Below are 57,671 nucleotides of genomic sequence, written 5' to 3'. Positions count from 1 at the left end.
TCAATGTATGAACGGCGGGGGTACGAAAAATTTGTGGAGCTGGACCCCGGCAATGGCGACGGGATTATGGTTCTAATGAGAAAGAAGCTTGCAGACCCAACAACTTCCATTTAAAGGGGATATAAAAGATGAAGAAGACGAAGAAGACAATCTCGCTAGCCTATGCTTTGATTTTGACGCTTGCGATTGCGGGCTGCGGTAATAATAGTGCGAGCAGCAATAAGGGCAACAATGTAGCTGAAGCAGCACCACAAACTAAGGCAGAACCTTCTGCCGCAACAGAAAAGCCAGCCCAAGTGACCAAGATCGTCGTCGGTACAGGAACTGGTTTTCCCAAGGTATGCTACATCGATGAGAACGGCAAGCTAACAGGCTTTGATGTGGAACTGATCAAGGAAGTTGACAACCGTCTGCCGGAGTACGAATTTGAACTGCAGACGATGGATTTCAGCAATTTGCTGCTGAGTCTGGACACCAAAAAAATTGATCTGGTCGCTCACGTCATGGAGAAAAACCCGGAGAGGGAGCAAAAGTACTCCTTTAACAAAGAAGCCTATGCCCATTGGAGAAACCGCATTATTGTTGCCAAGGACAATAACGATCCGATTCAGTCGCTGGATGATCTGAAAGGTAAAAAGGTGTTGACCAGTGCGACCAGTGCGCAGTCCACCATTCTGGAGAACTACAACAAGGAGCATGACAATGCGATTACGATCGTCTATCAGAACGGAGCCGCCAATGATACGGTAAGTCAAATTAGCTCGGGACGGGTGAATGCAACGCTCGCTGCAGATTTTGTACTGCCGGTCATTGATCCGCAAGGCAAGCTGAAGGCTGTAGGCGATGAACTGTCCTCCGCAGACATTCTGTATGTCTTCCGCAAAAATGAAGCTGAATCGCAAAAGCTCTCAGATGCCATTGACGGAGCTATCAAGGAATTAAAGGCAGACGGTACGCTTGGCAAGCTGAGCACAGAATGGCTGGGAGCGGATGTTACCGATGCATCGGTGAAGTGAACAGAACCATAGATCGGCGGAAGGGGGTGCTGCATGGGTGCATCGTTTGATATCAGCTATGTATTCTCATTTTTGCCCAAGCTGTTGACTACGCTGGGTACCACGCTTTTGATTGTCGCCTGCTCGCTTGTGGCGGGTGTCCTTGTCGGATTCCTTATTGCCCTCCCCCGCCTGTACAAGGTGCCGGTCCTGAAGACCTGCGCGGAGATCTATATCTCATTTTTCCGGGGGACCCCGATTTTAATCCAGCTGTTCTTGTTCTATTACGGCCTGCCGGAAATTTTGAAGCTTGTTTCTGTAAATGTGACGCGGACGCCTGTACTGTTCTTTGTGATTCTGACCTACGGGCTGCATACTGGGGCCTTCATGTCCGAGATGATCCGCGCTTCTGTAACGGCTGTGGACAGAGGGCAGGTAGAAGCGGCATATGCGACAGGAATGACATCCTTTCAGGCTTTCTCACGAATTGTGCTGCCTCAGGCATTAGGAATTGCCATTCCTGTATTCTCCAATCTGGTCATCGCGCTGCTGAAAGATACCTCACTTGCTTTTACCCTAGGGGTGATGGAGATGACGGGAAAGGCACAGACTCTCGGCAGCATCAGCCAGCATTTTATTGAGACCTATATTGCGCTCGCCCTTATCTATCTGGTGATCAGCTTTACGATTGAGAAGCTGCTGCTGGTGGCGGAGCGGCGCCTCTTGCGTCATGAGGAACGGAGCAGTCCCGCTAAAAGAATGTTCAGACTGCAAAAAAACGGTTCTTACCGGCGGATCATTGCAGAGCTGGGACCGGGTAAAGGAGGTGGCGGATTGTGAAGCTGGACCCTTCGTTTATATGGACGGCGTTCGTACAAATGCTGAGTGCAATCCCTACCACGCTGTACATTACATTGGTCTCTGTTGTGGCCGGGTTCGTGATCGGGGTGGCCGTGGCTCTAATCCGGATTTACAAAGTCCCACTTTTGTATCCCCTGGCGGTAGGGTATGTCACTTTTATCCGCGGGACTCCGATGCTTACCCATCTGCTGCTGATCTATTTCGGGCTGCCAGTGATGATTGACGGGCTGGCTCTCCATTTTGACTGGGCCTTCCGGTCGGTATCGATCCCAATGATCGGTTTTGCCTATATTTCTTTTTCGATAACGGCAGGAGCTTATATGTCTGAGGTGGTACGCTCCGGTCTGCTTACTGTCGACCGCGGCCAGATCGAAGCTGCCTACTCTGTGGGCATGACCACACCCCAGGCGCTGCGGCGGATTGTCTTCCCCCAGGCGCTGGCGGCTAGTCTGCCGAATCTGTCCAATTCCGTCATTGGAATGCTGCACGGATCAACCCTTGCTTTTACCGTATCGGTCGTGGACATCAACGCCAAGGCCCAGATTGTGGCTTCGACGAACTGGAAGTTTTTTGAGGCCTATCTGGCGGCTGCGCTTATCTTCTGGGGGCTTACGCTCCTGATTGAACGGGCCACTGCCCTGATCGAGAAACGGATCAACCTATACAATCGGGGGGGAGTCGTATGATTAAGATTGAGCATCTATCCAAGTCCTTCGGCCGCCATCAGGTGCTGAACAATATTGATCTAACCGTTACCAAAGGTGAGGTGGTCGTTATTCTAGGACCCAGTGGCTCAGGCAAAACCACCCTGCTGCGTTGTGTGAATTATCTGGAAAAGCCCGGCGACGGAGAGATCTCGATTGGTGATTTCCGGTTGAACTGCAAGCATGCCCGCAAAAAGGAGATTCATCAGCTGCGGCAAAAAACAGCGATGGTGTTCCAGCAGTACAATCTGTTCCGGCATAAAACGGCGCTTGAGAATGTGATGGAAGGGCTGTTGGTTGTAAAAAAGCTTCCGAAGGAGGAAGCGCGTAACCGAAGCATAGCGCTGCTGGAAAAGGTCGGTCTCGCTGCCAAACTGGATGCGTATCCGAGCCAGCTCTCCGGGGGCCAGCAGCAGCGGGTCGGCATCGCCCGTGCGCTGGCGCTGGAGCCGGAAGTGATTCTGTTCGACGAGCCTACGTCTGCACTGGACCCGGAGCTGGTAGGCGAGGTACTGGCCGTCATCCGTAAAATTGCCAAGGAAGGCATCACGATGATTGTGGTAACGCATGAAATGGGCTTTGCCCGTGATGTGGCGAATCACGTGGTGTTTATGGATGGAGGAGTTATTGTCGAAGAGGGGACACCTGCGGAGGTGTTCAACCATCCACGGGAAGAACGAACCAAGCAGTTCCTGAAGCGGATCACGCCGGAGCTGAACTATTCCATTTAGGAGGCAACCCTATGGCTATTACAATAAGCGTACTGGATCAAAGTCCAATTTATCCCGGTGAAACGCCGGAAGAAGCCTTTCAGCATACGGTCAAGCTGGCGCAGTTATCCGAGCGTCTAGGCTTCCGCCGATTCTGGGTTTCGGAGCATCATGACTCCGAACAGGTGGCGGGTTCCTCCCCGGAGGTGCTGATCTCGTATCTGCTGGCCAAGACAGAGCGCATCCGAATCGGCTCTGGCGGCATCATGCTACAGCACTATAGTCCATATAAGGTAGCGGAGAATTTCAACGTGCTGGCAACGCTTGCTCCGGGCCGGGTGGATCTGGGGGTCGGGCGCGCACCCGGAGGTTTACCCCGAAGCACGCAAGCACTGCGGCAGGGGGGAGAAGAAGCGGCTTCCTTGACGGACAAAATTATTGAGCTTGAGAAATATGTGCATAACCGGCTGGAGGCGGATCATCCGCTGTTTGGGTTGAAGGCGGGTCCGATTCCAGGTACTCCGCCTGAGCTTTATGTGTTAGGTGCCAGTGTAGCGAGTGCCGAAATCGCCGCTGAGCTGGGGCTGCCATATGTGTTCTCTTTGTTCATAGGCGGGGATCAGGCAGTGGCTGTGGAAGCCATTCGTGTCTACCAGAGCCGATTTGACATCTCGCAAGGTAAGGAACCGCAAGCGATACTTGCACTTGCCGTACTGGTCGCAGAATCGGAAGAGGAGGCCCGGGAGCTGGCTGGAGCGCACAAGCTGATCCGGATTCATCTGGCCAGCGGCAAGACGCTGACGGTTGCAACCCGCGAGCAGGCCGAGGAATTCACTCGGCAGAGCGAGGAAGCTTATACGCTGGAAGAGCGGGAGCCGGAGATTACCAAAGGCACAAAGGAATCCGTCCGCGAGCAGCTGCTGGCGTTAGCTAAGGCTTCCGGTGTCGAAGAGTTTATTGTCACAACCAATGTGCAGCCTTTTGACAAACGGGTCCGTTCCTTTGAATTGTTAAGGGAAGCATTTGCTGAGGTCCTTACAACACTTTGAGGAGGGAGTCCGGTATGACGAATCAAACGGTGGAGTTCAGTCCGGAGGCGTTTAAGGAGACATTGATTGGAATCCGCCGGCATTTGCACCGGCACCCGGAGCTTTCGAATGAAGAGTATCATACGACAGCATATATCGCAGCGCTGCTGGAACAGGCCGGAGCGACCATCACGGACTACGGGCTGAAAACAGGAGTTATCGCAGAAGTGGGCGGACAGCAGGGGGGACCGGTGATTGCTCTGCGTGCCGACATTGATGCGTTACCGATTCAGGAAGAAACCGGTCTGTCCTATGCTTCGCTGTATCCCGGCAAAATGCATGCCTGTGGTCATGACTTTCATACGGCAGCACTGATTGGAGCGGTCCAACACTTGAAGCGGCAGGAAAGTCAGCTAAAAGGGACGGTACGGTTTCTGTTTCAGCCGGCTGAGGAAAAGGCGAAAGGCGCACAGCAGATCATAGACAGCGGAGCGTTGGAAAACATCCGTGCAGTCATCGGCATGCATAATAAGCCGGACTTACCAGTAGGAACGATTGGAATTACCGGTGGTCCGTTAATGGCTGCAGCAGATGGTTTTGTGGTGGAGATACGGGGAGCCGGATCACACGCGGCGGTGCCGGAGGCAGGGACCGACCCTATCGTAGCTGCTTCGCATATCATTACTGCGCTCCAGAGTATTGTCAGCCGCAATGTCAGCGCGCTGCAAAGTGCGGTGGTCAGTGTTACGAAAGTACACAGCGGCAATTCATGGAACATTATTCCTGAGACAGCGGTGCTGGAGGGAACGATTCGCACTTTTGATGAAGCTGTGCGGAGCAGGGTGCTTGAACGGTTTGAGCAGGTGGCGGCCGGAGTGGCCGCTGCTTTAGGGGCGGAAGCGACGGTGCGGTGGCTAGGCGGTCCTCCGCCAGTGAATAACGATCCCGGGCTGGCCAGGCTCGGAGAAGAAACAGCCGATGCGCTCGGCTTTCACCGTGTGAAGCCTCAGCCTTCGCCGGCGGGGGAGGATTTTGCTTTTTATCAGCGTGTGGTTCCCGGATTGTTCGTCTTCGTGGGTACTTCCGGAAGCCGGGAGTGGCATCATCCCTCCTTTGATCTGGATGAATCGGCACTGCCAGTGGGAGCCGCATTCTTTGCAGATCTAGCTGTTAGGGTACTAGAACGATTCTCTGTGGAAGAGGGTGAGCATCGTAGCCAATTCCCGCAGTTATGACGTGATTGTCGTTGGTGCCGGCTCGATGGGCATGAGTGCAGGATATCATCTGGCCAGACGGGGCGTGAAAACGCTGCTGATCGATGCTTTTGATCCGCCACATACAGAGGGAAGCCATCACGGGGAGACCCGGCTGATCAGACATGCATACAGTGGTGATCCGACTTATATTGACATGGCTTTGCGGGCACATGTGCTGTGGAAAGAAGCTGAGGAAGAGAGTGGCACAGCGCTGCTTGTACCCTCAGGAGTATTGAATCTGGCAGACAGCAATGTATATTCCTTCGCTGGCCGGCTTGCGGAAGCGGAGAAGCGAAAGGTGCGGGTAGAGCAGATGGATGCTGATGAAATATGCCGCCGCTGGCCCGCTCTGAATCTTCCTGAACATTTCGAAGCGATGTTCGAGCCGGATGCTGGTTATCTCTACAGCGAGAAATGTATCGCTGCTTACCGGAAGCTGGCACTGGTTCATGAAGCGCAACTGCTGACAAATACACCTGTGCTGAATGTGACGGCACGTGAAGATAGCGTCACCGTGCACACCCGCAGTGGTGATTATTATGGAGCAGCGGCTATTCTCAGCGCCGGAGCCTGGTTTGGGTCCTTGTCGGCATTTGCTGCCTTGCCGATCCATGCGATCCGCAAGGTGGTCGGCTGGTTTCAGAGCACTCCGGACTTTGATGCCGGGAACTTTCCGGGCTTTACGCTGGGTACCAGGGAAGGCAGTTATTACGGCTTTCCCGGCATTGGCGGGGCCGGGCTGAAAATTGGCCGCCATGATACAGGCTGGGAGTGGAAGCCGGGAGAGACGCTTGCGCCTTTTGGCAGTGAGGAAAGTGATGAAAAGGATCTCCGGCAGGTGCTGGAGACTTATATGCCCGGCGCAGCCGGACGGCTGCTTAAAGGGGCAGTCTGCAAATATGAGCATACACCCGATGAGGATTTCATCATCGACCGTCATCCGGCTCATGACAATGTGCTGCTGGCCGGGGGATTCTCAGGGCATGGCTTTAAATTTTCCAGCATTGTAGGAGAAATATTGGCGGACCTGGCGACGGGCGGATCTTCAACAGTGAATATCAAGCCATTTTCCTTGTCCCGCTTTGATTCATCACCGGTCCAGCCGCAGTCTGGACTTCCTTTGGAGGGGATTGAATGAGCAGTGAGCAAATCCGGGATTATCTGAATACGTATGACCAGTTGGCACAAGCACTAGAAGATCTGACGGAGGAACAGCTAAAGTGGAAAGCCGCACCGGCCAGTTGGAGTGTCACCGAGGTGCTGGCACATTTGGCCGATCACAGCATTGTCGTTTCCTTCCGCATCCGTGACATTCTGGCCGGCACTGAGGTACAGCTCCCGGCATTTCATCAGGACGCTTGGGTTAGCGGGCAGCACTCCAATTCAGGCCATGCCGCTGACAGTCTGGAGCTGTTCCGCAGTCTGCTTCACTACAATGGCCTGCTGTTCAACCGGCTAAGCGCCGGGGAGTGGGAGAAAAGCGGGATTAATTTTAAAGGCGAGGTTGTCAGCGTTACGGATATTGTCCGCAGCTTTACAGCCCATGTGCAGACTCATCTTGCTCAGATTGAACGGATCAAGCAGGGAGCTGCCGTGTTCCATTAAGCTGGAAGTTGGCTCCACAAAACTTTTAGGAGGAATGAACATGACGAAACCAAAACAATTAAAGCTGGGTGCGCTGCTGCACGGGGTTGGGGGAAGCACCTCTATGTGGCGCCATCAGGATGCCAAGCCGGATGCCAGTGTAAACTTTGAGCTGTATAAGCAGTGGGTACAGAAGGCTGAGGAAGGCAAGCTGGATCTAATCTTCATAGCGGACGGATTATATATTAATGAGAAATCCATTCCGCATTTCCTGAACCGTTTTGAACCGTTGACGATTCTTAGCGCACTTGCGGGAGTCAGCAGCAGAATCGGCCTGGTTGGCACATTGTCCACCTCCTATAGTGAGCCATTTACCGTAGCCCGGCAGTTCGGATCGCTGGATGTGATCAGCGGCGGACGCGCAGGGTGGAATGTGGTGACTTCTCCACTGGAAGGCTCCGCCTTGAACTATGGCAAAAAGGAGCATCCGGATCATGGCAAGCGTTACCGGATTGCCGCCGAATATTTGGAGGTGGCGCGGGGCTTGTGGGATTCGTGGGAGGATGATGCATTTGTCCGCAATAAGGAGACCGGAGTCTTTTTTGATCCGAAAAAAATGCATACACTGGACCATGAAGGAGAATTCTTCTCCGTTAAGGGGCCGCTGAACATCGCCCGCTCCAAACAAGGGCAGCCGGTTATTTTTCAGGCAGGGTCTTCGGAGGTTGGTAAAAATTACGCCTCGAAAGAAGCAGACGCTGTCTTTACGGGGCATGACACGCTAGAGGAAGCGCAGGAATTCTACCGGGATGTGAAGGAGCGGGTAGCTTCTTTTGGCCGAGAGCCGGATGAGGTGCTGATTTTCCCAGGGATTGGCCCCATTCTTGGCGAGACGCCGGAGGACGCGGAGCGCAAATATCAGGAGGTTGCCGGACTGGTAACGATTGAGAACGCGCTGAACTATCTGGGGAGATTCTTCGAGCATCATGATTTCTCGCAATATCCGCTGGATGAGCCTTTTCCGGAGCTTGGAGATTTGGGAAGGAACAGCTTCCAGAGCGGCACGGATAAAATCAAGAAAAATGCAAGGGAAAAAGGCCTGACCCTGCGGGAGGTCGCTCTGCAGGCTGCAACTCCGCGCAGCAGCTTCATCGGTACGCCGGCGCAGGTTGCCGATCAGATTCAAGCCTGGTTCGAAGGCGGAGCGGCGGATGGATTTATGATCGCTGCTGCAGTTCCAAGCGGGCTGGAAGAATTCGTGGATCATGTGGTTCCGATTCTTCAGGAACGAGGATTGTTTCGTACCGAATATGAAAGTGACACCCTGCGGGGAAATCTGGGTCTTCCTGTTCCGGCGAACCGCTATGCGAAAGCTTCGGAACCTGCGCGGCAGGTGTGACTGCAGAGCAGGAGGAATGCAAGTCTTACATGGGGTGTCCCAACATGCAAAGCAGCGATCCTCCTATCACGGGAGAATCGCTGCTTTGCCTACTTTTTGTGATTATAAGAATGAATAGAGCTGTCTCAGTCATAGGGCCGTTAGAACAAGCCCGAATTATTTACTCTCACCGGCCTTGCGGCTACGGAGGCGTTCCAGCTCGGCTTCAACGGCGCTGTTCAGCGGGGATTCAGCGATGCCTGCGGAATAATGCCCGGAGCTTTCGGCAGATGCTTCCCATTCGCTGATTTTGTCCTCCATGCGGTCGAAGCCGCGGGTGGCAGCGCCGGGATTCAGGATCTGTCCAGGGTTACCTGCGTGGGCAGTATAACTGGTGCTTTCGGCGGAACGCTTCAGCTCGGCCGCTTTACGGGCACGGGCAGCCAGCTCAGCTCTTTTGGCCTTTAGCCGTTTATGCTCTTCCTTGGCATTCAGCAGAGTGCTCTCCAGAACTACGAGGGCTTCGCGGGTTTCTTCCAGTCCTGCGTTGCATTCCTGAATACTTTCGGCGTAGCGCAGTTTTGCCATGACCGCTGCTCTGGCGGCAGGCTCATTCCCTTCGCTCATGGCTTGCACGGCTTCCGCCTCGCTTCGATCGGCCAATACCTGGTTTTCGTAAATGCGGCGCTCCAGAACATTTGCTGCGGCTTTGAACTCACGCTGTCTGGTTTCGGCACCGGCTATTTTTTCCTCCAGATCCCGCAAATACTGTCCGGTCAAAAGTACCGGGTCCTCCAATTTATTCAGTCCTTCGTGGATGGCTGCTTTGGTCAGGGTTGTAATTCTTTGAAAAATACTCATGTTCATTTCTCCTTTTATTTTCATATATGTTGGCGCTGGTGTGGCGGCTCTGAATTAGTAATACTCATAACCTTCAGGGTAGCTGTTATAGTTCTCTTTAGGTACCACGATGCTGGCCAGAATGTACAGGAACGCTACAGTGCCGAAGCTGAATAGGGCAGTGGCGACAACGAACAGCCGGATGATGGTACTGTCAATGTTCAGGGAACGGGCCAAACCTCCGCAGATGCCGCTAATCTTCTTGTCTCTTTCGGAACGATACAATTTTTTCATAATATAATCTCTTCCTCTCCTATGGGTTGAACCGGGTTAGCAGTTCGTCTTAGCCGTTGTCTATGTGTTTATTGTATAGCTATTGATGATGCTGCAAAACAGCCTGAAGACTGTTCTTTAGTCTCGACCTTAGTCGGGGATGGTATCGGCAGTAAGGCGGGGAAGGGGTGTCCTGTGAGAGGATAGGGCCAGAGTTATCCCGTTTTTTAACATAACCTGTCAGCTTGTTTATTTGGAATTAACATTGAATGCTTATACTAGCTAGACAATACCGGATCATATCAACATCAAGACAAGGGAGGACTGGCATGGGAATTCATAAATATTTCCGCTCGCTGAACGAACTGGAACGTATTATCCGCTGCCCCGGCAAATTCAAATTCGAGGAGCACAGCGTAGCGGCACATTCCTGGAAGGTCGTGCAGTACGCCAAAACACTGGCCGACATCGAGGAGAAAAATGGTGCAGTTATTGACTGGAAGAAGCTATATGAAATTACGAGCAGCCATGATTACGGTGAGATTTTTATTGGCGATATCAAAACCCCGGTGAAACACTCATCGCTGCAACTGCGGTCCTTAATCCAGCAGGTGGAGGAGGGGATGATCGATAATTTCATTAAGGAGCATATTCCGGAGGAGTTCAAAAGCATCTTCTACCACCAATTGCGTGAAGGCAAGGATGAGTCGCTCGAAGGGCTGATTCTGGAGGTGGCCGACAAGATGGACCAGGTGTATGAGGCTTTTGCCGAACTGCAAAGAGGGAACACGGAGAAGGAATTTGTGGTGATGTACCGCAATGCCCTGATCAAGATCAAGAACATCGATTTGAAATGTGTCGAATACTTTCTGGCGGAGATTCTGCCGGACATGGTAAACGAAGAAACGATATCTTCAATTGATATCAGACAGATTACGGAAGAGGCACTGGCTCTGTAGGAAGGAGCGGGTACTCTTCTTTTTTTTGTGGATATTATGTTTGTCTAGTCTGGTTCGATGCTATATGAATTGGATAATACTGCATATAATAATCCACACATGTTATAATGAAGGAAAAATTTGGGGTGATTATAACCGTGGGATATTTGGACGTATTGCCGGTTTCCAGTGTATTGGCCTGGTTCGGCGGCTTGATGCTTGTTATTTATATTTTGGAGTTCGTGTGGATGCCCGCTAATGGCCGTCTTCGCGTAAACGGTGTGAGAGGATTTGTGAAAAAAATTACAGCTGATGTCCTGATCTTTTTGATTCTTACCAGTGTCCTTGTCTACTCGCTCCACCCTCAAAAGAGTCCGGTCCTGCTGCTGCTGGTCTTTGCATTAAGTATCGTCAGCTATCTGTGCAGCACGGGATTCCTGAAGCTCTCTTTTTCTTTTCGTGTGTGGGGAACGGCAGTGCATATCCTGCTCTGTACGGGTTTTTACTGGCTGTTCGGCATGATGCTGATGGATTCACTAAAGGTAACGTTCAATCTCAACATGACGGATAATTTCGACATCTTGTATTTTGTGCACGGGCAGGAACGGGGCGTAGTCTATGGATTTCTTGCCGTGCTGGCTATTCTTTATTTTGTGATCGGCAAGCTGTACATGAGACCTGTATATGCATTGTATTCGGAAGCCTATGAGGCGCGCCGCCAGGCCAAGGTTGAAATATAATAGATTTCCACAAAAGATTAGAAAGAAGAATCTGCATGAGTGCGGTGATAACACGCAGAATAGCGAAGCAGCAAGCAAACAGGAGCCGTCGACCCCGGTTAGCGCTCATCAGGCACATTGGTCCTACGAGGGAGATACATCACCGGAACATTGGGCGGAGTTAGACAAACTTTTCACCACATGCAGTACAGGTAACCACAGTCACCCATTAATATTCAACAGGAAAAAGTAAAGGATGAAGCGAGCCTGTCACCCGTCACAGTGGAGTACTCTCCGTCCCCGGGAAATAGAGTCGGATGAATAGCGGATTTGTAGATGGACCGTAACCGAAGTCTGAATAAATAAAGACCTTTATCTCCAGATTTCGGGAGACAAAGGTCTTTTGATCATGTATACAGGTTCTACGCAGATTTATTTCGAGATCTGATCCATCAATGCTTTGATTTCCGGATCCAGGCACAGGGCATTCATGATAATGGTCAAGGCCTCTGCTCTGGTCGATGATTGAGCCGGGGCAAATTTGCCGTTGCCTCTACCACTAATCAGACCGATTTCGGCAGCTTTGGCAATCTGCTCCTTGTTCCATGCACCTGCCGTATCACTGAAGGCGATGCCCCCTTTTACCGGTGTGATGCTATTGAAGTTCACAATCTTGGACAGGATGGTAACGATCTCGGAACGGCTGATTTCCCGGTCGGGCCTAAAGGTTCCATCCGGGTAACCGGCAATGACACCATTGGAGGCTAACACGGCAATGGCCTCTTGGGCCCAATGGGTATTAACGTCACTTAATGGAAGGGAGGTATCCGACTTCACCAAACCAAAGGCTTTGGTAAGGATTGTGGCAAATTCCCCTCTGGTGATGGTTTGGTTCGGTTTGAAAGAGCCATCGTCATACCCTCTGATGATGTTCAACTTAAGGAAAGCTGTGATCGTCCGGGTGCTCCACAGGTCAGCTATATCCTTAAGGGCTGGTACGGGAATGTCCCCGTCTTTCGCAGCAATGATGCTCTTCAGTGTCTCTTTTAGGGCTTGAGCGCTTACTCCCTCAGCAAAAACAGCAGATGGTGGCGTCTTAACCGGTGCAGGTTTATCTGAAGGAACAACTACAGGTGTTGCTGTAGGAACTGCACTTGGCACCGTGCCAGGGTTCGGCCCTGTCCCTGTACCAGGAGTTGGGCTAGGGTTCGTGCTTGGTACCGGACTTGGGTCTGTGCTTGGAGCCGGAGTTGGGTTCGGGCTTGGTGTTGTGCTTGGCTCCGGTTCCGGTTCGGGATTAGGGTCAACGGTTTTTGCCTTTTCAATAGTCAAGCTTTGCAGCTTTTGGCCATCGGTCGTTCTTGCTTCAATCAAAATCCGGTCTTTGTCGATTGAGATGGCAGAGTAGACCGGGAAATTATCATCATATAGATACTCGAGGTAATCAAACTTGACTGCATCGTAGAACTTCCAGCCGGAGGAACCGCCAGACAAATACACGGTGCCTGGACTGCCATCCTTCTTGGGCTGGGCATTCTTCATAGGATAGGTCCAAGCGAGTGCATGATCGTGGCCCACCAGCACCAGGTCTACCCCAAGCTCCTCAAGGACAGGAGCCAGATATTTGGTGACCAGTTCTGGTCCGCGACCATCCTCCGTATGATAGGCAGGCCGGTGGAACATAGCAACCTTCCATTTCGCGGAGCTGGCATTTATGTTCTTCCGCAGCCATTCTGCTTGCTTCTGCATGTCTATTTCATCGGCTTCCGAATTCAGCACTACAAAATGTGTATCCTCATAATCGTACGAATAATTCAAATGCTGTTGCCCGTCCATTCCGTTACCCGGCTGACCCAAAGCGTTAATAAATACGTCCTTTCCGCCATTCTTCACATCATGATTCCCCATGGTGTAGGCAGAAGGAATACTGCCGCTGTATAGCTGCGAAGCCTTCATATCCTGTTCCCATTCGTTCATAATCCCGCCATCATCGACAATATCCCCTCCGTGCATGACAAACCGTGTATCCGGGTAATGGGTAAAGGCACTGCTCATCAGATTCTGATGAATATGATAGGCTTCTTCAGTATTGGTGTGAGAATCAGTTACAAATAAGAAGGAAAAGGCTTCCGGGTTTGCTGACTCTGTCGTAAAGGTATGCTGAGCACTCCACAACCCCGGAGTTCCCACGCGGTAAATGTATTTTGTACCCGGTGACAGGCTCTGCAGCATCCCTTTGTGGAACAACGTTTCTCCCACACGGTCAGGAGCTAACAGCAGCTGCGGTACAGCAGCCTGCTCCTTGACATTCGCCTGATCAAAACCTGTGAAGTCACTGGCTTTTACATATTGAATGACACCGGTCTCCACTCGCGGGGCGGTTCTCCAGACGATGCTTTGGGTGGTCTTCAAATCCTCAGTAACATAGGTCCGCACATATTCCGGCTCCTCTGATCCCAGCTGTGGCACAACAGAAAGTGAGAACACCTTGCTGACTTTATCCCCATTCACTGCCTGGAGACTAAGGTTCGTTAAGGCCAAGGTAGTCAGAGACGTCTGGACTTCACCCTTCGCATTGGTTAGGCCCCATCCATCCTTCAGGAGCTTCACTTGAACCGCTGCACTTGAAATCCAGCCCGTTGCTTTGCCGTCCGGTAGCCGGATGGCGGTATAATCTCCACGGGTCACTCCAGTCGAGAAGAATTGTTCACCCGGAGTGGCGGAAGCGAGCTTGGCCGATCCCGGGTCAGCATCCGCATAGACATCAGACGGTACAGATGTCACTTCCGCAAAATACTGGGGAAGAAGCGGATCGGACGCGATAATCGAGACCCCTTCGACCGGCACGCCTGCATCATCCGTGACACGAAGCGTACTTTTCGTATGGAGTGAGCTCCCTTTTACAGTGAGGATATAAGGGAACCCGATCGTATACTTGTGGGGTGCAGCCAGTGCATAGACAGCCTCCCCTGCGGTCATTCGAAAACTGCCGTCGCTCATCTCGATCGATTTGAATATCTCGCCGCGCTCCATTTTGGCACTAGGCTTTACAGCTATATTCAATAGCGCAACGGTACCGTCAGCCGGTAACGATGGTTTGCTAAGTCCGGCAAGCGACAGCTGGTATTGGCCTTTTACAGGGTCAGTCTCATTCTGCGTAACGAGTGATGCTTGTACTTTAGGTTCAGCAGAGGTGATTTCCAGGGTCTGCGGATCGTATTTAAGCTGGGCATAGGCATCCGATAAGTCAGCCGCATTGTTGATCTGGAGCTTCAATTGGAACGTTTTGTTGCTGATGACTTCCGAGGGGGCGTCCAGATGATATTGAATGCCGTCTGGAATGAAAAAGGAGCTCACAAGCTCGGCGGGATTGCCGGATCTGTCATATACAGCTGACTGAACGGTGTGATAACCCCCTGCCAATGGAGAGGAAGGCTGATAGGAGATCATGCCTGTAGCCGCTTCATACTCGCTCTTCACAGGATGTCCATCCAGATTTAAGGTAACAGAGCCGGGGTCAATGCCCGATTGAGAATCGGTAGCCGTAAGCTGAATATGTGGTGAACGCGTATCAATAACAGCTTCATTCGCCGGGGACACCATGCCGAGTACCGGGACGCCCATATCTTCAGCAGGGTCCTGCTCATAGACCAAGCGTAGATCGTCTACCCATACGGTATCTTTATTTTTCTTGTCGAAAATGGATTGCTCAATCCGCATGTATATTTCCAGCTGGATCGGTCCAACTTTGTCCTGCGGGATATTTCCCTCGATGTATTTCCAGCCCTTCCAGTTCACGCCAACATTCTCGTCCAGATATTCAACCTCAAAGGACTTTCCGTTGCCATCTCTGAACTTGCTGAAAATAAGATGTCCATCGTTGTTCCCGTACACCCACATCCCAATTTTTTGGGGAAGTCCGGTAATGGGATAAGGAGCTTTAGGTCCAACATACACATAGGAAGGGTTTTCCTTAACACCTATGTAGTCATAATCCAATCGTACAGAATTATTCCCTGAACGGACATGCCGGGGATCCGCTTCCAGGCTCATGGCACCTGAGAAATTTCTTTTTTGAACCAGCACATTATCACTTAGGTTATTCTCAAAATCTTCGATAACGATCGAATGGGGGAGGGGGGCGTCAGCGGCAATGATGCCTGCGGGTTGAAGGGTACTTATGATAACAGTGATGAGCAGCAGGAACATCGTTGCTCTTTTCGATATGAATGACAACCTTCGGTGAATATTCTTCTTGAACATGTTCTTCTCTCCTCTTAGCTAAAAGATTCATTGTATACTCCAGTACAGCATTGTTTGTATGTAAGGCTTGCTTATGTGAAGTTAATTATAAAGATGATCTTTGCTGATAGGATTAATTTAAAGAATTAACTATGTAAACTATTATGGGATTATCATATAAACATCGATCTATGACCCGAAGCAATAACTTGAGCAGGGATCTATGGAAGTGCTAATACCGCTGCACCAAGCCGAAGAGGGGGGATTTTACAGCCCGGACTCAGCTTGGTCTACAAAAGAGTACAACAAATCATATGGCTTGAGATCTGGAGCCCTTTACAGCACGTACCTATTTCAACGTACATGCACTTCTGGGCATCTACCCACATACAATAAAAAGACCATGAACCCGTTGCTTTCACTACTGATCGGTTTCATTGTACATGTACGGGAGGTGTCGCCAAGTTGCCAGGAATAATAAGCACGATAGCGCTGCTGATCAAAGAACTGACACTGCTGGTATCCTACGTAAGGAATAATGCTTTTCCCCAGCCTCTCTCGGAGCAGGATGAAAGCAAATACTTAGGGATGATGGCCGAGGGAGATGCCAAGGCCCGTAACTTGTTAATTGAACACAACTTGCGCCTAGTCGCCCACATAGTAAAAAAATTCGACAACACAGGGGAAGACATGGAGGATCTCATCTCCATCGGCACCATCGGGCTGATCAAGGCCATTGAGAGCTACCGCCCTAACAAAGGTACGAAGCTGGCTACTTTTGCTGCCCGTTGTATAGAGAACGAAATCCTCATGCATTTGAGATCGCTTAAAAAGACCAAAAAGGACGTATCCCTCCATGATCCGATCGGGACGGATAAGGAAGGCAATGAGATCACCCTCATCGATATTCTCGGTTCCGACGCAGACGATATTGTGAAGGAAGTCGATCTGAAGATCGAGAAGAGCAAGATTTATCGCAATCTGGACATCTTGGATGACCGGGAGAAGGAAGTGGTGGTTGGCCGCTTCGGCCTGGACACCGGCGGGGAAGAGCGGACGCAACGGGAGATTGCGAAGGAGCTGGGGATCTCGCGGAGCTATGTGTCGCGGATTGAGAAAAGGGCGCTCATGAAGCTGTATCATGAGTTTTATAAGGCGAAGCGGTAAGCTTAAAATTAAGGCGGTATTCGTTAATAATAGAGCCAATAGAAAGCGACTTGTCTGCGGATGAGTTGCTTTTTGGTTTTTGATGGATCAGGTCAAGGGGATATGATAGGAAAATACCATTTAAGGGGCATTAAAATGACATACAAAGAGGTGTATGATCTACATATCTCATTGCTACATCTTTACGAAAAAAATGATAAGAACCAATGGATATCCCTAAGATGACATGGCGCAAATTAAGAATAGGTCTCTGTAAGATTTCCGGATGGAGAAGGTGCCTGATTTAACTATGTAGCTTGAGGAGTTAAAGCCTGTTTCTATTGCAATTTCAGTTATACTTTTTGAAGAGTCGAGCAGCAGGAGCTCGGCTTTTCTTGATTAACTATGCACCGAACCTAAGGTGTTAAGCTAAAAGGTTGGAGAAGGAAGGACACTATCTAAGACGTTATACGGTGGAAGACTAAAAAAAGAACAAGAAGCCTATACAAGCACGATGCTCTCGAATGAGTAATAATTGTGAAATAACAAATGTCGTAATATTATATATTGATTGTCGTTATTCTCTATTAAAAAATAGTTGCGATCATGATACTTTATAAATAGATGTCATGATTATATATATTGGAGGGTAAGGCTGATGAGCATTGGGATAGGAGTAATTAGCTTTTGGCATGTCCATGCCTGGGACTATGTGAAACAAGCACAAGAGCATGAGGATACTTTTATTGCAGCAGTATGGGATGAAGATGCAGAGCGTGGGAAGAAAGCGGCTGAATCTTTGGGAGTTCCCTTTTTCACTTCATTAAATGATATGCTTGCGCAAAAAAATGTGGATGCCGTAATTGTGGATGCGCCAACCAATAGGCACACAGAAGTACTGGTGGCTGCTGCCGGGGCGGGAAAACATATATTCACTGAGAAGGTGATTGCTCCAACGGTAAAGGAAGTTAATGATATCATTTCGACGATTGAAGCAAGACAGCTGAAATTAACGGTTTCATTGCCACGGTTAAACGATGGATATACCCTATCCATTCAAGAACTGATAAGTCAAGGCTTGCTCGGTGAGATCACATATGTCCGGGTCCGTTTATCACATAATGGGGCGCTTGCGGACTGGTTGCCTGATCATTTCTATAGTTTGGAGCAATGCGCAGGAGGCGCGCTAATTGACCTTGGCTGCCACCCTATGTATTTATCCCGGCTATTTTTGAGCGAAGAAGTTACCGGGGTGAATGCGAATTTCGGCTACATCACAGGCAAAGAAGTAGAAGATAATGCTGTTGTGACACTTTTTACGAAATCAGGTGCGATCGGAGTTGTAGAAGCCGGGTTTGTGAACAGTCATTCCCCGTTTACGATCGAGGTCCATGGAACCGAAGGGTCTCTTTTATTTGGAACACCGGAAGAAAAATTGCTGCTTAAGACCAATTTAGATAACGGAATCTCTGGCAACTGGACGGAAATAGCTCTGAAAGACCATAGGGAGAGCGCTTTTCAGCAGTGGGTGGGCCATGTTCAACATGATACACGCGCTGATGAGAATATCCGGGTAGCTGTTGAACTTACTGCCTTAATGGAGTCCGCTAACCGCTCGGCTAAAGAAGGACGTGTGGTTGCTTTGTCTGAGGTAAACAATTGATCTACCAAATGATGTCTCAAAAACCGGATATTCTGGAAAGGCTTGATATCTCGATTCTATGGGGACATTATGAAATTACAGTGCTCAGGTTTCACTTAACATCCTTTCCGCCTGGGAAAATCATTGATTTCCATAATCACGCCGAGTTTGAATTTCATTTCATCCCCAAAGGTAAGGGAAAGGTAATCTTGGGTGAGCAGGAGTATGCATTAGCAGAGGGGATGCTTTACTTAACCGGACCAGGTGTTATGCATTATCAGGAAGCGAACTGCGAAGAGGCGATGGATGAATTTTGCCTGCATATTGATATCAAAGAGAAACCTAGAGATGGAGCGGACCCATGGGAGGTAGCGGAAGCTGAAGAATGTGTCGGGAAGCTGCGGCATTTGCCCCTTTTTCCTATCCGGGATCGTTATCATGCCATGGATTGCTTTCTTGAAGCCTATGAAGCGTATGACGGGAAGCTGTCCGGATATTATACCTCCATCAAGCATCAGGTAATCAGTATTCTGTTGAAGGCCGTAAGAGCGTATGATCTGGGCGGAATAGTTACAGAAGCTCCAGTACGGGATATGTTGAACTACAGGTACCATTTTGCCATTCAATACATGAAGGCTAATATTTCAAGCGGAGTAACCCTGGACACTGTTGCTGAAAAACTGAATATCAGCTCCAGGCAGTTGCAAAGGGTTTTTAAAAAGGTTAACCCTGAACAAACGTTTAGCAGAATTCTCGAGGATATACGTTTGCAAGGAGTCTGTCACAAGCTATCTGAAAGCGTTCTCTCTATTGAACATATTGCTCAATCAGAAGGATTTGCCAATGCGACCTATCTGCATAATGTTTTTCGCAAGCGCCTCGGCATGACCCCCGCTGTATATCGCAGAGAAAACTCTATAAAGTGAGGATGATAAGGATGACTAAAAGCTATCGTATTGGAATAATCGGGTGTGGCGGAATCGCGAACGGTAAACATTTTCCAAGCTTAAGTAAGTTAAAGAATATCGAAATCGTTGCGTTCTGCGATATTGTGGAAGAGCGGGCTGAACAGGCTGCCAAGCAATATGGAGGCAAAAACGCCAGAGTCTATACAGATTACACAGCCTTATTAGAGGACGGTACAATAGATGTTATTCATGTATTGACACCGAACGAATCACATGCGGAAATTTCCATCGCCGCTTTAGAAGCCGGCAAGCATGTAATGTGTGAGAAGCCAATGGCTAAAACAGCAGCAGATGCCAAAAGAATGGTAGAAGCAGCTGAGAGAACCGGAAAGAAATTAACGGTTGGCTACAACAACCGCTTTAGAGAAGACAGCTTGTATTTGAAGAAGCTCTGCGAGGAAGGACAACTGGGTCACATTTATTATGCTAAGGCTCATGCGATCAGAAGAAGAGCTGTACCGACCTGGGGTGTTTTTCTGGATGAGGAAAAGCAGGGAGGAGGGCCTTTGATTGATATCGGCACCCATGCGCTTGATCTGACCTTATGGATGATGGACAATTATAAGCCAAAGGTCGTCTTGGGTACTAAATATCATGAGCTGTCGCAACGGGAAAATGCCGCCAACGCATGGGGACCTTGGGACCCTGAGAAATTTAAAGTTGAGGATTCGGCCTTTGGAATGATTGTTATGGAGAATGGCGCGACAATCATGCTGGAATCCAGCTGGGCGCTTAACTCGCTGGAAGTGGATGAGGCCAAATGCAGCTTAAGCGGAACGGAAGCAGGCGCGGACATGAAGAATGGCTTGCGTATTAATGGTGAACAATTTGGCCGTATGTATACGAACCAGATTGAGCTTGGAGCGGGCGGAGTGGCTTTCTATGACGGTAAAGAGGAAAGTGCGCCTGACCTGGAGATGAGAAAGTGGATCGAGGCCATTGATCAGGACAAGGAACCGCTCGTAAAACCTGAGCAGGCATATGCAGTTTCATTAATTTTGGAAGCAATCTACGAATCGGCACGTACAGGCAAAGCGGTTTATTTTAACGAGTAACAGGGTATCCCCTTTAAATGTTCGTTTTTGAGGTTAATATAGTAAATCAGTTTCAAAGGTGTGGGCGTTCGGAAATTACCACAACTTTAGGAGGATTCGACAATGTTAAGAGGGTTGACACAGGAGGGGATTGGAGCAGTTGAAAGTCCGGAGCGTATGATCGAATTGGCATCTGAAGCCGGATTTCAGGCGGTGGATTTCAGTGCCAAAGAGCTGATCGACCGGCTCGGAACAGCGGGGGCAAGAGAGAAGCTAGCCAAGCATGGCGTTATTATTGGCTCTATTGGATTACCAGTAGAATGGCGGGCGAGTGACGATGAATTCCGGGCTGGCCTGTCTGCCTTGATAGAAGAAGCTGCAGCGGCAAGAGCCCTTGGCTGCACATGCTGCTGCACTTACATTTTACCGTCAACAGATATGAAGCCAGCGCATTTCATGGCGCTTGCCACCCGGCGGCTGAAGCTATGCGCCCAGATTCTCGGCGTTTACGGTCTGCGGCTTGGACTTGAATTCGTCGGCCCGTATCATTTGCGGACATTCTGGAAATATCCATTTATTTGGACGATGGAAGAGACGCTGGACTGGATTGATGCCATCGGGGAACCGAATGTCGGTTTGCTGCTGGACGCTTATCATTGGTATACAAACGGTGGGACCATTGCGGATATCGAACGGCTGCAGGCCTGTCAAATTGTTTATGTGCATATCAATGATGCACGAAATGTGCCGGTGGAAAAGGTGCTGGATAACGATCGGCTGTATCCCGGAGAAGGGGTGATTGATTTAGCCGGATTTGTGCAGGCTTTGCAGCATATCGGTTATGATGGCGTCGTATCACAAGAAATACTTACTCTGCATGCGCCGGTGGAAACACCGGAGCAGTTGATTAAGCGGTCCAAGGCTGGTTTTGATCGCGTATTTGAATATAAAAACAAGCAAATTTGAATCAGGAACGATCGTAATTGGTTTGTTTTTTACATCGCATCGTGTCCACAACCTCAAAAAATTCGACAACACAGGGGTAGACATGGAGGACCTCATCTCCGTCGGCACCATTGGGCTGATCAAAGCTATCGAGAGCTACCGGCTGAACAAAGGCACGAAGCTCGCTACTTTTGCTGCCCGCTGTATTGAAAACGAAATCCTGATGCATTTGAGATCGCTTAAAAAGACCAAAAAGGATGATCCCTGCATGACCCCATAGGGACGGACAAGGAAGGCAATGAGATTACGCTGATCGACATCCTTGGTTCCGATGCAGATGATATTGTGAAGGAAGTAGATCTGAAGATTGAGAAGAGCAAGATTTATCGTAATCTGGATATTCTGGATGACCGGGAGAAGGAAGTGGTGGTTGGCCGCTTTGGTCTCGATACGGGCGGGGAAGAGCGGACGCAACGGGAGATTGCGAAGGAGCTGGGGATCTCGCGGAGCTATGTTTCGAGGATAGAGAAGAGGGCTCTCATGAAGTTGTATCATGAGTTTTATAAGGCGAAGCGGTGAGTGCACATTACAAGAAGCATCCGCTACAAAAGGAACGTTTATTATGCAACTTGTCTACGGACGAGTTGCTTTTATTATTTTATAGATTAGGGGGGCTTTATGATGATAGCATTCAAAGAACGCTTCAAGGACCATATTAGAATTTTTTCAGAAGATATAGTTCAGCGAATTTTTGAATTAAACCAACTCATAAAAATACATGAGAAAGGGAGAGGGCAAATTGTTAAGTGGTGCTCTAAATAGTACATATATCCAGTCATCATTTGCGAATATTCTTGGTATTCTGCATATTGCATTTGGCTGTGAAGATATTTAGCTGTTGTTGCAATTAAAAAGAAAGGTACGGAAATCTTTAGTTAAATACAACCCAAAAGCTTATTAAATATAACTAAATTTGAGTATCAAGCGAAATAAAAAACCACTTACGCTCGGAAATCCCAAGCTTGCTTAAGTGGTTAATCGTGCTTTTGAATCTTATAACAACCTTAAGTTGCCGGGTTCAATGCCCCTTGATACTCATTCATTAAATTGTCGATAATCTGCTGTACGGACAAAATCTCTTTTATCTCATGAACTCTGGATCCAGCAAAAACCAAACCGTTCTTAACATCTCCTCTAAGGGAAGTGAGCAGGGATTCCATTGTACAGAAGCGATGTGAACAAACCTTTAGACAATCATAGCATTTGACTATCCTTAATTTGGCATCATTACTGATCCGGTCCGTAAATTCATTCCGAATCGCTCTACCTTCTAGACCAACAGTAGACTTGATGAGGACAGTATCTCCTTGCTGAGCATCTACGTACTTTTGCTTGAAGGCTAAGGGAGCATCACACTCATGACTAGCTACAAAACGGGTGCCCATTTGAACACCAGATGCACCCATCCGAAGGGCTTTTGCGATATCATCCCCTGTCAGAATTCCACCCGCAGCAATAACCGGAATCGAAACGGCCTCTAAGACTTCAGGAAGGATATCAAACATGGATCTGTCTGTACCTAAATGGCCCCCAGCTTCGAACCCTTCCACAACGACTGCGGAGGCACCAAGTCTTTCGGAAATTCGCGCTAATTTGGCGGATGAAACAATAGTTACGACAGGAGTACCATATTCTTTACCCCAAGCATAAATATCTCTAGAAATACCGGCTCCGGAAATAATAAAGTCAACCTTTTCCTCCAAAGCAATCTTCATTTTTTCGGCAAAATCCTTCACTGCGAATAGTACATTTACACCGATATATCCAACCCCATTAGAGAGTTCTCTTGTTTTGCGAATATGCATTCTCAGCTCATCAGCAGTGATTCCTGTACCAGAGATGGTGCCGATCCCGCCTGCACTGGCTACAGCAGCGGCTAGTCCACTTAAGGATATGCCTACACCCATTCCACCTTGAATAACAGGAACTCTCGATTTAATATGTCCGAATTGGATTGTTGGAAGTTTCAATTACACACCTCTTTCGCAAGTTGTTGACATTATTAAAACTCCTCAAGAGTAATAAGATAAATCGTAACACAATTAAGTTTTTTCCGGATGTGACTGTAAACATACTCAAACTATGTTAAATATCATGTCTTTCGACTGTTTTCTTTAAGCTGTTGATATCGCCTGGCCTCCTTGGTACGAATTGGAGCAAAGGCTGGATTATCGAACATAATATCATCCATGATGCCAAATGCAGCGCCATCAGTATCGGAAAAGAATTTGGAACTTATCAAAGCTTAATCAGATTCCCCCCTTTTTTTCACCGTAGGAGTCGGAAATTCTTACAATGAACTTAATCGGTTAAGAGAGAGCTACAAAGAAGCTTTAGAAGCACTGCGGTATGGGGATTTATATGGCGGGGGCACCCGGAGCTCTCGTTAGGATTCGTCTCCAAAAGATTTCATCTGAACGCCAGCTACTTAAGCAGAACATTCAAACAGGAAATAGACCAGAGCTTCACTGATTATGTATTAAAGCTCCGAATTGATGAGGATATAAAACTAATGGACGAAACCGAATGGAAAGCATATCAGATCGCGGCTCTCAAATAACTAAATTGTCTTGTGCCTGCGTCTTCTAAATGTTTGTGGACTTCAGTTTATTGAAAGGAGTCCAAAGTTTCTTTATAATAGGAAGAACAAAGGCGATTATTTTTACATTATTTACCTATTGGATTCCTCAGGAAGTGATTTTATAAATTAATCAATGAAGCGGAATTAAAATTCATTTGAAAGAAATAAAAGAGATTCCACAAAGGAGAATTTAAGCATGAAGAGCAAATGGTTAAAGGTAATGACAATTATAATTGGCACTACTATTGTTGCAGCTACACTTAAGCATCCTTATCCCTTCGCAATCGCTACGGTCAAAGCTTCATCAAAGGTAATCCAGACGGAACCACAGATATACAGCAGTGCGAACGCTTTTATCAATCAATACAATAAGAATTCCAAGCTTGGACCGATTGAATCCTATACGATCATAAAGACGGGAGGAGTAACTAAGTTACAGGTCAGTCTTGGAGTATCTGGTTCGATGACCGCTGGAATGAATGTGGATAAAAGCTTGAGAAACATCGTATATCAGCAAAAATACCAGTACTATCCGCAAGCAACATTAGATGATATGAAGAAAAATGGCATTGAGGGTGATGGGGGAGTAGAAATAGCTTTGACAATGCAAACGTTGTTATCGTTATTTTCACCTGATGCTACTATGAAGGAACAACAAGAAGTGATCGCTATGTTTGACCACACGCCAAGATTAGATCCTAAACAGGCTAGCTGGAAGACTACTAAAATCGGGAATATTACCTACAGTCTTCATATGTCAGAGGAGGGAATATGCTCGTTCAAAGTCTCTCGGCAAGTTGCTAATTAACCTAAGTTCCCGGTCAAATTATGAAGCTATATCATTAGCTTTATAAGGCGAAGCGGTATCGATAACAAGCAACTCTTCTACGGATGAGTTGCTTTTTGTTTGAAAAAGTTCAATTTTCAAACTTGATACTATGGAATGATCCTTTCGATCTCAATATTCAGAAAATCTTTAGAAAGCTCCTCTGAAGTTCTTCAGAATTATCCTCTAAAATGGTGTATGAATAATCCCATTTAGGAGTTGAGAACTTGAAGTATTCTAACAAAGGATCCTCTAATTCAGTATGGATGCCCCTGTTATGGCTTTTTGTCGTTCCTGTAATAAATGTTTTTTATAATATACTGAATCACCCGGGGGTTCATGTGTATAGCCTTGAGACGAGCCTGGATCTCAAGATCCCGTTTGTTGCTTCCTTCATTATCCCTTACTTACTATGGTATCCGTTTATTACGGCTGTGCTGATTGCTCTTGCTTTCAAGGACAGGCAAATCTATTTTCAGACACTCATTGCGCAGTGCAGCGGTCTCATCATCTCTTATGTTTTCTTCGCTCTGTTTCAAACCGGGATTCAACGACCCGATGTTCATTCTGAACCCGATTTCATCTATAAAGTGGTTAATTTTGTGTATAGTAATGATCAGCAATACAATTGTTTTCCGAGTATTCATGTGCTCACCAGCTATCTGATGCTAAGGGGAACGCGTATTTTCGGACAAAAGATTTGGCTAATGATCACCGCAATGTCTATTCTTATAATTGTTTCTACTGTACTGGTAAAACAACATGTTTTAGCGGATATTGGGGGTGGTATTCTAGTCGCAGAATTATGTTACCGGTTATCTGGTACTGTTATTTCATTTGTGCAAAAAAAGCAACAACGCTCCCGCAAATAATACAATCTAACTCACGGATACTTTTCTGATTTAAATTCTTGAACCTCTTGGAAAGGCAATCTTAGTCGAAAAGTGAAGATGTCATGGCTATGTTCAAGGGATAAGGTTCCCTTGTGCAGCTCAGCGATATTCCTGGCAATAGAAAGGCCAAGACCTGCTCCGGTTTGAATTCCTTCGCTTTTTCTGGAATGATCAACTTTATAAAAACGTTCAAATAGACGTTTCTCTTGGTCCTTTGAGAGAGGCGTTCCCTTATTTTCAACTTCAATGATACATTGTTCCGGTTCCGTTATCATTCGTATGCAGATGCTGCCTGGTTTGAGGGAATACTTTAAGGCGTTCATGAGCAGGTTATCAATGGCTCTGGCGATTTTTTCACTGTCGATTAAGGTGATAATTGGACTATTAGTAATATCTTTCACAAGGTGTACGTTATTTTCTTGAGCAATTGGTTCGAATTCAAACAACAATTGATTTAAAAGCTGTGACAAATCACTTCTCTCCAGAATAAGCCGGGAATCCACCGATGTAAGCCGGGTATATTCAAACAGATCATCCAGCAGTTTCTTCAAATGAATCGCTTTATTGTAGGTGTTCTGAATAAAACGCGTATATTCTTCTTGATCTTGGTATGATTCTGTACGTAGAAGCTCAATATATCCGATTATGCTTGTAAGAGGTGTACGCAAATCGTGTGAGATCCCCGTGATCATCTCCATCTTCGATTTTTCAACTTCGCGTTCCTTTACAATCTGTTGTTCCAAACGTTCTGCCATTCGGTTGATATTTAACGCAACACGTCCCAGTTCATCTTCCCGCGCTACAGATACACGGTAATCCAAATTTCCTTCCGCTATGATTTGAAGTCCTTGCTCCAGTGATATTAAATCTCTGACGATTCCCCGGGTCAACGAAAAAAAGGTAAAGACAAAGATCACTAGAAAAAGTGGTGTCAGAAGAAAGGAGAGGACATTCAATACCCATCCCCATTGGGTTACATTTCCAAGGTGGATGATTAGAATGCTGAGAGAAATATTTATAGAACTAGTAATAATTAAACTGAGCACCATCCTAATTAAGATATTGGTCTGAATTCGCTTTTTTTGTCGCGGCTTTCGCACAGATTCAGTCAATTTTATATCCAACTCCCCAGACAGTCTTAATATACAAAGGTTCTCGTGGGTTCTTCTCCAATTTTTCTCTTAAATTACGAATATGAACCATTACGGTATTGTCGGAATACCCATAAGGCTCTTTCCATACACTCTCGTAAATCTGCTCCGAACTAAAAACGTGCCCAGGCCGACTTGCAAGCCGGGTTAAAATCGCAAACTCTAGTGGAGTCAATGAAACATCTGTACCGTTTATCTTCACAGAATGTTTGTTTTTATCTATGATGAGGTCTTTAATGATGATCAGAGAATTAAATTCTTCCTTTCCAATTAAAGACTGACGCCGTAACTGGGCTTTTACACGGGCCAGTAGTTCCAGCGGATTAAAAGGCTTGATCATGTAATCATCTGCCCCGGTAGTTAGACCTGTGATTTTATCAATGTCCTCCTGCTTGGCTGACAGCATAAGAATTGGGGTATTGGTGATTTCCCTTATTTTGAGACAGGCTGTGATTCCATCCATCCGAGGCATCATGACATCCAGGATAACCAGTTGAACCGAAGTTGTTTGTAATAGATTCAACGCTTCCTGGCCATCTGCTGCTTCAAGTACATGGTAACCTTCATTCCGTAGATAAACATGAATTACATCTCGAATTTCAGAATCATCATCCGCAACAAGGATTGTATTCATTTAGACAGCTCCTCTTCTTCATTTAATTATAACATTTCCCCTTTTACGGCAGACATAGACGAAAGCGGGAGGGAAATTAAGTGGTACATACTTTATTGTATCAATATTAAAATATTTGGTAAGCTGCTTCTTCATTTGAAGTGAATATTGAAAGGCGATAAATAATCCTTCAGGTTTGAGGGATTCATAAATCTGTTCAACCAAAGTATTTCTTATTGCAGGTTCAAAATTAAAAAACGGCAATCCGCTAAAAATACAATCTAACTGATGGATATTCGCATCTTTCATGGTTTCTACTAAATGAGCAGCATTACGATGGCAAGAAAAGTTAGGATACTCCATCTTCAAGTTATTCCGCATCGTTTTATCCATCTCAAATAGCAGGACTTTAGTTGTGTTAGTTACCTTAGTATTCAATATACGAGTAATCGCACCAGTGCCTGATCCGAGCTCTGCAACTGCATTAATCTCATGCCAAGGTGCTTGGTTTACCATGCTGCGTGCCAGAAATCGGGAACTTGGCGAAACACTGCCCACCCGTTTTGGATCTTGAATAAAGCTTCGTAAGAATAAAAAATTTTCATTTAATCCCATTTGATTTTCCTCCATGAGTTTCTGGAATTTTTAGGTGTTGAACCATTTGGAGAGGATATGATTTCCAAAGAATGTTCCTGCGGAGAAGAAGAGTAAGGTCCAACCTAAAGCACTAGAATATGAAATAAGGGCGAACCGTCTATAGCTTGTTCCGCTCAGTCCGATTAACATCGGAATGATATATCGTACAACGGGAATAAACATGCCTATATACATAGCCGTATGCCCTCGTTTGGTTAGAATCTGCTCGGCCCTTTGCAAATGTCTATTCTCCAGAAATTTGTTCTTCAGCTTTTGACCAAAGAATTTTCCTGCAAAATATGAAAGCGTAAAGGCAGTTAATAACCCTGATAAAACGCAGAGGTAAGTCATCCACGGATTAATCACTCCTATATGGCTCAGAGTAGCGCCGGTGAGGATTGTAATTTCATTAGGGATTGGAATTCCAAAAGGACCTAACGTAAAAGCAAGATAAAAAATCAGATATCCATACTGATGGATTAGCTCTAAGATCGCATTACTGACCAATATTCCACCTCCTTTGCTTGCTTTAGTAAATAAAGCTTAACTAAAAAATCTGAGGAATTAGGTAGAAGAATTCTAAAGGATTTCTGAAGAAGTTTTAATGAATTTATAACAGGAGCAGCATTGAAAAAAATTCAGCTGAACGAAGACAGTCTCAGGTATGGTGCGGAAGTTTGCTTGTAGCCTGATGATGGGTATAAAAAAAGCAGGTTTTCCAGACGAATCTGGGGAACCGGCTTTTCGTTGCAAGCTATAGATGTATACGCCGTGCGGCGGGACATTGGTCAATTGAGTTTGATTATACGGGGATTTACTCACAAGAAAGTTAGAACTCGTAAGTCCTCAGTTCTCCATTTCTTGATGCAAGTTTCAGAACATTTCCATCCTCGGGCATCCCTTCGAAATAGGCTCTAATCGTCCCTGTGGTACACTGGTGTCCGGATATGAGAATATTGATTTCTTTGCCAGCGTATTTTTCCTCAAGCTCTTTCATAAATCCAAACACTCTGGCGACATAATTGGCGACATTTTCGACTCCCTCGTAAAGGCTGGGATCGGGAATGCCGCCGGCCAGTCTAACCTCTTCTTTTTTCAGGCCGTCGGCTGTGCCCAAGTCAAAAACATTAAGACGCTCATCGATGTTAGCCTTCATGACAGTTGCAATTTCAGCTGTCTGAACAGCCCGCTCCTGTGGTGAGGAGAAGATATAATCGAACCGGATTCCGCTGATCTGTTCTTTCAGTTTCTCCGCTTGCTGGATTCCAGGGCTGTTCAAGGGAAGCCCCTTGCGGCCCTGAACTCTTCCTTCTTTATTCAGATCTGTCTGTCCGTGCCTGATCACATAAAGCATGACTAACCTCCTGTCGTAGCTATTAATTTGACCTGATTTTTCTGAGATTTAGATGGATGAAAAATTGTTGCGGATGGCCTTAGCTTTTTCTTCGGTAAAGACGCCTGAATCAAGCAGGTCCAATATGGACAATACTCCTCCACGGGAACCCCAGCTACCCTCATCAATTACTTGGAAGGATACCCACCAACCCGGAGAGGGCTCCTTTACGTCAAGGACCTGGGCCAAACTGGAAAGTGTATTCTGAATAACTTCTTTTCGAACCTCATTTCTCCAATCTCCGTCCATGACCAGAATATTTATGAGGATGATATCCTTTTCCGGTGTATCCACTAGTAATTTTCCGCCAATCCCCATATGTCCGGTAGAAAACTCGGAGAAACGTACTTGGAATCCTTCGCGTGCCGGCGGGCAAAACTGTCCAACCTCTGGAACCAGCACTGCATCTGTCAGTGTCTCCGCGAGAACGCGGCGTTGCTCTAGAGAAATTCGGCCTTCCGGATAGTTAACTGCAATCATAGTCATGATACTTCGCTCCTTTTTTGTAGGTCACGCCCAATAAAAGTAGTAGGGCTTCTGAATGAGTGTTCTGTTCATACTTATAATCTAAATCGCAAATAAACCATTGTCAATAAAGATTATTATAAAAATATATATTATATTAATATATGGGCTAAAGCAGTGTGCCTTCAGCTGAAAATACTTTATAATAAACATGCCAGCTTCGTCGTGCATTGGCGGATTGATTCTGGCAGCATTTCATAGGAGGTTATACAACAAATGGCTTCACTATCTGCAAAAGAGAATACGATGCTTGCAATACTAGGTATCCTTTCCATAGGTCCGCACACTGGCTACGATATTAAACAGCATATGGAAGATAGCACGCAGTATTTTTGGAAAGAAAATTACGGCCAAATTTATCCGGGGTTAGCCGAGCTTTTGAAAAACAAGGATGTGGCAGTCCAAATTCAGCGCCAGGATGGCAAGCCTGATAAAAAAATATACAGCATTACAGAACAGGGAAAGCAACACTTGAAAGATTGGCTCTCCCAGCCCATGGAACACATGGTGATGCTGAAGAAGAACGAATTACTGCTAAAAGTATTTTTCGGCAGTAATACTTCATCTGACATTATTATCGGGCATATCCAGGATCATAAGAAAAAGCTGGAGGAAGCATTGCGGATTTTTTTGGGGCTTGAGGAATGGCTGCTAAAGCAAGAGCCGGATGACCCTAATATCAAGTACTGGCTAATTACCAATGATTATGGCAAAAAGCAATTTAGCAGCCTTATTCAGTGGTGTGATGACAGTATTAGCTTGCTTAATAAATCCATGTGAATCCACTGTCGTGAGAAAAGATTGTATACGTAGCCGGGCCCGTATAGGGTTCGGCTTCTATGCATGCACTATTTTATTTATAGAAACGGAAAAATCATGTAAATATCCCTGAAAAAAATTAAAAATCCCTCTTCAATTCAGAATCTCCTATAGTATACTTTCTTGTAAATGCAATCTTAATGAAGGAAGGGCCCTGTATGGAACGAACCCGCAATCCTTGGAAAAGAAGAATATTTACAAGATTAAAAAATATGAAATTACAAAATAAGCTGATGCTTGGTTATGTATTGGTATGTGTTATTCCTCTATTATCTGTAAGCGCATTCATATTTCAACAATCTGCAAAGGGGTTAGAGGAATCTTCTCAGGAGTTTGCTTCACTCTATACTTCGCAAATAAGGAGTACTTTGAATGAATTTCTAAAAGAATATGAGGAGGTTACGAAGTCGGTACTTGTAGATAACGATATCATTTACAGTCTCGGCGATACGAAAAATTTGCCCTTTGACGAAATAGTTAATCAAAGACTTGCTGTGCAGCGTTTGCTGATGCGAGTCGCATTGCTCAAATCGGAGATGAGTACGGTGATGCTGGTCAGCAGAGATGACAGCGTGTATCAGTTCAGCAGTTCAACAAACAAAGTGAATGAGAACATGCTGTTGGCTCAAGAGTGGTACAAGGGGTTACGGAATTCGAATGAAACCTTCTTCATCACGGGACTACATGACCGTTCCTACTATGAGGATAAAGGGGAGGGAGCGGTTGTAACTGCGGGAAGAGTACTGTTCAGCTCTGATGGGGCATATGCAGGAATGCTGCTGATTGATCTAGACCCCTTTACATTGCTGCAGCTGGATCATGAGTTCATTTTGGCCAGGGATAAGTACGGTATAAGTGTAGTTATCACTAATCTTAAGCAACAAATCGTCTACCATTCTGATGCTGCCAGCGGACAGTTATCCTGGAAACAAGTTATGGACTCAGGAGCCAGCTATATTAAGAATAACGAAACCAAAGATCACATTGTTTTATTGGGAAGGACATCCCAAGGGGAGTTGTTAATTCGAACGGATATCCCCCGCTCAAGGCTTCTTCAAAAAATTAATCAAATTAAAGTCATGACTGTCGTTGTCATTCTGATGAGTTGTCTGGTTATAACGCTGTTCTCATTTGGTTTGAGCTATACGATTACCAAGCCCATCAAGGCTCTCCGGAGAAGTATGAAGCAGGCTGAGGTGGGACAATATCTGGCTATAGAGAAAGAGCAGGCTAATGATGAAATCGGAAGTCTGGTACACAGCTACAACAAAATGATTACAACCATCCGAACTTTGATAGAGGATGTGTATATCGGAGAAATCAAACAGCGGCAGGCAAAATTCATCGCTCTCCAGAATCAGATCAATCCTCATATGCTCTACAATACCTTAGAATCCATTCGTATGAAGGCTTTGATGAAAGATGATGATGAGACCGCGGATATGATTAAAATTCTGGCACGCATGTTCCGGCTGGTCTTAGCCAAGGAAGGTAAGCAGCATTCAGTTAAACATGAACTGGAATATACAGCAAATTATCTGCAGCTTCAGAATATCCGTTTTGATCACATGTTCAAGTTTGAGTTCGAGATACCTGATGAAATGCTGGGGTGCAGCATCATCCCTCTGGTCTTTCAACCGATTGTTGAAAACAGCATTAATCACGGTTTTGAGGACTACAGCCGTATTATGGATATCAGGATTGAGGGCAGTTGGACAGAACAAGGAGAAATGTTATTTCGGATTATGGATAACGGAATGGGTATGAGCCCGGACAAGGAATCCGAACTGCGTGCGCTTTTAGACGGAGCGGATTCACATAAATACAAATTGGAGATCATTGGTGAACAAACTGAAAAAGGACTGGGCCTCTTAAATATTGCTGAACGTATCAAGCTCCATTACGGTGACCGGTATTATCTAACCATCGTTCCCGGAAATGTGGAGGGAACAACCATTGAAATCCTGATACCAGGGAATTGAAATACCAACGGCAATGAACAGACAGCAGGAGGAGATTGGGATGAAAGTAGTAATCATAGATGACGAAAAGGGTATCGTGGAAGGACTCAAAAAGATCATAGGCCGCTATCTTCCAGAATGTAAGGTTGTTGGAGTAGCTTATAACGGGCTTGAAGGATACGAAATCATACAAAAGCTCCGCCCGGATATTGCAATAACGGATATACGTATGCCCAAAGCAGATGGTCTCGATATGATTAAAATGCTGGAAGAAACGAAAGTTCAGACTAAATTCATTCTGTTAAGTGGATATGCAGATTTTGAGTATGCCAAAAGAGGGATGAAGCTGGGAGTACAGTTCTACATTAACAAGCCGGTTGAGGAAGAAGAGTTGCGTGACAGTGTGAACCAGGTCATTGAACGGATTCGTGCAGACAGGATCAAGCTTCAGAGTTTAGACGAATTAAAGCATGCAATGCATAGCCGGATTCAGGAAGAAACCCTGCGGGACATTCTTGATATCGGGAATGATCAGACCAGTCTGGTGGATGAGCTGCTTCGCAGTGCTCAAATTCCTACAGCAGGCATCTGGTTCAATTCTATCCTGATTGAGATTGAGGGCAGTACGGATGTGCTGAAGGAGATTGGTTTTCAGCCACTGTTACATCTGATAGACCAGGCTTTAAGAAATTACCATCAAGTATACTGCTTCCGGTATTTCGGCCCGCAAATTGCGATTGTGATTGCACATAACAGCAATATTTTGCATGGCAGATTGCTTCATGTGATACAAGAACTGAAACAGGCGGTCTACCGTGATTTGAATCTATCGATCAGCGTAGGCATTGGTGCAGTGTATAAGCGGACAACGGGGATGTGCCAGTCTTTCGAAGAAGCACGAAATGCACTAAGCTACAAAGTGATTAAGGCAGGAGACCCTGTAATTTCCTATAATGAAATTATAACAATGACAGACTGCAGTCATCCGGTGCCGGAGGAGATGATATCCAAACTGGAAACTGCACTTGATAATATGGACGAGGAAGAATGTGTGAGCATCATCCACGAAATTTTCCGGGGAATGGTAGCCGAACCGGGAATGTCTCCCGCAGATCTGCAACTATGGTGTCTAAACATCCTTCTGTCAAGCATCCGAAGGCTGTCATTCCAGCAGCTGCAGCAGAATGAACTGGTAGGCAGACACATTCTGTCTTTGGAAGGCTTTTCGCGGTTTAGGACGCTTGAGTATTTGGAGGAATGGATGATACAAGTCATTCGAGGGATCATCCATTTCAAGTTGGAACATAATCTATCTCATAGAAAAGATATTATATCGGAAATTAAGCTATATGTGTCTAAACATTATAATGAACAAATCAGTCTTGCTGATTTGGCTGCGCGGTTTTTTATCAGTCCTTTTTATTTAAGCCAGCTGTTCAAAAGAAAAACAGGAGACAACTACTTGAATTACTTGACCCAACTGCGGATCGATAAAGCAAAAGAACTGCTGGAGACTACAGATTTGAAAGTGTACGAAATTTGCCGGTTGGTTGGATATTCTGATGCGCAGCATTTTGCGCGGATGTTTGAAAAGTTTACAGGATACAAGCCCAGAGATTTTCGCAAAAATCTGCCGAATAGCTGAACGTAATGAGTCATTCCTTAGGAATGGCTTTTATTTTATTGAAAATGACATGTTTAAACTTAAAAATGCCCATTTGAGTGTGGAATTGACTGATTGTATCATTTTAATTGTAAGCGGATTCAAAAAATGTTAAGGGGGAACAAGATGATATTCAAAAAAATGGGGTTGATGTTAGCGACAGGCGCCTTGGCCATTACAACCATATCCGGTTGCGGCGGGAACAATAACAATTCCGGAAGTTCAACAGCTGCTAACCAGAATCAGGCTGCTGGCGGAGATGGAATTGTCGACATTGAAGTTTGGGGCACTAACATTGGGTATAAGCCGATTGAGAAGGGAAGCAAGCTGTACGAATTCTATAAGGAAAAGCTCGGTGTTGGCGTCATCCATCCATATGTGGAATGGAACGGAGGAACGAATTATCTTAACCAGTTGAACCTGAAGATTGCTGCTAACGAAATGCCGGACCTTTTTCTGCCACAGCAAGGTCTCGAGGACAGCTTGGCTAAAAACGGTGCGCTTGCCGATCTGACAGAACTGCTGCCTAAGTATGCACCGAATCTGTGGAATGCCATCCCGCAGGATATGTGGGATATCGTAAAGGCAAATGATCCTACCGGCCAGGGCAAAATCTATTATATTCCGGGTATGGTTGACTACGGAAGATACGCCAGCATGATCCGCCAGGATTGGCTCGACAAGCTTGGCTTGAAAATGCCTACTACCCAAGATGAGTATGTAAAGGTGTTGGAGGCTTTCCGGGATAAGGACCCTAATGGCAATGGACAGAAGGATGAACTTCCTACCGGCGGACGGGAGCAGGTACGGTGGATGGACCAATTGTTCGCGATGTATGGTGTAGCGATGTTTGAAGGCTACCCGGACTGGGATATTTATGACGGTAAGCTGACTTATTCCGCAGTGACTCCGAACATGAAAGCATCCTTGGAGTTCATGTCGAAGCTGTATAAGGAAGGATTAATTGACAAGGAGTCGCTGCTGAACAGCAAAGACAAGTGGGATGGCAAGATTCAATCCGATAAAGTAGGGAATTACTTCCATTGGGTAGAATCGGGATATTTGCCTCTGGAGAACTTGTTCAAAAATACCGGCGTGAAAGCTAATTTCACTGTACTGCCTGTTCCAAAAGTTGAGGGCTATGAAGGCTTCTATACCTGGAAAAGATTCACTCCTCCAGCTTGGGTAGTGAAAAATAACAAAGATGAGAAAAAACTGATGGCTACTCTGAAATTGCTGAACAACATGTATGACAAAAAAGTCTGGAAGGATTTGTATTTAGGCGTAGAGGGCATGCATTATACGATGAAGGATGGCCAAGCCACGAAGCTGCCGGATGACAAGAGCACACAGGAAAACCTGATTCTTGATCCCTATTCCAAAATATCCACCCTTGATTTCATGATGGATCTCAACAAGAGCACTGCTTCAGCGGATAGAATGTGGGCGATTGATCAGGTGAACCGTAATATGAAGGAAGCCCAGAAATATGCCAAAGTCATTGCTGGTGATGGCATGCCAGCCAGTGTATATGAGGGCTTCCCGGACATAAACAATCGTACACTCTACGTGGAATACGCTTCAAAAATTATTATTGGACAATACCCGCTCAGCAAGTTTGACGAGTTCGTAGAGAAATGGAATAAGTCCGGCGGTGAAGAGGTCACTAAGCGGGCCAGAGAATGGTACGCAAAAGTCAAGAAATAAAGGATTAACGCTAAAATTCCGCTCGACACATTTTACAGTCGGGCGGATTTTCTGTGTAGAACCTGTAGATTTAGGTGTTGATACCAAAGCAAAGGGATGTGGAGAGAAATGACTTATGTATGTAATCCGCTGAATATTGAATATAAATATCAGATCGTAGAGACAGCAGGGACCCGAGTTACCTTCAGGGAAGCTGCGGACCCGTCGCTGGTTATCTTTCATGGAGAATATTATCTGTTTCCTTCGATGACGGCTGGATTTCTGACAAGCAGCAATATGACCGATTGGACCTTCCACCCGCTCAAGGGAGTGCCGGTTTACGACTACGCTCCTGATGTGCGGGTAATCGGGGAGTATCTTTATTTTTCAGCATCGAATAAATCAAGAAACTGCTCATTTTACAGGACAAAAGATCCGATCAGCGGTGAATTTGAGGAAATCCAGGGGACGTTCCCTTTTTGGGACCCCAATTTGTTCCTGGATGATGACGGAAGGATCTATTTCTACTGGGGGTGTTCCAACCAGACGCCTATTTACGGAGTAGAGCTTAATTTGGAGGATATGAAGCCTATAGGAGAAGCATCTCCGCTTATTTATGGTAACAGTACTAAGATTGGCTATGAAAGAAAAGGTGAAAATCATAACCTCAGATCACCAGAAGAGATTGAAGAAATCGTTCAAAAATTTGCCGGGATGCATCCTGATGCTCCGGAAGAACTTTTGATTAAATTTAAAAACACTATAGGAAACGATCCTTACATTGAGGGAGCCTGGATGGAGAAGCATAACGGGACATATTATCTTCAATATGCCAGCCCCGGGACAGAACATAACATCTACTCGGACGGTGTCTATATTTCGGACAAACCTCTAGGGCCATTTACGCTGGCAGCCAATAACCCGTTTTCTTACAAGCCGGGAGGATTTATACCAGGGGCCGGACACGGGTCAACCATGACAGATAATTATGGGAATCTATGGCATGCCTCTTCCATGAGAATCAGTATGAATTATATATTCGAAAGAAGACTTGGGCTCTGGCTGGCGGGATTTGATCAGGACGGAGAGTTATTCTGTAATCAACGGTATGGAGACTGGCCCTATAAAATCGAGCAAAGGCAGATGAATCCATGGAGCCATCCGGAGTGGATGCTGCTATCTTACGGCAAACCGGCTGAAGCCTCTTCTCATGAAGAAGGTAGACAGGCATTCCAGGCAACGGACGAAAATGTACAGACCTGGTGGAGGGCGGAGTCCAACTCCCCTGGAGAATGGCTGGAAATCGATCTGGAGCATGTATGCGATGTGCATGCGGTGCAGATCAATTTTGCTGATGATCAGATCAATGCAACCCTTCCTATGGAAACAACGCTGCAAGGTGAAAGAATGATAGATGATCGTCAGTATTATACCAGATGGCTTCTCGAAGGCTCAACGGACGGCAAGGAATACTTTGTAATGAAAGATAAATCTGAAGCAAATACCAATTTGCCGCATGATCTAGTCCTGCAAGAGGAGGGGACGAAAGCCAGATTTATCAAATGTACAGTAATTTCATTACCCTTTAATCAGTCTGCCTGTATTTCCGGACTTAGAGTGTTTGGGATCGGCAAGGGAACGTCCCCGGGACAAGTCAGTGGCGTCCAAACAGAATGGATAAGCAAGCTTGATCTTTCCGTAAGTTGGGAGAGAGATGAAGCTGCAGGATATAATGTGCTCTGGGGATTTGCTCCGGACAAGCTGTACCATAGCCATATGGTATTCGGCTGTAATGAATTAACAATTAAAGCGTTGATTGAAGATCAGCCGCTGTATGTAAGAGTTGATGCCTTTAATGAAACAGGGATAACTGAAGGGTGTGTATACCGGGCAGTCTGAGAGAAGGGGGCCGCTCGGCTCGCAGGGATTCCTAAGAAATACGTATTAGATATTCCTTTAAATGACCTGGTAGGAACTTAAAAACGCCTGATTGAGCGATGAATCTGATAATTATATAGTTACATTGTAAACGAATTCAACACGAGATATTAGGAGGGAAAACATTGAAATCTATTGCATCTCATCAGATGAAGTTATACTGGCCGCTTTATGTGATGGCGATTCCGGGAATTATATTTCTCATCGTATTTAAATTCATTCCGCTGGCTGGTGCTGTAATCGCCTTCAAAGACTATTCCGTATTCCAGGGCTTTATTGATAGTCCTTGGGTAGGATTTAAGCATTTTGAAACCCTGCTGCAGCATCCTGACTTTCTCAATGTATTTAGCAACACTCTACTGCTGGGATTATTCAAGCTTACGATTGTTTTTCCGGTTCCAGTTCTGCTGGCGCTAATGATTAATGAGATCCGGAAATCGGCACTGAAGAAAGGAATTCAGACTGCACTATACATCCCGCATTTCTTGTCATGGGTAATCGTAGGAGGGATTCTCTTCGATTTCTTTTCACTAAGCGGAATGTTCAACATTATCCTTGGATGGTTTGGTGCCGAGCCTGTGCTGGCGATGCAGGAAAGCGCATACTTCAGACCGATTTATGTGCTGGCTTCCATATGGAAGGATGCGGGGTGGGGAACCGTGGTCTACATGGCCGCAATCAGTGCAATTGACCCTCAGCTCTATGAATCAGCGATGATCGATGGGGCCTCCAGAATCAGACAAATCAGACATATTACATTCCCAATTCTGCTGCCTACCGTGCTTGTGCTGTTCCTGCTCGATATCGGGAATTTCCTGGATCTCGGATTCGATCAGGTATATAACCTGCTGACTCCGATGACCTACAACGTGGGAGATATCCTGGATACTTATGTGTTCCGAACGGGCATTCAGCAAGGACAGTATAGTTTCGCAACAGCAGTTGGATTGTTCCAATCGGTAATTGGATTTATCATGGTCTATACGTTTAACAAGTTGTCCAATAAGGTTTCGGATGGGGGGCTCTGGTGACTATGCTTGCATCAAGAGGAGAAAAGGTATTCGTAGGAGTCATTACCGGCTTACTCATCCTGTTATCTGTCGTAGCGCTAGTACCGCTTGTATCCGTAATCTCTACTTCCTTGAGCTCCAAAAGTGCAGTAGATATGAACCTTGTCACTCTGTGGCCGAAGCAATTTACTTTGGACTCTTGGAAGTACATTGTCGACCGTCCTGATTTATGGAAGTCATTCTTTTTGACGCTCAGTACGACTGTGATTGGAACAGTACTGGCCCTTCTGATGACAGCCTTGTTCGCCTATCCGCTGTCAAAGCCGGAATTCCGGTGGGGTTCGGTCATTATGATGGCTGTTGTAGTTGCGATGATTTTCAAGGCACCTATCATACCGTATTTCCTGACCGTACGTGGTATCGGCCTGTATGACAATCCGCTGGTCCTGGTTATACCTCATATTTTGAATCCGTTCAATCTGATCATCATGCGAACCTTCTTCAAGCAATTCTCTAAGGAGCTTGAGGAAGCGGCCTTTTTGGAGGGCTGCGGATATTTCCGGATGCTGTTCCAGTTTGTGCTTCCATTGTCCAAGGCCGTACTGGCAACCCTTGCTTTGTTTTATGGTGTCGTGCTATGGAATCAGTTCCAGCATCCGTTGTTATTCCTTCAGGACACCAACTGGTTCCCGTTGCAAATCAAAATCCGCCAATTCATCACCGATGACAGCGTTATTATGGCAGGGGCCTCATCGACGATGAGTCTTAACTACAACGAGCGGACGCTGAGAGCAGCAACGGTTATCTTTGCAATTGTTCCGATTGTTGTGGTATATCCTTTCTTGCAGAAGTATTTCGTCAAGGGGGCAATGATTGGTTCAGTCAAAGGATGATTTCTTTAGACAAGATATCAGGACTTCAGTCCGTAACAAATAGCTTTAGAGGGGGGGATACAGAAATATGAGCTTTAAAAAGGTTGGTTTATTCTTAGCCGCAAGCGCTCTCGCTGTTACTGCTGTAACCGGTTGTAACGGGAACGTAAACAATTCAGCGGGTAACGCAAACGCCAATCAGAATCAGGCTTCGAACGGAGATCAAGTAGTTGATATTGAGGTATGGGGTACCAACATCGGGTATCAGCCGGTTACCAAAGGTAGCAAACTGTACGAATTTTATAAGGAAAAGCTGGGTGTTGGGGTTATTAATCCGTATGTGGAGTGGAACGGGGGAACTAACTATCTCAATCAGTTGAACCTTAAGATTGCCGCTAACGAAATGCCGGATCTGTTCGTACCTCAGCAAGGACTTGAGGACAGTCTCGCGAAGAACGGGGCGATTGCCGATCTGACTGAACTGTTGCCTAAATATGCGCCGAACGTGTGGAAGGCTATTCCGGAAGATATCTGGAAAGTGGTCAAGGCAAATGACCCTACAGGTCAGGGGAGAATTTATTATATTCCCAATGTCGTTGAATACGGCAGATACGCCGGGCTGATCCGCCAGGATTGGCTGGATAAGTTGGGGCTGAAAATGCCAAAAACACAGGATGAATATGTAAAGGTGCTGGAGGCTTTCCGGGACAAGGACCCTAACGGCAACGGCCAGAAGGATGAGATTCCAACTGGCGGCCGGGAGCAGGTGCGCTGGATGGATCATTTGTTCGCCATGTATGGTGTGGCTATGTTCGAGGGTTATCCGGATTGGGATATTTACGATGGCAAGCTGACTTATTCTGCGGTTACGCCCAATATGCGAGCCGCATTGGAATTCATAGCCAAGCTATATAAGGAAGGCTTGATTGATAAGGAGTCGGTTCTTAATAGTAAGGACAAGTGGGAAGGGAAGATCCAATCCAATAAGGTGGGGAATTACTTCCACTGGGTAGAGCAGGGGAACTTGGTGTTTGAGAACCTGTATAAGAACACAGGTGTGAAGGCAGAGTTTTCCGTACTTCCTGTACCTGAGGTCGCAGGCTATAAAGGATTTTATACGATGAAGAAATTTGCCTCTCCTCTGTGGGTTGTCAAGAACAACAAGGATCAGGAAAAGCTGATGGCCACGCTAAAGCTGCTTAACAATGTGTACGATAAGAAAAACTGGAAAGACCTGTTTCTTGGTGTAGAAGGAATGCACTATACAATGAAAGACGGAAAAGCCATTAAGCTCCCGGATGACAAGAGCACACAGGAGAATCAGATTCTGAATCCGGCTACAAGCATATCGACACTGGATCTTACGATAGATCTTTTCAACAGCACGGTATCAGAAGACAGTAAGTGGGCCATTGATCAGGTCACCCGGAATATGAAGGAGGCTCAGAAGTATACCAAAGTCATTGCGGGTGACGGTATGCCTGCCAGTGTATACGACGGCTTCCCGGACATTAACAACCGCACCCTTTATGCTGAATATGCCGCCAAGATTATTATTGGACAGTACCCCATCAGCAAGTTTGATGAGTTTGTAGAGAAATGGAACAAATCAGGCGGTGAAGAGGTCACGAAGCGTGCCAGAGAATGGTACAGCAAAGTGCAGCAGTAAACTATAGAACAGAACTAGATTCTGCAGGAGGTTAACATGAGCAGTCGTATAACGGAAGTGCTGCAAGGCAAGGAACACAATTATATTCTTCCTTTTCTCTGGCAGCATGGGGAGGAAGAAGCTGTAATCCGGGAAGAAATCGCCCGTGTCCATGAATCCGGAATTGGAGCGTTGTGCGTGGAGGCACGGCCTCATCCAGACTTTCTTGGACCAAAGTGGTGGCTGGATATGGATATTATTATGGATGAGGCGCGAAATCGCGGCATGAAGGTATGGCTGCTGGATGATGATCATTTCCCTACGGGGCATGCGGCAGGCAAGGTGAAGGAGGCTCCAGAGGAGCTTCAGCGTAAGTTTTTGGGTGAACGCTATATCGATACAATTGGTCCTGCAAAGGGAACCTCTCTGCTGCTGGATACCTTGCTGATGACCGGACTCCGGCCAACCTTCTCCTTGCGCCATAACGCTAAAGGGAATAATAAACTGATCTCAGTGGTTGCGGTCCGCCGCGATCCATCGAGTGGAACATTACTCAGTGAATGTGTTGATCTCACTGAATTTGTACATGAAGGTACGCTGTATTGGGATATCCCAGAGGGGTATTGGCGGGTATTTATGATCTCGGAAAATAAGGATGGCGGCAGCAAGGAGCAGGAAGATTATTTGAACCCGCTAGTCCCAAATTCAGTCCGTATTCTGCTTGATACGGTTTATGAGCCTGTGTATGAGCGTTATAAGGATGATTTCGGCAAGACATTTGCCGGATTCTTTTCAGATGAACCCGGATTTTATAATGATAAGACGACTTTTGATTTCAATTCAAAGCCAGGGAAACAAGGGGTACCGCTTCCTTGGAGCAATGAAATGCCGGCTCTGCTCGAGCAGGCGCTCGGAGAGGACTATCGTAAACAGCTGTATCTTCTCTGGCATGATGCCGGGGAACAATCGGACATTATCCGCTACACCTATATGAATATCGTCAGCAGGCTGTATGCAGAACATTTCTGCAGTCAGATCGGAGACTGGTGCAGAGCCCGCGGTGTGGAATATATCGGACATGTTCTTGAAGATAACAACGTGCATGCAAGGCTGGGCCCCGGTACCGGACACTTCTTCCGCTCACTCTGGGGACAAGACATGTCGGGTATTGATGTGGTGCTGTGGCAAATCGTTCCCGGCTTTGATGAATTATCTTTCCGCCAGCCAACGGGAGGAGAGACGGATAGTGAATTCTTCCACTATGGTCTCGCTAAGCTCGGTGTATCTCTGGGACACACGGATCCGAAGAAACAAGGCCGGACGATGTGTGAAGTCTATGGGGCCTATGGCTGGACGGAAGGCTTGAAGCTGATGAAGTGGCTTACTGACCATATGCTCGTCCGCGGCGTCAATCATTTTGTCCCGCATGCGTTTACCCAAAAAGCTTTTCCGGAGCCGGATTGTCCGCCGCATATGTATGCGGGCGGACAGAATCCGCAGTACCGCTATTATGGTTATCTGAACCAGTACATTAACCGGATCAGCCACCTAATCTCAGGGGGGATACATGTGGCGTCTGCGGCTGTCGTCTATCATGCTGAAGCCGAATGGTCAGGGAACGCGATGTACTTTCATAAGCCGGTCAAGGCCTTGATGCAGCATCAAATCGATTGTGAAGTGATTCCCGTTGATGTGCTTCTGGAGGCAGCTCATGTTCAGGATAACAAGCTGCATGTCAATCTTGAAAATTATAGATGCCTGATTGTACCTTATGCGGAAGCACTCCCGGCAGCGATGATACAACGCTTGGTCCAGTTCGCTGAGCAAGGCTTACCCGTCCGTTTTGTTGAAGGACTGCCGGAACGCTCAAGTGAAGGAATCAATGTAACTGGTGAACTGTCACTGCTTTCGGCTCATCCGAATGTGAGGATGGTAGTTTTAGATAAACTGGCGGATGATTTGACTGCAGATGGATACTTTGAGGTTAAAGCTGAAGGATATGAGCCGTATCTCCGGAATTATCACTATACTCATGATGATTTAGATGTGTTTATGTTTTTTAACGAGAGTCCGCATCAGATTATCTCTACGAAGATTGTTCTGCCGGTGCAAGGTAATGTTTATGCCTATCATGCTTTTCTTAATAAGGTGAGCAGGCTGGAGGCCGCTGGGGAGTCCGGTGCAAGAAGGGTGGAGCTTGTTCTGCATCCATATGAATCCATCGTCCTTTTGCATGGGCCTTCCCTAATAGATTATCCTGCCCGTCTGCCGAGGAGGGCAGAGGGTCCGATATTGGAAATGAGTGGAGAATGGGCAGTTTCCATTGCCGATGCTGATCATTATCCTCAATTCAAGGAGTGGGGGACACTAACCACATTGCAGAATATGAGTGGTCCCGGTTATCTGCCCAGCTTTTCCGGTACGTTCCGTTATGAGACAGAGTTTGAATGGAATGCTTCATGTAACAACGCATTTCTTGAACTAGGCGAGGTCTATGAAACGGCAGAAGTGTGGATTAACGGTGAACACGCAGGCGTTAACCTGTGCCCGCCTTATCGGATGGAGATAGCGGGTCCAATTCGTAAAGGGACCAACAGCCTGGTTATCGAGGTTACGAATACGCTTGTTAAAAACCAGCGGGACTTTTTGTCTTCCTTCTCTCAGCAGGAGCCAAGCGGACTTATTGGTCCTGTGACAATTTCACAGATATCGGTAACTGAAGCTCATTAACGGGACCTGATGAGGAGGAAGTTAATATGACGAATTCCATTACTAATCCCGTACTACGCGGATTCAACCCTGATCCGTCTATTGTACGCGTAGAAGACAATTACTATATTGCCACTTCCACTTTTGAGTGGTTCCCGGGCGTTCAGATTCACCATTCCAAGGACCTGATTCACTGGAGATTGCTAAAGCGGCCACTGGACCGGATATCGCAACTGAACATGCAGGGGAACGGAGATTCCGACGGTGTATGGGCACCCTGCCTGACTTATGATAACGGCCTCTTCTATTTAATTTATACAGATGTTAAGTCTCACAAAGGTGCTTTTAAGGACACCCACAACTACCTTGTGACCGCAGCAGATATAGAAGGTCCATGGTCGGAACCGGTATATCTGAACAGCAGCGGGTTCGATCCCTCTTTATTTCATGATGATGACGGACGGAAATGGCTGCTGAGCATGTTATGGGATTTCCGGAAGGGGAAGAACAAGTTCGGAGGCATTGTCATTCAGGAATATTCACACTCGGAGCAAAGACTGGTGGGTCCGGCTGCAACCATCTTTGAAGGAACAGAATTAGGATTTACGGAAGGGCCGCACCTGTATAAGCAGGGTGACTACTACTACCTGATTACTGCGGAGGGTGGAACCCGGTACCAGCATGCCGTTACTGTCGCGCGATCGGCTTGCCTTCATGGACCCTACGAAATTGATCCGCTTAATCCGGTGCTGACCAGCAGTGGTAATTCCGGGTTGACTCTCCAAAAAGCAGGGCATGCTTCCTTAGTTGAAACCCAAAATGGCGAATGGTATATGGCCCACCTTTGCGCAAGACCGGCGGATGGTCATCATTGTACGCTGGGCAGGGAGACAGCACTGCAGAAATGTTATTGGGACGAGAAAGGCTGGCTCCGCTTGGAAGGGGGAGGGAACGCTCCTTCTGCTACGGTACAAGCTCCAGCCCTCCCGCTTCATCCGTTTAAACCGGAACTGGAGCGGGATGATTTTGATGAACCCTTGCTTAGTGGCCATTGGAGCACACTCCGAATCCCGCCGGATTCAAGCTGGCTCACCCTTAGTGAACGGGAGGGTTTTCTGCGCTTAAAAGGAATGGAGTCTTTAAGCTCTCTGCACAGGCAGAGTCTGATTGCCCGTCGGCAGCAGTCATTTAGTATTGAGGCAGAGACGGTAATTGAGTTCGAGCCGGAGAGCTTTCAGCAGATGGCAGGCCTAATTCTATATTACAACACGGAAGATTATGTGTACTTAAGGATTACCCATCTCGAGAAGCACGGCAGAGTAATTGGAGTTATTGAATCGAAGCATGGGGTATACGATGAGCTGCTCGCAGCTGATCTGCAGCTGCCGCAATATGGTCCGGTTCGTTTAAAGGCTATAGTCCACCGGGACCGTCTGCAATTTTATTATGCAACTGAGGATAATAACTGGTGCCCGGTTGGCGAAGAGATTAATATTCTGCATCTTTCGGATGAAGCTGCTGAGCCTTTAAGATTTACAGGGACATTCGTTGGAGTGTGTGCACAGGATTTGAGAGGTACCCGAAAGCAGGCAGACTTTGATTATTTTATATACAGGGAAATGGAGTGAATTGTATTGTCAATTATACAGTTTCCTAAGGACTTCCTGTGGGGGGCAGCTACTGCTGCTTATCAGGTAGAAGGAGCCTGGAACGAGGGTGGACGCGGCCTTTCAATCTGGGATACCTACGCACATACTCCCGGGAATATACGAAATGGTGATAACGGTGATATCGCTTGTGGACATTACCATCACTATGAGGAAGATATTGCTTATATGAAAGAGCTCGGGCTACGTACTTACCGGTTCTCCATATCCTGGTCCAGAGTTTTCCCCAACGGCACGGGAGAGCTTAACAAGGAAGGGCTTCACTTTTACCATAGGCTAGTGGACAAGCTGCTCGACAACGGAATTGAGCCTTTTTGTACCCTTTATCATTGGGATCTTCCACAGGCCCTTCAGGATACAGGAGGCTGGAAGAATCGTGATACCATTGATGCTTTTGCCCTGTATGCCGGAGAGATGTTCAAATCATTCCAGGGAAAAATCAAATACTGGACTACCTTCAATGAGCCTTGGTGTGTCTCTTTCAAAGCCCATTACATTGGAGACCTGGCTCCGGGTGAGAAGAATCTGCAAAGCGCACTTGATGTTGCTCATCATCTGATGATCGCTCACGGCAGAACAGTGAAGCTATTCCGGCAGCTGGAGGTTCCTGGGCAAATTGGTTATGCTCCCAATGTAAGCTGGCGTGAACCGTTTAGCTCTAAACCGGAAGATGCCGGTGCTTGCCGCCGCAGAATAGGGTGGATGGTTGAATGGTTCATGGACCCTATCTTTAAAGGTGAATATCCTGAATTCATGACTGCAGCCTTTGAGGTCGAGGGTGCGAAAGTGAATGTTCAGCAAGGGGACATGGAAGATATTAAGCAGCCGATAGATTTCCTTGGTATTAACTATTATACCGGCTCCTTGGGGCGCTATAAGAAGGATATTGGCCTATTTGAGCTTGAAGACATAGATGAAGGTTATGAAAGAACAGACTTTAACTGGCCGATTTACCCTGAAGGTCTATATAAGGTGCTAGTACACATTACGGAACGTTATGGTCAAATCCCTATCTACATCACCGAAAACGGAGCATGTTATGATGACAATCCGGTTCAGGGAAAAGTTCAGGATAACAAGCGTATTGCATATCTGAGCAAGCATTTAACCCAGTTAAACCGGGCAATGGAGACAGGGGTACTGGTAAAGGGCTATATCGCCTGGTCTTTGCTCGATAATTTCGAGTGGGCTGACGGTTACAGCAGGCGTTTCGGATTGATTCATGTAGATTTCAATTCATTAGTGCGAATGCCAAAAGACAGCTTTTTCTGGTATGAAAAAGTGATAACCAACGGGTGGATAGAAGTCTGAGCGGATAGACTTGTTAAAGGTTTTCAGGATCTGACAATATGGGAGAAGACATGGAAGGACCTGATCTCCATTGGCATAACCCAGGCCTAATCCTCTGCACCAAAAGAAAGCCGGTTTTCCAGACGAATCTGGAGAACCGGCTTTTCCTTACAGGAAGCTATAGAGGCGTACGCCGTGCGGTGCAACAGTGGTTTGCAGCACACCAACGGCAAGTTCGGCAGGCGTTCCGCTCCACAGCTCGGTGCCGGCGGCTGCGCCACTCAGGCCAAGCTCTTCAAGGGCCAGATCCAACTGCAGCGGGCTTTCGCCAATGTTGAATACAGCAGCATAACGGGTGCCATCGGAGTGTCCAGTGGTCCAGACAATATGATCCTCTTTGCAGAGCGCCTCCCTGGCTCCGTGGCTCTCCCGGTGCATGCGCAGAACCTCACGGTTGGTAAGCAGCGCAAGCGTCCAGTCATCATTGTCCCGCAATTCACCACCAAAGATGAGCGGCGAGCGGAAGATACTCCAGAGCGACATCATCGTCAGCTGCTCATCACGCGTGAACCGGGTCCAGCGGTCCTCCCCGCCGCCATCCACAGAGCGGATACCAATATGGCCGAGCGGCAGCATATCGCAGTCCGGCCAGCAGCCGGCTTGAGGTACGCCCTGCCATTTCCGGCAACGGTCGAACATATCCAGCAGCAGCGGCCACAGGTCCCAGAAATCGTCGGTAACCCGCCACATGTTGGCATGTCCGGTGAAGAATTCTGCATATTCCACCGGAGCGGGGCCAGGAGAGAGGCTCAGCACCATGGGCCGGCCGCAACGCTCAATGGCCTGGGAGATTAGAGCAATCTCAGGCTGATGAGTATCGTACAGCCTGGAAGCGGCGATGTCGTCCACCTTCACCAGGTCAACGCCCCACTCTGCATACAGTTCAAAGAGAGAATTATAATACGCCTGTGCCCCTTCTTTGGAGGCGTCCACTCCGTACATATCTGTATTCCATGGACAGATGGAGTTCGTATGTGCAATATCGCGTGCCGTCGCAGTTGTACCCAAGACCGGTGTGGCGGCATGGGCGGCCTGCCGCGGGATGCCGCGCATGATATGAATGCCGAATTGCAGTCCAAGACTGTGTACATAATCGGCTAAGGGCTTGAAGCCAAGGCCCCCCGCTGCGGAAGGAAAGCGGTTCTCGGCGGGCATCAGCCGGGAATATTCATCCGTTACCAGCGGAACAAACGGCCGGTATTGTGAAGAATTCGCATAAGGCTCGTACCACTGAATATCAACGGTAATATAGCTCCAGCCGAAGGCTTTGAGGTGTTCTGCCATATACTGCGCATTTCCGCGTATTTCTTCTTCCGTTACGGCCGCGCCGTAGCAGTCCCAGCTGTTCCAGCCCAGCGGCGGAGTAGGTGCTGCAAGCTTGTGATCCATTATGAATCTCCTTTACTGATGTATTATTGCTCTTTCTAGTTCCATCATAATAAAGGAGATTAGCGATATCTATAGTAATCTTGAGAGTAGAATAGCACTATATTGCGGTTAATCAAAAAACAGCCTGCGGTAGGTTAGGCTTTCGCCCCCGCTTCGGAATTCTCCCGGTGTAAGTCCGGTTAAGCTGCGGAACGCCTTGATGAAATAACTGCCGCTGGAGTAGCCAATCTGCTCAGCAATGGCTTCTATGCTGAGACCGGTTCCTCTGAGCAGCTCCATGGCCTTCTCCGTACGGACACGGGTCAGATATGCGCCGGGAGTCAGACCCGTGCTGGCCGAGAAGCGGCGGATCAAATGGTATTTGGACAGGGCTACATGCTCGGAAAGCAGATCGATGCTGATCATCCGTGAATAGTTATGCTCAATAAATTCGGCTGCACGCCTTACGTTCACTGACCAGTTGTCCCGGTTCCGCAGTGTTGTTACCTGCAGTCTGGAGAGCTCTGTCATGAACTGATAGATGCACGACGAGGCAATAAGAGGGTCGGAGATTCTGCCGGCCGCCGCATCGTTTACAATCATCCGTAAGACCCGGATCGGCGCACAGTCTGCGGGCAGATAAGGAACCTCTCCTGCTTCCCGCAAGAATTTGCGAAAGTGAGGCAGAATCAGATCGGGCCGGAAGAGCAGGAATAGGAATTCCCAAGGCTCTGCTGATTCCGGGTGATAATAATAGCGGTGGGGTCCGGGAATTTCGGCGAGAAAAGCCTGCCCGGCGGTAACACGGTGCGTCCGGTCCCCCGACTCAAATACGCCTTCTCCGGAGAGGGTGTATTGGAACAACAGAAGTGGCCCATCGTTCCGTTCCAGACCGTCCCAGCGATAAGAAGGCGTGCTGATTGAATCAGACCCGGCCGCAAATAATACGCACAACTGGAGCTCCTTATCTTCCGCGAACCGAAAGCCATAGGTACCTCTGGGAATGTCCATAATGTCCTCCTAGCAGTATGTGAAGATGCTTCAGCATTGATTTTAACGCGACTTGTTGAAAACAGAAAGCACCTTTGTTACTGTTACACATATAAATGCTGCGAAGGAAGGTTATTATGTCCCCCAAAACTCAAAGTTATAAAGCAACGAATGAACATGTGAAAATCATCGGACGGACTCATTATTCCAACGATGTACTGTGGCTGGCGCTCTCAGGCGGCGGCGTGGAATTTTCCTTCCATGGTACAAAAGCGGAGATCACATTAAGAGGTGATGCTATTGCCTTATCCGGCAATAATCTCGCAAGAGTCGGCATCAGTGTAAACGGCAAAAGGGTTATTGACGATCAGGTGGATCAACCGCTCCAATCGTATACTGTATTTGAAAGCGAAACTGCGCAGAACGTCACGATAAGGCTCATCAAATTATCAGAGGCGGCGATGTCAACGGTAGGGATTCAGGAAATCGCTGTTGATGCAGCGGATGGAATTAAGCCAACCCCGGATGAAGTACATAAAATTGAATTTATCGGCGACTCCATCACTTGTGGCTATGGCGTTGATGATGAGGTTGGGCTGCATTCTTTTTCCACGGCTACAGAAGATGTTACCAAAACCTATGCTTACCTCACTGCGCAGCAGCTCCATGCTGACTACAGCATGGTTTCGTACAGCGGATACGGCATCATTACAGGCTATACGGAAAACGATCAAAAGCTTACCACGCACCTGATCCCGGATTATTATGAAAAAGTGGGGAAGTCTGAGGGGGAATTTGATGATCGTGTGCTGCCCCAGGGTCTGCGTTGGGACTTCAGGAAGTTTGTGCCCGGTCTGATTGTCATTAACCTAGGAACGAATGACGATTCCTACACCAAAGAGGATACCGGCAAGCAGACGGAATATGCTGAACAATATGTTGAATTTCTTAAAATGGTCAGACGCAACAATCCGCATGCTCCGATTCTGTGTACGCTGGGTATCATGGGAGACAGGCTGTATCCTTTTGTCGAACAAGCCGTGAAACAATATACCCTGCAAACAGGCGACAATAATATTAATGCAATGAAATTTGATGTGCAGCTGGAAGCTGACGGATACGCAGCCGACTTCCACCCGTCCCAGGCCACTCACCGTAAAGCGGCGGACAAACTGACTGCTCAAATTAAAGAGCTCATGGAGTGGTGATTAAGCGAGGGAGTGCGGATCACTACGCTGTATCCCTTTTTCGTTTACGAACTTCTCCAGAACCCTGAAATCCTCGGTAACCTTTTTAAAAGGTAAAGCATCCAGCACCTGTTCCCGGTAATCCTTTTTGGCTGCAGCGGACAGCCGGGAATCGAGTATGCTGAGTACACCAAGGTCAGTTTCACTGCGGATCAGACGGCCGGTTCCTTGTCTTAACCGAAGCAGCATGTCCGGTACAAACACATCTTTTAAGGGATTCTCGGCCAGAGATGCCTTATATTCATAGATAGGATCGGAAGGAACAGGGAAAGGCAGCCGGAAAATGATTAATTGCGACAAATCGGAACCTTCGATATTCACGCCTTCCCAGAATACACCGGTACTAAGAAGGACGCCTTTACTGCCCCGGAATTCAGCGATCACCCCGTCTTGGGACGATCCTTCTCTTTGCATATGTAGCGTCCAAGTAAGCGCCTCAGAGTTTAATTTCTCATGGATGTACTTCATATCCTCCTTAGCTGAAAAAAGGACCAATGTCCGCCCGCCCGTTAAATTACAGAGCCTAAGCATTTCCTTGTAGGCCGCATCAAGATAACTTTTCCGGTCCTTATGGCTATAGTAGGGGACGTCCTTGGCAATATACATCATGGTGTGGTCGTCATAATCAAACGGTGAAGCCTGGCGCTCCATATAATCTCCCCTGTACCCGAGGGACTCAGTCAGATAAGCGTATTGTTCCTCCAGGGTTTCTCCGCCTTGACACATGGTTGCTGACGTTAAGATCACGGATGTCTTCCCGTTAAATAAAGTATACTTTAGAAATTGGCTTATGCCCTTTGGACAGATACTAATGGTACTCTCCCGCTGACTGTTGCTTGCCCAGATGAGATAGTTGTCCTTTGCTCCGGCGAGCACATCGAAGAGGTCGATAAGTCCGTTCATGGCTTCAAAAGCATTGTCGATTTCCCGCTCACGCCGGGAAGTTAAGACGGAAAGGCTGAGACTGAGCTCTTTCAAAATCTGCGCAGCCTGTCTTAACGGAATTCCTGTAATCTCTGATACTTTTATCCGGTCATTGTCCTGTTTGGCTGTGTGAAGCAGATCCGCCTCTACCTGTTTAAAGACATGGCTAACGCATCTTTTTACAAATTTGAATTGCCCCATAAGACCCGTATCTGCGGATTGCTTGAAGAGAATCTGCAAGACGTCGTCCAGAATACGGCAGGTGCCCCGGAAGGTGAACTCGAGTGTTCTTGCATCTCTGACCTTTGCTTCCAGATTATGAGCTTCATCTATGACGATCAGGGCCGGCCGTTCCGTGATTAAGCCCTTGGTTCCTTCTTTCTTCTTGATCAGATCACGGATAAGCAGGTCCTGGTTTACGATAATGAAATCCATATCGCCGGCGCTGGCATTAATCTTCGCTCTCATCTCGTAGAACGTACATGTGCTTTTATAATGGCAATGTTCAAATTTACAGTCATTTACACAAACGTTAGACCATACAGCATCACTGGTTCCACCTTCAATGTCCGCTCTTTCATCAATCTCGTAATTCAAAATACGCCCGGCGAGCGTAGACAGAGGGGAGGAGCTTGAATCATCAGGCTTGAACAGCTCTGCTGCCCTGTACCGGCAGGCATATTGCCCCATGCCTTTTCCGACAACGGAGCGGACCGTGGTGAATCCGAGACGGCTTCCAATGAATCTGAGATCTTTATGTATCTGTTCTGAAAGCTGGATGGAGGAGGTGGCAATAATGACCGGCTGCCGGGAGACCTGGTTAATGAGCAAGCCGGGAATAAGGTAGGCAAAGGACTTGCCGATGCCGACTCCGGCTTCAATCATTGCGTTATAGCCATTAATATAGGCGTCAGCGATATCCAGAGACATATCCTGCTGGCCGATCCGCTCCTTCAGTCCGATCCTGGGGAATCTGTCATACATCCGGAAGACGGCATTAATTAAAGAGGGTTCGACGTCCTTTTTCAGCTCCCGCTTCTGTAATTTATAGAGATCACTTAACCAACTGATGACAACCGCCCCTTTTCTATATCAATGATCTTCCTGCTGGAGTATTTTGGTGAGGTTGTAATTATCTTTGAAGTTAACTCAACAGTCAAGTGTCAGAATAGAAGTCATATATAATGGAAGATAGGGAGGGTTAGCCAGGTGAAAGAACAAAGAGCTGGAATGCAATCTATTAATGAATTGTTCACATCCAGACATTCAGTTTTGATCTGGATGTCAACGGTTTATGTATCGGCAATAATCATGCAGTTTTTTAAGGATCCTTTGATTTTATCCAGTTCAGCGTTCACTTGTCTTTTCACAGTTCATGTCTTAATACACTGGAACTCATTTCGGATTAGGACTAACAAGCAATTCTGGTTATATTTTTCGATCCAAGGCATCCTGATTTACTTATGCGCGATTCTGATGCCAGACGGTTATCAAGCCGTTTTAATTGGCCTGCTTCCAGTCTTAGTCGCTCAAAGCCTGGGTTTTTCCTATCGGATCAAAAGAGTCGTTCTCGTTGCCTTTATCAGTATTATCTTGTTTTTTGATGCAATGCTTACTTTAGGAGATACGGATGAACTCATATTATTCCTTCCCTTTTTTACCCTGATGCTGATTATCGTTGTGGCCTATGCCCTGTTGTTCTTTCAGCAGGTTCACGAAAGGCTCAAGACCCAGAATTTCTTGCGGGATCTTCAGGAGGCCCACAAGAAAGTGGAGGAGTTAACGCTCTCCAATGAACGTCAACGTATGGCTCGCGATCTTCACGATACCCTGGCACAGGGGGTGGCAGGATTAATTATGCAACTCGAAGCCGCAGATGCGCACATGGCACAAGGCCGTATGGAGCGGACTCAGGAAATCATCAAGCAGTCCATGAAACAGGCCCGCACAACCTTGGCAGAAGCCCGCCGGGCTATTGATAATCTTCGGGCGAAATCAGCGTCCGAGATTGATTTTAGGGAAGCCGTTGACGATGAGGTCCAGCATTTTACGGAGGCCACAGGTATAGCCGTTGCAACGTATCTTAAACTCGACAAACGCTTGTCCAGGATGGTAATGGAACACAGTCTGCATATTGTGAAGGAGTGTCTCACCAACATCGCCCGGCATGCCAAGGCAGACAAGGTATGGGTTACCCTGTCTGATCAAAGAGGCCTGTTATTTATGGAGATCAGGGATAACGGATCTGGATTCAACACGGACGCTATTGGAAAGGATGCCGGACATTATGGTCTACTGGGCCTCCAGGAACGGGTGCGGCTGATTGGAGGAGAAATGAAGGTGCGTAGCAGTTCGGCAGGTACGAGTATACAAATTGAGGTATTATTCACCGAGGGAGAATCTATATGAACCGGTATAAAATCCTGATCGTAGACGATCATTTCGTTGTCAGGGAAGGCTTGAAGCTGATTATGGAAACCGACGAACGGTTTCAAATTGTCGGGGAAGCAGGAAACGGGCAGGAGGCGATACACCTCATTGATGAGTTGCAGCCGGACGTTGTCCTCATGGACTTAAATATGCCGGTGATGAGCGGACTGGAAGCGATGAAGGTATTGAAAAGCAAGAACAGCCCCGTTCCGGTAATCATTCTGACGACCTACAACGAGGATGATTTAATGATTAACGGTCTGGCTTTGGGAGCGAGGGGATACCTGTTAAAGGATACAAGCCGGGAGAATCTGTTCAGGAATATTGAATCAGCGGTGAGAGGGGAGACCTTGCTTACCCCAGAGATTATGGAAAGAGTCATAGCCGCCCGTGGGAACCACAAAGCTTATAACTCTGCTAATGAGGAAGCATCCCTGCTGACCGATAAAGAGACTCAGATTCTGCAGAGCGTAGCTCAGGGTTTCAAAAGCAAGGAAATCGCCTCAGATATGGGAATTGCAGAACGAACGGTAAAAGCACATTTAACGAGTATTTACAACAAACTTGGAGTGGATTCGCGGTCTCAGGCGGTGGCTGTCGGTCTGGAACGAGGGATCTTACATATGTAACTTGGACATGCGAAGGGATTCTTTCGCATGTTTTTGTTTTATATTCACATTTTGAAGCGAGGCCCTACGGTGTGTGTAGGGCTTTTTCTTTTGGGCTAAAGGGCTGCCCGAATGGGCAAATGCGGTCTGCCCGTTTGGACGATGTTGAACAGTTATCCAGTCTGTAAGATTAAGACATAGATAAACATTAGTAAGGAGGAGCGATACTGAAATGGCTAAATTATTATACCGGCTGGGGTTTTGGTCAGCGAAGAACCGGATTAAAGTCCTTATAGGAAGCATTACTCTGTTAGTAATAGCCGCTATTGTGGCGCTGTCGATGGGAATCCATTTTGGTGAGGAGACCAGCATACCCGGGCTTGCCTCGCAAAAAACGCTTGAAGTTATGGAAAAGGAATTTCCAAACCCACAGGGTAACCTTGGCAAGACCCAGCTGGTGCTGAAAGCACCGGACAATGAGACCCTATCCTCTGAAGCAGCTCAGCAGCTTATAACCGCGAGGCTCAAAGAAGTGGCAGCGGATCAGGGGGTTTCTTCGGTTGTAGGTCCGTACGAGAACCATTCGTTAAATGCGGACAGCACTATTGGCTATGCCACAATTACTTATAAAGTTCCGGGTGCAGATGTCACCGACGTTTCGAAGGATTCAGTGAATCAGATTGCCGAAAGTCTGCGGGATGCGGGCTGGCAGGCCGAACTGATCGGAGACGGATATGTGAAAATGGCAACCAGCAGTCCTACCGAAGGTCTCGGAGTTTTGCTGGCCCTGGTAATTCTTACAGTAGCATTAGGTTCTATCATTACTGGCGTTCTGCCGATCCTTACAGCGGGTTTAGGCCTAGGCTTCGGGATTATGCTGATTATTATCGGAACCAGTTTCTTAGATATTCCTTCGTTTGCCTTATCGCTGGCCGGGATGCTGGGACTGGCTGTCGGTATTGATTATGCACTGTTCATTATCGCCAGATACCGGCAGCAGCTTGCCGAAGGCTACGAAAGACGGGAAGCAATTGCCATCGCGAACGGAACAGCCGGGAGTGCGGTTGTGTTTGCTGGAGTAACGGTCATTATTGCGCTTGTCGGTTTTTCATTCGTTGGAGTACCGTTCCTTACCGCTATGGGTACAGCTGGCGCCCTTACTGTATTGACCGCAATCCTTATGACCATATTCGTCGTTCCGGCGATTCTGGAACTGCTGGGGAGCAAGATTAAAGTGCCCACCAAGCGCAAAGGAAGCAATCAGAAGTTGGCAAGCCGCGGCAATCTGTGGGGAAGATTTGTTACCGGGCAGCCCTTAATGGCCGTAGTACTGGGTGTAGCCCTGCTGGCAACGATTGCTCTGCCCTTCTTCCACATGGAGACGGGGCTCGGTAATGACGGGCAAAAATCTCCGGATAAAACTGAACGGCGGGCCTACGATCTCCTGTCCGAAGCCTACGGTGAGGGATACCACGGTCCGTTAGTCATTCTGGCCGAAACGGATGGCGGTAAAGAGGCAGCAGCTAATCTCAATAAAGTTATTGAAGAAGTAAAAACTTATCCCAATGTCGCGATGGTAAACCCGGCAGTCACTGGACCTTCCGGAAAAATCTCGCTGATTACTGTTATGCCGACAACGGGACCCAATGATTCGAAAACCATAGACCTTGTCCATCTGATTCGTGATAAGGCACCGGAAATAGAACGGCAGGATCATATTAAGATCGGTGTAACCGGCAGCACAGCTGTCAACATCGACATCACCCAGAAATTAAACCAGGCATTGCCTAAATTTTGCCTCATTATTGTTGGCTTGGCCTTTGTACTGCTTATGCTGGTATTCCGTTCGATTCTCGTTCCGATCAAGGCAGTGCTCGGATTCATCCTGTCGCTTGGTGCAACCCTGGGATTCGTTACCTATGTCGTTCAAGATGGACATTTCCAGAATCTGTTCAACTTCTATACCAAGGCACCGGTGTTTAATTTCCTGCCAATCATTGTAGTCGGCGTCCTGTTCGGTCTGGCGATGGACTACGAAGTATTCCTGGTCAGCCGGATGCGTGAGGAATTCAAGAAGAGCGGCGATGCCAAAAAGTCCGTTCTTGCCGGAATCCGTAACAGCGGCGGAGTCGTAACGGCAGCAGGCCTGATCATGGTTGCAGTCTTTACCGGATTCATTCTCGCAGAAGAGCCTATGGTTAAGGTTATGGGGTTGGCGCTCGCCTTCGGTGTTCTCTTTGACGCTTTCATTGTCCGGCTGCTCATTGTTCCCGGCGTGATGACCTTGCTTGGGAAGTCGGCATGGTATTTTCCAAAATGGCTGGACCGCTTGCTTCCGAATCTCGATGTGGAGGGTGAAGGAGTGATGGAGGAAGTGGAGAAGAAACGTCTGGCTGCAGAGATTGAGCCTAGAGTAAGACTCCTTGGCTAATAATCTGGAACAATAGGTGCCACTCTATGATCCGCCTTTCGGTGTTCGCACCAGTCTATAACGAAGAGGGAAATATATATGATCTGTACTTAAGCATCACTGATTCGTTAAAAGGAGCCATTCCTGTAATGAATTAATTTGAGGTTTGAATGAAAAAAGCGCCAGCTGTATACTGGGAAACGTTCCGTCCAGAGAACAAATTCCAGCGCAGGAGGCACTCAACATGAAGTATAAACAATCGAAGAAACAGAATCAACGGATTATGAGAATTTCCGACAAGACCCTTGTCGTAGGCGCAGACATCGCTAAGGAAACCCATGTGGCCCGAGCCATTGACTTTCGGGGAATTGAACTGGGGAAAGATTGTGTATTCTCCAATACACGAACAGGTCTGGAGCAACTGGTACAG

General features: G+C 47.1%; 47 protein-coding genes and 3 pseudogenes (1 of these 50 running past the window's edge). 37 read left to right on the top strand and 13 right to left on the bottom strand.

The genetic code is table 11. The features are described from left to right. The 10 genes in view from A3848_RS15335 to A3848_RS15290 are tightly spaced (at most 40 nt apart) and all read left to right on the top strand, a layout consistent with a single transcriptional unit that may run on beyond the window. Nucleotides 1–114 carry the final stretch of a GNAT family N-acetyltransferase gene (locus A3848_RS15335; RefSeq protein ID WP_074085801.1) on the top strand. Its footprint begins 393 nt before the window's first position, so the window shows 114 of its 507 coding nt (coding positions 394–507); its start codon lies beyond the left edge, outside the window; its stop codon occupies nucleotides 112–114. 14 nt (nucleotides 115–128) lie between these two features. Beyond that, nucleotides 129–1,016: a transporter substrate-binding domain-containing protein gene (locus tag A3848_RS15330; protein ID WP_074085800.1), complete on the top strand. Its 888-nt coding sequence runs from the start codon at nucleotides 129–131 to the stop codon at nucleotides 1,014–1,016. A gap of 33 nt (nucleotides 1,017–1,049) precedes the next feature. Further along, a complete protein-coding gene (locus A3848_RS15325) occupies nucleotides 1,050–1,835 on the top strand; it encodes an amino acid ABC transporter permease (RefSeq protein ID WP_074085799.1) in 786 nt (261 codons plus the stop codon). Next, the gene (locus A3848_RS15320; RefSeq protein ID WP_074085798.1) at nucleotides 1,832–2,542 is read left to right on the top strand and encodes an amino acid ABC transporter permease; all 711 of its coding nucleotides are present in this window, start codon (nucleotides 1,832–1,834) and stop codon (nucleotides 2,540–2,542) included. The genes A3848_RS15325 and A3848_RS15320 overlap by 4 nt, the downstream gene beginning before the upstream one ends. Beyond that, the gene (locus tag A3848_RS15315; protein WP_074085797.1) at nucleotides 2,539–3,291 is read left to right on the top strand and encodes an amino acid ABC transporter ATP-binding protein; all 753 of its coding nucleotides are present in this window, start codon (nucleotides 2,539–2,541) and stop codon (nucleotides 3,289–3,291) included. Before A3848_RS15320 ends, A3848_RS15315 begins: the two co-directional genes overlap by 4 nt. Nucleotides 3,292–3,302: 11 nt before the next feature. Next, the gene (locus A3848_RS15310) at nucleotides 3,303–4,319 is read left to right on the top strand and encodes an LLM class flavin-dependent oxidoreductase (RefSeq protein ID WP_074085796.1); all 1,017 of its coding nucleotides are present in this window, start codon (nucleotides 3,303–3,305) and stop codon (nucleotides 4,317–4,319) included. Between the two features lie 14 nt (nucleotides 4,320–4,333). After that, nucleotides 4,334–5,533, top strand: coding sequence for an amidohydrolase (locus A3848_RS15305; RefSeq protein ID WP_074085795.1), 1,200 nt, complete (start codon nucleotides 4,334–4,336; stop codon nucleotides 5,531–5,533). Beyond that, nucleotides 5,502–6,692, top strand: a complete 1,191-nt coding sequence (gene solA, locus A3848_RS15300; RefSeq protein ID WP_256702390.1) for an N-methyl-L-tryptophan oxidase — start codon at nucleotides 5,502–5,504, stop codon at nucleotides 6,690–6,692. The genes A3848_RS15305 and solA overlap by 32 nt, the downstream gene beginning before the upstream one ends. Beyond that, nucleotides 6,689–7,159, top strand: a complete 471-nt coding sequence (locus tag A3848_RS15295) for a DinB family protein (protein WP_074085794.1) — start codon at nucleotides 6,689–6,691, stop codon at nucleotides 7,157–7,159. The genes solA and A3848_RS15295 overlap by 4 nt, the downstream gene beginning before the upstream one ends. 40 nt (nucleotides 7,160–7,199) lie before the next feature. Then, nucleotides 7,200–8,537 carry an LLM class flavin-dependent oxidoreductase gene (locus A3848_RS15290; RefSeq protein WP_074085793.1) on the top strand — a complete coding sequence of 446 codons (1,338 nt, stop codon included), beginning with the start codon at nucleotides 7,200–7,202 and terminating at the stop codon, nucleotides 8,535–8,537. A gap of 156 nt (nucleotides 8,538–8,693) precedes the next feature. Here the strand turns inward: A3848_RS15290 and A3848_RS15285 are convergent, their stop codons facing one another. Both A3848_RS15285 and A3848_RS15280 read right to left on the bottom strand, forming a co-directional pair. Next, on the bottom strand, nucleotides 8,694–9,377 hold the full coding sequence (locus A3848_RS15285; protein ID WP_074085792.1) for a PspA/IM30 family protein: 684 nt from the start codon (nucleotides 9,375–9,377) through the stop codon (nucleotides 8,694–8,696). A 54-nt stretch (nucleotides 9,378–9,431) separates the two neighbouring features. After that, nucleotides 9,432–9,650: a PspC domain-containing protein gene (locus tag A3848_RS15280; RefSeq protein ID WP_074085791.1), complete on the bottom strand. Its 219-nt coding sequence runs from the start codon at nucleotides 9,648–9,650 to the stop codon at nucleotides 9,432–9,434. Between the two features lie 308 nt (nucleotides 9,651–9,958). Here A3848_RS15280 and A3848_RS15275 point away from each other — a divergent pair, with 308 nt between their 5' ends. After that, a complete protein-coding gene (locus tag A3848_RS15275) occupies nucleotides 9,959–10,588 on the top strand; it encodes a YfbR-like 5'-deoxynucleotidase (protein WP_074085790.1) in 630 nt (209 codons plus the stop codon). A 107-nt stretch (nucleotides 10,589–10,695) separates the two neighbouring features. Further along, nucleotides 10,696–11,307: a hypothetical protein gene (locus A3848_RS15270; RefSeq protein WP_178382010.1), complete on the top strand. Its 612-nt coding sequence runs from the start codon at nucleotides 10,696–10,698 to the stop codon at nucleotides 11,305–11,307. A gap of 411 nt (nucleotides 11,308–11,718) precedes the next feature. On the opposite strand, the gene A3848_RS15265 is transcribed toward A3848_RS15270, so the two are convergent. Next, nucleotides 11,719–15,549 carry an S-layer homology domain-containing protein gene (locus A3848_RS15265; RefSeq protein ID WP_074085788.1) on the bottom strand — a complete coding sequence of 1,277 codons (3,831 nt, stop codon included), beginning with the start codon at nucleotides 15,547–15,549 and terminating at the stop codon, nucleotides 11,719–11,721. A 444-nt stretch (nucleotides 15,550–15,993) separates the two neighbouring features. Here A3848_RS15265 and sigK (A3848_RS15260) point away from each other — a divergent pair, with 444 nt between their 5' ends. The 6 genes and pseudogenes from sigK (A3848_RS15260) to sigK (A3848_RS15235) form a co-directional block, all read left to right on the top strand. Beyond that, nucleotides 15,994–16,695: an RNA polymerase sporulation sigma factor SigK gene (sigK, locus tag A3848_RS15260; RefSeq protein ID WP_054939435.1), complete on the top strand. Its 702-nt coding sequence runs from the start codon at nucleotides 15,994–15,996 to the stop codon at nucleotides 16,693–16,695. A 637-nt stretch (nucleotides 16,696–17,332) separates the two neighbouring features. After that, nucleotides 17,333–18,337, top strand: a complete 1,005-nt coding sequence (locus A3848_RS15255; protein WP_074085787.1) for a Gfo/Idh/MocA family protein — start codon at nucleotides 17,333–17,335, stop codon at nucleotides 18,335–18,337. 8 nt (nucleotides 18,338–18,345) lie between these two features. Then, nucleotides 18,346–19,242, top strand: coding sequence for an AraC family transcriptional regulator (locus tag A3848_RS15250; protein WP_074085894.1), 897 nt, complete (start codon nucleotides 18,346–18,348; stop codon nucleotides 19,240–19,242). An 11-nt stretch (nucleotides 19,243–19,253) separates the two neighbouring features. After that, complete coding sequence (locus A3848_RS15245; RefSeq protein ID WP_074085786.1) at nucleotides 19,254–20,339, top strand: Gfo/Idh/MocA family protein; 1,086 nt, start codon at nucleotides 19,254–19,256, stop codon at nucleotides 20,337–20,339. 102 nt (nucleotides 20,340–20,441) lie between these two features. Beyond that, nucleotides 20,442–21,284, top strand: a complete 843-nt coding sequence (locus A3848_RS15240; RefSeq protein WP_074085785.1) for a sugar phosphate isomerase/epimerase family protein — start codon at nucleotides 20,442–20,444, stop codon at nucleotides 21,282–21,284. 46 nt (nucleotides 21,285–21,330) lie between these two features. Next, a pseudogene (gene sigK / locus A3848_RS15235) lies at nucleotides 21,331–21,842 on the top strand (RNA polymerase sporulation sigma factor SigK); the annotation flags it as partial. A gap of 485 nt (nucleotides 21,843–22,327) precedes the next feature. Here sigK (A3848_RS15235) and A3848_RS15230 read toward each other — a convergent pair. Next, a complete protein-coding gene (locus tag A3848_RS15230) occupies nucleotides 22,328–23,293 on the bottom strand; it encodes an NAD(P)H-dependent flavin oxidoreductase (RefSeq protein WP_074085784.1) in 966 nt (321 codons plus the stop codon). A 309-nt stretch (nucleotides 23,294–23,602) separates the two neighbouring features. Here A3848_RS15230 and A3848_RS33430 point away from each other — a divergent pair. The 3 genes and pseudogenes from A3848_RS33430 to A3848_RS15220 form a co-directional block, all read left to right on the top strand. Further along, nucleotides 23,603–23,713: pseudogene (locus A3848_RS33430) on the top strand (hypothetical protein); the annotation flags it as partial. A 387-nt stretch (nucleotides 23,714–24,100) separates the two neighbouring features. Continuing rightward, a complete protein-coding gene (locus A3848_RS15225) occupies nucleotides 24,101–24,712 on the top strand; it encodes a hypothetical protein (RefSeq protein WP_074085783.1) in 612 nt (203 codons plus the stop codon). A 245-nt stretch (nucleotides 24,713–24,957) separates the two neighbouring features. After that, the gene (locus tag A3848_RS15220; protein WP_074085782.1) at nucleotides 24,958–25,602 is read left to right on the top strand and encodes a phosphatase PAP2 family protein; all 645 of its coding nucleotides are present in this window, start codon (nucleotides 24,958–24,960) and stop codon (nucleotides 25,600–25,602) included. An 11-nt stretch (nucleotides 25,603–25,613) separates the two neighbouring features. On the opposite strand, the gene A3848_RS15215 is transcribed toward A3848_RS15220, so the two are convergent. The 6 genes from A3848_RS15215 to A3848_RS15190 all read right to left on the bottom strand — a co-directional run bounded on the left by A3848_RS15215 (nucleotide 25,614) and on the right by A3848_RS15190 (nucleotide 29,902). Beyond that, entirely contained in the window at nucleotides 25,614–26,735 is a 1,122-nt protein-coding gene (locus A3848_RS15215) for a sensor histidine kinase (protein WP_074085781.1), read from the bottom strand. Further along, nucleotides 26,728–27,408 (bottom strand): response regulator transcription factor, encoded by a 681-nt coding sequence (locus A3848_RS15210; RefSeq protein ID WP_074085780.1) that lies wholly within the window; start codon nucleotides 27,406–27,408, stop codon nucleotides 26,728–26,730. The genes A3848_RS15215 and A3848_RS15210 overlap by 8 nt, the downstream gene beginning before the upstream one ends. 18 nt (nucleotides 27,409–27,426) lie before the next feature. Further along, a complete protein-coding gene (locus A3848_RS15205; protein WP_074085779.1) occupies nucleotides 27,427–28,002 on the bottom strand; it encodes a class I SAM-dependent methyltransferase in 576 nt (191 codons plus the stop codon). 30 nt (nucleotides 28,003–28,032) lie between these two features. Beyond that, on the bottom strand, nucleotides 28,033–28,530 hold the full coding sequence (locus tag A3848_RS15200) for a DedA family protein (RefSeq protein ID WP_074085778.1): 498 nt from the start codon (nucleotides 28,528–28,530) through the stop codon (nucleotides 28,033–28,035). Between the two features lie 322 nt (nucleotides 28,531–28,852). After that, complete coding sequence (locus A3848_RS15195; protein ID WP_074085777.1) at nucleotides 28,853–29,377, bottom strand: histidine phosphatase family protein; 525 nt, start codon at nucleotides 29,375–29,377, stop codon at nucleotides 28,853–28,855. Nucleotides 29,378–29,425: 48 nt separating this feature from the next. Then, nucleotides 29,426–29,902, bottom strand: coding sequence for a tautomerase family protein (locus tag A3848_RS15190; protein ID WP_074085776.1), 477 nt, complete (start codon nucleotides 29,900–29,902; stop codon nucleotides 29,426–29,428). 255 nt (nucleotides 29,903–30,157) lie between these two features. Here A3848_RS15190 and A3848_RS15185 point away from each other — a divergent pair, with 255 nt between their 5' ends. From A3848_RS15185 to A3848_RS15135, 11 genes are all read left to right on the top strand, one after another. Next, entirely contained in the window at nucleotides 30,158–30,721 is a 564-nt protein-coding gene (locus tag A3848_RS15185) for a PadR family transcriptional regulator (RefSeq protein WP_074085775.1), read from the top strand. Between the two features lie 407 nt (nucleotides 30,722–31,128). Then, a complete protein-coding gene (locus tag A3848_RS15180) occupies nucleotides 31,129–32,742 on the top strand; it encodes a sensor histidine kinase (RefSeq protein ID WP_305953431.1) in 1,614 nt (537 codons plus the stop codon). 40 nt (nucleotides 32,743–32,782) lie between these two features. Beyond that, complete coding sequence (locus tag A3848_RS15175; protein WP_074085774.1) at nucleotides 32,783–34,366, top strand: response regulator; 1,584 nt, start codon at nucleotides 32,783–32,785, stop codon at nucleotides 34,364–34,366. A 144-nt stretch (nucleotides 34,367–34,510) separates the two neighbouring features. Further along, entirely contained in the window at nucleotides 34,511–36,091 is a 1,581-nt protein-coding gene (locus tag A3848_RS15170; RefSeq protein ID WP_074085773.1) for a type 2 periplasmic-binding domain-containing protein, read from the top strand. A gap of 108 nt (nucleotides 36,092–36,199) precedes the next feature. Beyond that, on the top strand, nucleotides 36,200–37,969 hold the full coding sequence (locus tag A3848_RS15165; RefSeq protein WP_083612168.1) for a family 43 glycosylhydrolase: 1,770 nt from the start codon (nucleotides 36,200–36,202) through the stop codon (nucleotides 37,967–37,969). A 164-nt stretch (nucleotides 37,970–38,133) separates the two neighbouring features. Further along, nucleotides 38,134–39,039, top strand: a complete 906-nt coding sequence (locus A3848_RS15160; RefSeq protein ID WP_074085771.1) for an ABC transporter permease — start codon at nucleotides 38,134–38,136, stop codon at nucleotides 39,037–39,039. A 2-nt stretch (nucleotides 39,040–39,041) separates the two neighbouring features. Further along, on the top strand, nucleotides 39,042–39,911 hold the full coding sequence (locus tag A3848_RS15155) for a carbohydrate ABC transporter permease (protein WP_074085770.1): 870 nt from the start codon (nucleotides 39,042–39,044) through the stop codon (nucleotides 39,909–39,911). Between the two features lie 67 nt (nucleotides 39,912–39,978). Beyond that, a complete protein-coding gene (locus A3848_RS15150) occupies nucleotides 39,979–41,559 on the top strand; it encodes a type 2 periplasmic-binding domain-containing protein (protein WP_074085769.1) in 1,581 nt (526 codons plus the stop codon). A gap of 36 nt (nucleotides 41,560–41,595) precedes the next feature. After that, nucleotides 41,596–44,268 carry a glycosylhydrolase-like jelly roll fold domain-containing protein gene (locus A3848_RS15145; protein WP_074085768.1) on the top strand — a complete coding sequence of 891 codons (2,673 nt, stop codon included), beginning with the start codon at nucleotides 41,596–41,598 and terminating at the stop codon, nucleotides 44,266–44,268. 26 nt (nucleotides 44,269–44,294) lie between these two features. Next, the gene (locus tag A3848_RS15140) at nucleotides 44,295–45,875 is read left to right on the top strand and encodes a glycoside hydrolase family 43 protein (RefSeq protein WP_074085767.1); all 1,581 of its coding nucleotides are present in this window, start codon (nucleotides 44,295–44,297) and stop codon (nucleotides 45,873–45,875) included. A 6-nt stretch (nucleotides 45,876–45,881) separates the two neighbouring features. Next, nucleotides 45,882–47,225 (top strand): GH1 family beta-glucosidase, encoded by a 1,344-nt coding sequence (locus A3848_RS15135; protein WP_074085766.1) that lies wholly within the window; start codon nucleotides 45,882–45,884, stop codon nucleotides 47,223–47,225. A 147-nt stretch (nucleotides 47,226–47,372) separates the two neighbouring features. Here A3848_RS15135 and A3848_RS15130 read toward each other — a convergent pair whose 3' ends face one another. Next, entirely contained in the window at nucleotides 47,373–48,653 is a 1,281-nt protein-coding gene (locus tag A3848_RS15130) for a glycoside hydrolase family 27 protein (RefSeq protein ID WP_074085765.1), read from the bottom strand. A 108-nt stretch (nucleotides 48,654–48,761) separates the two neighbouring features. Continuing rightward, on the bottom strand, nucleotides 48,762–49,643 hold the full coding sequence (locus A3848_RS15125) for an AraC family transcriptional regulator (protein ID WP_074085764.1): 882 nt from the start codon (nucleotides 49,641–49,643) through the stop codon (nucleotides 48,762–48,764). Between the two features lie 116 nt (nucleotides 49,644–49,759). Between A3848_RS15125 and A3848_RS15120 the strand changes: the two genes are divergently transcribed. Next, nucleotides 49,760–50,830: an SGNH/GDSL hydrolase family protein gene (locus A3848_RS15120; protein WP_074085763.1), complete on the top strand. Its 1,071-nt coding sequence runs from the start codon at nucleotides 49,760–49,762 to the stop codon at nucleotides 50,828–50,830. On the opposite strand, the gene A3848_RS15115 is transcribed toward A3848_RS15120, so the two are convergent. Next, nucleotides 50,831–52,777, bottom strand: coding sequence for an ATP-dependent DNA helicase (locus tag A3848_RS15115; protein WP_256702388.1), 1,947 nt, complete (start codon nucleotides 52,775–52,777; stop codon nucleotides 50,831–50,833). It abuts the gene before it with no gap. Between the two features lie 492 nt (nucleotides 52,778–53,269). Here A3848_RS15115 and A3848_RS15110 point away from each other — a divergent pair, with 492 nt between their 5' ends. The 4 genes and pseudogenes from A3848_RS15110 to A3848_RS15095 form a co-directional block, all read left to right on the top strand. Beyond that, nucleotides 53,270–54,202, top strand: coding sequence for a sensor histidine kinase (locus A3848_RS15110; protein WP_178382009.1), 933 nt, complete (start codon nucleotides 53,270–53,272; stop codon nucleotides 54,200–54,202). After that, nucleotides 54,199–54,852, top strand: coding sequence for a response regulator (locus A3848_RS15105; RefSeq protein ID WP_074085761.1), 654 nt, complete (start codon nucleotides 54,199–54,201; stop codon nucleotides 54,850–54,852). The genes A3848_RS15110 and A3848_RS15105 overlap by 4 nt, the downstream gene beginning before the upstream one ends. A 211-nt stretch (nucleotides 54,853–55,063) precedes the next feature. Further along, entirely contained in the window at nucleotides 55,064–57,262 is a 2,199-nt protein-coding gene (locus A3848_RS15100) for an MMPL family transporter (protein ID WP_074085760.1), read from the top strand. Nucleotides 57,263–57,485: 223 nt separating this feature from the next. Next, nucleotides 57,486–57,671, top strand: a pseudogene (locus tag A3848_RS15095) (IS110 family transposase); the annotation flags it as partial.

This window comes from Paenibacillus sp. P32E, from assembly GCF_001909085.1.
Lineage (GTDB): Bacteria > Bacillota > Bacilli > Paenibacillales > Paenibacillaceae > Paenibacillus_AQ > Paenibacillus_AQ helianthi.
This window is presented reverse-complemented; position numbering and strand designations above follow the sequence as displayed.

What these genes read in the sequence shown, in the direction of transcription:
- A3848_RS15330 (WP_074085800.1), top strand. Translation starts at nt 129, where the DNA reads ATGAAGAAGACGAAGAAGACAATCTCGCTAGCCTATGCTTTGATTTTG.
- A3848_RS15325 (WP_074085799.1), top strand. Translation starts at nt 1,050, where the DNA reads ATGGGTGCATCGTTTGATATCAGCTATGTATTCTCATTTTTGCCCAAG.
- A3848_RS15315 (WP_074085797.1), top strand. Translation starts at nt 2,539, where the DNA reads ATGATTAAGATTGAGCATCTATCCAAGTCCTTCGGCCGCCATCAGGTG.
- A3848_RS15310 (WP_074085796.1), top strand. Translation starts at nt 3,303, where the DNA reads ATGGCTATTACAATAAGCGTACTGGATCAAAGTCCAATTTATCCCGGT.
- A3848_RS15305 (WP_074085795.1), top strand. Translation starts at nt 4,334, where the DNA reads ATGACGAATCAAACGGTGGAGTTCAGTCCGGAGGCGTTTAAGGAGACA.
- A3848_RS15295 (WP_074085794.1), top strand. Translation starts at nt 6,689, where the DNA reads ATGAGCAGTGAGCAAATCCGGGATTATCTGAATACGTATGACCAGTTG.
- A3848_RS15290 (WP_074085793.1), top strand. Translation starts at nt 7,200, where the DNA reads ATGACGAAACCAAAACAATTAAAGCTGGGTGCGCTGCTGCACGGGGTT.
- A3848_RS15285 (WP_074085792.1), bottom strand. Translation starts at nt 9,377, where the DNA reads ATGAGTATTTTTCAAAGAATTACAACCCTGACCAAAGCAGCCATCCAC.
- A3848_RS15280 (WP_074085791.1), bottom strand. Translation starts at nt 9,650, where the DNA reads ATGAAAAAATTGTATCGTTCCGAAAGAGACAAGAAGATTAGCGGCATC.
- A3848_RS15275 (WP_074085790.1), top strand. Translation starts at nt 9,959, where the DNA reads ATGGGAATTCATAAATATTTCCGCTCGCTGAACGAACTGGAACGTATT.
- A3848_RS15270 (WP_178382010.1), top strand. Translation starts at nt 10,696, where the DNA reads ATGAAGGAAAAATTTGGGGTGATTATAACCGTGGGATATTTGGACGTA.
- A3848_RS15265 (WP_074085788.1), bottom strand. Translation starts at nt 15,549, where the DNA reads ATGTTCAAGAAGAATATTCACCGAAGGTTGTCATTCATATCGAAAAGA.
- A3848_RS15255 (WP_074085787.1), top strand. Translation starts at nt 17,333, where the DNA reads ATGAGCATTGGGATAGGAGTAATTAGCTTTTGGCATGTCCATGCCTGG.
- A3848_RS15250 (WP_074085894.1), top strand. Translation starts at nt 18,346, where the DNA reads ATGATGTCTCAAAAACCGGATATTCTGGAAAGGCTTGATATCTCGATT.
- A3848_RS15245 (WP_074085786.1), top strand. Translation starts at nt 19,254, where the DNA reads ATGACTAAAAGCTATCGTATTGGAATAATCGGGTGTGGCGGAATCGCG.
- A3848_RS15240 (WP_074085785.1), top strand. Translation starts at nt 20,442, where the DNA reads ATGTTAAGAGGGTTGACACAGGAGGGGATTGGAGCAGTTGAAAGTCCG.
- A3848_RS15225 (WP_074085783.1), top strand. Translation starts at nt 24,101, where the DNA reads ATGAAGAGCAAATGGTTAAAGGTAATGACAATTATAATTGGCACTACT.
- A3848_RS15210 (WP_074085780.1), bottom strand. Translation starts at nt 27,408, where the DNA reads ATGAATACAATCCTTGTTGCGGATGATGATTCTGAAATTCGAGATGTA.
- A3848_RS15205 (WP_074085779.1), bottom strand. Translation starts at nt 28,002, where the DNA reads ATGGGATTAAATGAAAATTTTTTATTCTTACGAAGCTTTATTCAAGAT.
- A3848_RS15195 (WP_074085777.1), bottom strand. Translation starts at nt 29,377, where the DNA reads ATGCTTTATGTGATCAGGCACGGACAGACAGATCTGAATAAAGAAGGA.
- A3848_RS15190 (WP_074085776.1), bottom strand. Translation starts at nt 29,902, where the DNA reads ATGACTATGATTGCAGTTAACTATCCGGAAGGCCGAATTTCTCTAGAG.
- A3848_RS15185 (WP_074085775.1), top strand. Translation starts at nt 30,158, where the DNA reads ATGGCTTCACTATCTGCAAAAGAGAATACGATGCTTGCAATACTAGGT.
- A3848_RS15175 (WP_074085774.1), top strand. Translation starts at nt 32,783, where the DNA reads ATGAAAGTAGTAATCATAGATGACGAAAAGGGTATCGTGGAAGGACTC.
- A3848_RS15170 (WP_074085773.1), top strand. Translation starts at nt 34,511, where the DNA reads ATGATATTCAAAAAAATGGGGTTGATGTTAGCGACAGGCGCCTTGGCC.
- A3848_RS15165 (WP_083612168.1), top strand. Translation starts at nt 36,200, where the DNA reads ATGACTTATGTATGTAATCCGCTGAATATTGAATATAAATATCAGATC.
- A3848_RS15155 (WP_074085770.1), top strand. Translation starts at nt 39,042, where the DNA reads ATGCTTGCATCAAGAGGAGAAAAGGTATTCGTAGGAGTCATTACCGGC.
- A3848_RS15150 (WP_074085769.1), top strand. Translation starts at nt 39,979, where the DNA reads ATGAGCTTTAAAAAGGTTGGTTTATTCTTAGCCGCAAGCGCTCTCGCT.
- A3848_RS15145 (WP_074085768.1), top strand. Translation starts at nt 41,596, where the DNA reads ATGAGCAGTCGTATAACGGAAGTGCTGCAAGGCAAGGAACACAATTAT.
- A3848_RS15140 (WP_074085767.1), top strand. Translation starts at nt 44,295, where the DNA reads ATGACGAATTCCATTACTAATCCCGTACTACGCGGATTCAACCCTGAT.
- A3848_RS15130 (WP_074085765.1), bottom strand. Translation starts at nt 48,653, where the DNA reads ATGGATCACAAGCTTGCAGCACCTACTCCGCCGCTGGGCTGGAACAGC.
- A3848_RS15125 (WP_074085764.1), bottom strand. Translation starts at nt 49,643, where the DNA reads ATGGACATTCCCAGAGGTACCTATGGCTTTCGGTTCGCGGAAGATAAG.
- A3848_RS15120 (WP_074085763.1), top strand. Translation starts at nt 49,760, where the DNA reads ATGTCCCCCAAAACTCAAAGTTATAAAGCAACGAATGAACATGTGAAA.
- A3848_RS15115 (WP_256702388.1), bottom strand. Translation starts at nt 52,777, where the DNA reads ATGTATGACAGATTCCCCAGGATCGGACTGAAGGAGCGGATCGGCCAG.
- A3848_RS15110 (WP_178382009.1), top strand. Translation starts at nt 53,270, where the DNA reads ATGCCAGACGGTTATCAAGCCGTTTTAATTGGCCTGCTTCCAGTCTTA.
- A3848_RS15105 (WP_074085761.1), top strand. Translation starts at nt 54,199, where the DNA reads ATGAACCGGTATAAAATCCTGATCGTAGACGATCATTTCGTTGTCAGG.
- A3848_RS15100 (WP_074085760.1), top strand. Translation starts at nt 55,064, where the DNA reads ATGGCTAAATTATTATACCGGCTGGGGTTTTGGTCAGCGAAGAACCGG.